Genomic DNA, 57,671 nt, shown 5'->3' with positions numbered 1-57,671 from the left:
GGATTCCGCCGGCATCCCCGTGCCGGCGCTGGCGGCCTGCCTCGCCGCCATGGTGGCGATGACCGCCGGCACCCTCTGGCAGAAGAGCCGCGCGGGCGGGGCGGACCTCCTCAGCAACGCCGCCATCCAGTTCGTCGGGGCCGCCCTCCTCGCCGTGCCGGTGGCGCTCCTTCTGGGCACGGGGCGCTTCGACGGCTCGGCGCCCCTCTGGGCCGGCCTCGCCTGGTCGATCCTCGTGAACTCCGTGGCGGGGATCCTGCTGCTGCTGGCCCTGATCCGGCGCGGAGCGGTCGCGGGGGTCGCCGCGCTGCTGTTCCTGGTGCCGCCGGTCTCCGCCCTGATGGCCTATGGCCTGTTCGGCGAGGCGCTGGAGCCGGTGCAGATGGGCGGCATGGCGATCGCGATTCTCGGGGTCGCCATCGCGAGCCGGGGGTGATTATTTCTTTGCGCCCGCACTCAATAAAGTTCAACAAACCCCGCCGGCCTGGGAAAGATCAAGGTTTTTCGCGCTGACGAATAATGCATTCAGGCGGGATAGTGCCGCGCTGCGGCGAGATGCCTCTACAGTCCCGGCAAAGCCGCCTATAATGAGCGCCAAAGCCTCTTCTCCTTTCAGCGAGTGTGCCATGTCCGCATCCCCCGTCGTCTCGACCGAACCGCAGGATCTTCTCTCCCTGGCCCGCGAAGCGGCCGAGGCCGCCAAGGGCCTCGTGGCCGAGGCGACCCGCCGGGTGCGCGCCACCGTCCTGTCGGACGAGGGCAAGATCTCGGCCGAGAAGATGGAGACCCAGCAGCACGCCACCCACGGCCTGGCCTGGACGGCGACCTACGCGGAGGGCGTGCGGGAACTCGCCGCCTACGCGCAGCGCCTGACCGAGTCCGGCGAGTTCGGCGAGACCGAGAGCCTGCTGGTGCGGATCGGGCTGGGCGAGTACCTCGACCAGATCTTCTCCGGCATCCCGATGAGCCAGGGCGAGATGGTCCGCCCCACCGGCTCCCTGGGCTTGGCCGCGCGCGAGGTCGCCAAGTTCCGCACCGACGCGGTGGAGACCCTGATCGCCGAGGGCAACACGGCCGAGAACCGCGCGGCCCTCGTCGCCCGCATCCGCGACAATGGCGGCTCGGCCACCATCGGCAAGTCCGGCCTCGACGAGGACATGGAGGCGATCCGCTCCGAGATGCGCCGCTTCGGCCTCGCCGAGGTCGTGCCGCACGCCCATGAATGGCACAGCCAGAACGCCTACATCCCCATGGAAATCGTGACGAAGATGGCCGAACTCGGCGTCTTCGGCCTGACGATCCCGGAAGAGTACGGCGGCATGGGCCTGCCCAAGATCTCCATGTGCGTGGTCTCCGAGGAACTGTCCCGCGCCTATATCGGCGTCGGGTCGCTCGGCACCCGCTCGGAGATCGCTGCCGAACTGATCCTCTGCGGCGGCACCGAGGAGCAGAAGCACCGCTTCCTCCCCGGCATCGCCTCGGGCGACACGCTCCCCACCGCCGTGTTCACCGAGCCGAATACCGGCTCGGACCTCGCCTCCCTCCGCACCAAGGCCGTCAAGGACGGCGATACCTGGCGGATCTCGGGCAACAAGACCTGGATCACGCACCCCGTGCGCGCCGACATCATGACCTGCCTGGTGCGTACCAAGCCCGAGGAGAAGGGCCACAAGGGCCTCTCGCTCCTCATCGCCGAGAAGCCGCGCGGCACCGATGCGGAGCCCTTCCCCGTCGCCGGCCTGTCGGGGGGCGAGATCCACGTCCTCGGCTATCGCGGCATGAAGGAGTACGAGCTCGCCTTCGACAATTTCGAGGTGCCGGCCGCCAACCTCCTGGGCGAGGTCGAGGGCAAGGGCTTTGCCCAGCTCATGCAGACCTTCGAATCCGCCCGCATCCAGACGGCGGCCCGCGCCATCGGCGTGGCGCAGAACGCCCTCGACCTCGGCCTGCGCTACGCCGAGGAGCGGGTGCAGTTCGGCAAGGCCCTGATCAACTTCCCGCGCGTCGCCGACAAGATCGCCATGATGGCGGTGGAGATCAACATCGCCCGCCAGCTCACCTACTTCTCGGCGCGCGAGAAGGACGAGGGCAAGCGCTGCGACCTCGAGGCCGGCATGGCCAAGCTGCTCGGCGCCCGCGTCGCCTGGGCGGCGGCCGACAACGCCCTGCAGATCCACGGCGGCAACGGCTTCGCACTGGAATACGCGGTCAGCCGCGTGCTCTGCGACGCCCGCATCCTCTCGATCTTCGAGGGCGCGGCCGAGATCCAGGCCCAGGTCATCGCCCGCCGCCTGCTCGAGACCGCCTGATCCGGGAAGGGGCGGGGGTTCGACCCGCCCCGAACAGTCGAGGACCGACACGCGAAGGGCCGGAGCGATCGATCGCCCCGGCCCTTTTCGCATCCGGCATGGCGCGGCCGACGGCCGGCTGCGGCCTACTTCGTGACCTTCACGGAGACGGGGTCGCTCGACGGGAAGGTCTCCTCCAGGGCTTCGTCCAGGCGCGCGTCGAGTTCGCCCTTCTGATTCTCGGGGCGCGACTTGTCGGAGCCTTTGGGCGCCGGCGCGCCGGTGGTGGAGATGGTGTCGGTCTGGGGGGTCTTCTCGGAATCGGCCATCGGCGGCTCTCCTTCGTGTCTTTAGGCAAGCGCCTCGTTCGGCACAGGGTCCGGGTCAACGCGGCCGGCGGCGCCCTGTTTCCATCCCGTCGCCTATCCCACCGCCCCGAGGGCCGGGCCGACGCCCGCCGCGGCCCGGCGCCTGGCGACGTAAGCGGAGGTCTCGGGCAGGTAGGGGAAGAAGCCCTCAAGGACCACGCGCGGGATGTCGAGGGGCCGGTAGGTCTGCGGATCCACGAACATCAGCGATTGCTCGCCCCGGCCGAGGAGCCCGTGCGCGTCGCTGTGGATCTCGTGCTCCAGGGTGACGAACTTGCGGTTGTGCGCCGCCACGCGGATCCGGACCATGACCGGATCGAACTCCCGTGCTTCGCGGCGGAAATCGTGAGTGAACGAGCGGGTGAGGATATAGTAATCCGTCTTGGCGAGGTCGAAATGCGGCACGCAGATGTTGAAGAACAGCTCGCGCGCCTTGCCGACCCAGCGGAAATAGTTCGCGAAGTAGATGTTCCCGACCGAGTTGGTGTCGTCGTAGGTCGGCGTCATGCGCAGGACGAACCAGGCCCCGTCGAAGCCGTGCGAGACGTTCCCCTCGTCGCGCCGCATCGGGATGACGGCCGCCACCGCCGTGCTCACGGGCGCCACCGCCGCGCCGACGGGCGCCGCCGGGGTCACGGCATTGGGGAGGGCGGCGCCGCGCCCGCCCAGGCGCTCGCGCACCATCGGCAGAGCACCGATCAGGCCGATCAGCGGCGCCAGCGCCATCAGGACCGGAATCGGCAGGACGTAGCCCGTCAGGAAGATGATCGCGGCGGCCAGTCCGATCATCAGGTTCAGCAGAGCGTCGTGCCGCAGGCTCGAGCCGAAGGCCGTGCAGACGAGGCAGGCAGCCGCTCCCACGAGGAGCGTCGCGAAGGGGATCATGAGGTAGATCGGGGGCAGGTCGTTCGAGACCGCCGCCGCCGCGATGCCGCCGGCGGCGAGCATGATCCAGAGCGGCGAGGCGACGAGCCCCTCCGGCACGAAGGCCATCAGGGGCGCGGTGCTGCGGGTGGTGATCTGGGTCAGCAGCCAGCGGGTCGCCGCGTAGGAGCTGTCGATCGTCGACACCACCGCGATCACCGCCCAGAGGGTGAAGCCGATGGCAGCGAGGTCGAGACCGGCCGCGCGGATGCCCGAGGCCACCGCGCCCTGCGCCGCCGGCAGGCCGTCGGACAGGATGACCGCGTGGCCCGTCCCCACCGCCGCGGCGAGCGCCGCGTTCAGGGTCAGCAGACCGAGGAACATCAGGGCGCCGGCGCCGTAAGCGATTCCCGACGAGGCGCCGGCCCGGCGGATCTCGACCACGCGCTGCCATTGCTGCACGTCCATCCAGGGCCCGAGCAGGAAGCCCACGAGGGTCGGGACCACGAGGCCGAGGAAGCGGGCGTCGAAGGCCGCGAAGGGCAGGGGCGTCACGGAGGGCGCGGCCCGCAGGCTCCAGAGCGCGAGGAGCCCCGCCCCCACGCCGACCGGCAGGAGGACGAGGTGGACGAGGCGCAGCTGCCCCAGGCTCGCCGCGTGCCCGAGCGCGCAGGCGACGATGACCAGGAGCGCGGCGACGAGGCCCCCATGCGCGCCGAAGAGGGGGGCCCAGAGGCAGGAGACGAAGCTGAAGACCGTCAGGGATACGGCGAAGATCTGACAGAGCAGGAACAGCAGCGCGTAGTGCCCGCCGAAGTTCGCGATCGTCTCGGCGGGATTGCGACGGGGCGAATTCAGCACCCATCCGAACAGGAACAGGCCCGTTGCATTGGGAACCGCAAAGGCGACGAATCCCAGCCAGCCGTAGGTCAGCGTGACGTGGATCGCGTAGAAGAAACCCAGCCCCCAGAGCCAGGACAACGCGACGGTCGGGGCCCAGACCAGGGACCGCAGGAAGGGTGTTCTCATCGTGATCGCCCCAGGTTTTGGACCGATGGCATGTTCCGACGCGGTCGCTACGCTCAGATCGGACGAAGACTTGCGTTTATCGATTCGAGACAAGGCTTAAGAACCACGCGGGCATCTCGGCGAGCGCCGCGCCGCCGACTCTTGTTTGGTGAGCCTCTTCGCATCGCAGCGAAATAGCCAGGAAAACTTCCGGCTATCCAAAACGATTCTCGCCAAAACGATTCTCGCAAGAGCGGTGCCGGCCGGCGCGTCAGGGCCGGGCGGGCACCGGGGCAGGGCGGGGGGCGGGGCGCACCCGGGTTCCGGCCCGGCCCGCGTCCCGCAGGACGTGCTCGTAGACGAGCCGGAGCCGGTCGAGATGGGCCTCGATGGTGAGCGGGGCCGACCAGTAGCTCTCGTAGGCCGCCCGGCCCATGCGGGCGGCGAGGTCGTCGTCACGCAGGCGCGTGAGGTGGGCGGCCAACGCCGCCGCGTCGCCGGAGCGGAACCAGTAGCCGGTCTCGCCGTCCTCCACGGCCTCGCGGCCCGCGCAGGCATCGCTCACGATCACCGGCGCGCCGCAGGCCAGGGCCTCGTAGACGGTGAGCGGCTGGCCCTCATACCAGACGCTGGGGAACACGAGGGCGCGCGCCGTCCGCATCAGGGCGTGCACCCCGGCCTCGTCCCGCCAGCCCAGCATCACGGCCTCGGGATAGCGCGCCGCGAGCTCGGCCCTGGCCGGGCCGTCGCCGACGAAGACCGGGCGCACCCCGGCGAGCCGGGCGGCCTCGGCGAAGATCGGTGCGCCCTTCTCGGTGGAGATGCGTCCGACGAACAGGAAATCCCCCGGCGGCCCGGAGCGGAGCGGCGCCCGCGTCACCGCGATCGGGTTGTCGACCCGGTGAAAGCGGGTCGCAGCGGGCAGGTGGGGCGTGATCACCCGCTCCTGCAGGGCGCTGATGGTGACGATGTGGGGGAAGACGTCCTTGAGGCCCGCCACGTGCTCCAGGGCGGCGTGACGCACCACCCGCAGGAGCTTGCGCGGGTAGCTGCGGGCGTCGCAGTTCGTGCCGAGGCAGGCCAACGACATCGGCACGCGGTGGCAGATCCGCGCGGCCGGATACTCGTAGAAGCCGCCGTTCGGGCAGACCAGGAAGAACTCGTGCATGGTGTAGAGGCACGGCAGGCCGGAGGCGGCGAGGCTCTGCCCGATCGAGGGCGAGAGCGCCTTGGCGAATGCGTGGACGTGCACCACCGTGTCGCGCGGATCGAGCCCGCGCAGCTCCGCCGCGAGGCGCCGGGCGGCCGTGCGGTTCCAGATCGCCTGCGCGGCGAAGGCGAGCTTGTTCTTCGCCGTGCTGACATCGTCCTGGCCGAGGCAGACCACGCGGATGCCGGCCGCCTCCAGGCGCGGGTCGGCGGGGCCGACGGCGGCGAACACCGTGACGCGGTGTCCCTGCGCCGCCAAGCCGAGGCCCGCATCGAGGGCCACCTTGGCCTGGCCGCCGTTGACGAAGGCGTGGTCGACGACGAGGACGACGTGCATGGCGAACGGTTCCGGCCGGCGACAATTGGGCCGAGATCTTTACCGAACATGCGTTGATCGCCGGTAAACCTTGCGCTCTTCGCGGCGCACGCCGCACGGGACGCAATCGGGCAGATCCATGCACATCGTCGTGTTGGCCGAATTCGCCGTGGCGAGCGGGGGGGCGGAGAAGGTGGCGGTGGAATCCGCCCGCGGCCTCGCCGAGGCCGGGATCGACGTCACCTACATTCAGGCCATCGACGGGCCGGCCGACCCGCTCCTCGACCATGCCCGCATCCGCCGGATCGGCCTCGGCAACACCGACATCTGGAGCCGTCCGGCCCACCGGGCGGCCCTCGACGGGCTCTGGGACGGGGCGGCCGCTGCGCGCCTCGGCGCCGCCCTGGACGCGCTGCCGGTGCGGCCCGACCTCGTCCACCTGCATCAGTGGACGCGCAGCCTCTCGCCGAGCGTGTTCGCGGCCCTGTTCGCGCGGGGCCTGCCCGTGGCCGCGACCCTGCACGACTACTTCCTCGCCTGCCCCAATGGCGTCTATTACCGCTTCGACACGGCCGCGCCCTGCACCCTGAAGCCGCTCTCGGCGTCCTGCATCGCCGCCCCCTGCGACGGCCGCAGCCGCCTGCACAAGCTGGTGCGGGTGGGCCGCTCGGTCGCCCTGCGGACGGCCCTGAAGGCGCACCCCCTCGACCTCATCCACGTCTGCGACGCGAGCGTGGCCCGCATGGGCGCCCTGCTGACGGGCTCTGGCCTGACCCATCACCGGGTCGACAACCCGGTGCGGGTGGAGAAGGGCCCCCCGGCCGACCCGGCGGGGGCCAAGGCCATCGCGTATGTCGGGCGGCTGACCCGGGAGAAGGGCGCCGACCTCGTAGCCGAGGCGGCCGAGGCGGCCGGACTGCCCGCCCTGTTCATCGGCGCCGGCCCCCTGGAGGCGTCCCTGCGCGCCCGGCCCGGCGTCGAGGTCCTGGGCTGGCAGGCGCCCGACGCGGTCTGGGACATCCTGCGCCGCCGCGCCCGCGCGATCGCCGCGCCCTCGCGCTGGTACGAGACCGGCCCACTCACGGTCTACGAGGCGCTGGCCAACGGCCTGCCGGTGGTCGCCTCGGATCGCTCCGGCGCCTGCGAGAAGGTGGTCGACGGGGTGACCGGTTTCACCGTCCCCCCGGAGCCCGAGGCGCTCACCCGCGCCTTCGCGGCCCTTGGCGACGCGGACCGCGCCGGGCGCCTCGGCGCGGCGGCCCATGCCCGCTACTGGGCCGCCCCGATGACGCTGACCGCCCACGCCGCCGCCCTGGTCGCCGTCTACGAACGCATCCTGTCCGCGCGCGGCGCGCCCCGCGCCCGATCGGGCCGGATCGCCTCAGCGGCGTGAGGCGCCAAGGCTGCGCCGGCAAAATTCTGCAGGTTTTCGGCGCTCCCCCTTGACGGCCATGTTGCACCGCAACATAAACCACTTCGCCGCGTGTCGGACGGTCGGCGCGCCCTGGAGTGAATCGCAATGAACGGTCAGACCTTCGAGATCCCCGCCGAGATGCGCGTCCTCGCCGAGAAGAGCGTCGAGCAGGCCCGCACCGCCGTCGGCAGCTTCATCGGCACCGCCATCAAGACCGCCGAGCAGATGCAGTCCGCCTCGCACACGATGCAGGCGTCGATGCAGTCCGTGGTCACCAAGGGCCTCGACCAGGTCCAGGAAAACGCAGCCGCGACCTTCGACTTCGCGCAGAAGCTCGTGCGCACCCGCGACCCGCGCGAGGCGATGGAGCTGCACGCCGAGTTCCTGCGCAGCCAGATCGCCGCCCTTCAGGCCCAGGCCAAGGACCTCGGCGCCCTGACCCAGAAGACCCTGCAGCCCGCCGCCTGAGACGCCCGCGCGGGTCCGCCGCCGGCGCGGACCGGAGCGGGCCCTGGAACGCCCGGTTCCGGATCGGCATTGCTGCCCCGGAACCGAAGGAGACGACATCGATGGCGCAGCGGCGCAGAAGGCCATCCGAGGCTCGGAAACGACCCGGATCCTCATCCCAGATCGTGGGCAATCAGGAGGTTGGACCGATGAACGCGGACACCATGCAGGGAACCGGCGACCCGGGCGAGGCCCACCCGGACGCGCAGGCCGCCGAGGCGGTCACGCCGATCGCGTCCGCGGTCTCCGCTCCCGAGCCGGACCTGCACCAGACGCTCCTGGAAGGCGTGTCGGCCGAGGCGCTGGCGGCCGGCGAGGCCGAGGCGGGCGAGAGCCCGTCTTCCGAGCCGGAGGCGGAGGCCGCTCCCCCGGCCGAGGACCTGACGGTGGTCCCCGAAGAGGCGGCCGCCCCGGTTCCGGCCGCGACCGAGACCGTGGAGGCGACCCAGGCCGTCGCCGAGACCGTGGCGCAGGCCGTGCCCGAGACGATCGCGGCGGTGCCGGACGCCGTCGCGGCCACGGTTCCCGCAGCGGTCCCGGGCCTGCCCGACCTCCGGGCACTGATGGATTTCTCGAAAGCGCCCCGGATCGCCGCGGTGATGGGCGAGTTCGGGGAGGTCAACGCCACGGTGCTGAGCTACCTGCGCGGCGAGGGCGCCGCCGCCCTGGCGCATTGGCAGGCGCTCTCCGGCGCCCGCACGCCCGCCGACGCCCTGCGTCTCCAGGTGGACGAAATGCAGCGCGCGGCCGACGCCTCGCTGAACTGCTTCTCGGCGATCGCCCAGCGCGCGAGCCGGCTCACCGGGACGATCGGCCGGCCCTGAACGGCCGGCGCCCCTCGCGCCCGCCGCCCGGGGCGTCTAGATATCCCGGCATCCGCCGCGGCCCGCCCCCGATCCGGGGCGGGCCGCGACGCTCGAAGCCCCCGGGAGTCCCCATGCCGCGCTCGTCCCTTCTGCTCGTTCCGCTGCTGACCGCGACGCTTGCCGCCGCGCCCGCCTCGGCGCAGATGATGAAGTCGCCGGAGGCGTCACCCGAGAAGATCTCGCCGCCCGAGAAGGCGGCCCCGCAATCGAAGGGCCAGGTGCAGCTCTCCTTCGCCCCCGTGGTGAAGCGGGCCGCCCCCTCGGTGGTGAACGTCTACGCCTCCCACGTCGATGCCCGCGGCCAGAGCCGCAGCGCGATGGACGAGTTCATGCGCCGGTTCTTCGGCGAGAACGGCGCCGGGCGCGGACGCGGCGGGGCGCCGGGCGAGCGCGCCCAGAAGTCCCTCGGCTCCGGCGTGATCGTGGACGAATCCGGCCTCGTCATCACCAACAACCACGTCATCGAGAACATGAACGAGGTGCGCATCGCGCTCGCCGACCGGCGCGAGTTCGAGGCCACCATCGTGCTGCGCGATCCGCGCACCGACCTCGCGGTCGTCAAGATCAAGAGTCCGACCGGGGGCCTCGTGCCCATGGCGTTCGGGGATTCCGAATCCCTGGAGGTCGGCGACTTCGTGATGGCGATCGGCAACCCGTTCGGCGTCGGCCAGACCGTGACGCAGGGCATCGTCTCGGCGCTCGCCCGCACGCAGGTCGGCTCCTCCGACTACCAGTTCTTCATCCAGACGGATGCGGCGATCAATCCGGGCAATTCCGGCGGCGCCCTGGTGGACCTCCAGGGGCAGCTCGTCGGCATCAACTCGGCGATCTACTCGCAGTCGGGCGGCAGCCACGGCATCGGCTTCGCGATCCCCGTCAGCATGGTGCGCGCCGTGGTGGAGACCGCCAAGGGCGGGGCCACCTCGGTGCGCCGCCCCTGGCTCGGCGCCCGCGTCCAGAGCGTGACCCCCGACATCGCCGAGAGCATGGGCCTCGACCATCCCACCGGCGTCCTCGTGGCGAGCCTCCAGCCGAAGAGCCCGGCGGAGGAGGCCGGCCTGAAGCGGGGCGACCTCATCCTCACGGTCGACGGCAAGAGCGTCGACGACCCGGAGGCCTTCGGCTACCGCTTCGCCCTCAAGGGCCTCAGCGGCTCGACCAAGTTCGGCATCCTGCGGGGCACCGGCCGCTCCAACGTATCGGTGAAGCTCGGCCCCGCCCCCGAAACGCGCCCGCGCGACACCCTGAAGGTGCGCACCCGCTCGCCCTTCCTCGGCGCCACCCTGGTCAACACCTCGCCGGCCGTGGCGGAGGAGTTGCAGGCCGATTTCCCCGCCGAGGGCGTCGCGGTCTCAGGCGTGGACGAGGGCTCGATCGCGGCCCGGGCCGGCCTCCAGAAGGGCGACCTCATCGTGGCCATCAACGGCACGCCCATCGCCACCACCAAGGACCTGGAGCGCGTCACCCGCACCAGCCAGGCCATGTGGGAGGTCTCGATCAACCGGGGCGGCGAGGAGCTGACGTCGGTGTTCGGGGGCTGAGGTTCGAGGTCGCGATGCGCGCGTTTCACGGGTGCACAGCCGCAAGCGGACGGGGGAGAGGCTGAACTTCCGGGTTGCGGCCAGACCCGGCAGGCGTCTTTGATGCGCCGATGTCCGATCTCTTCGCCTCGGCCGGCCTCTCCGCCACCGCGCCCCGCCCCCTCGCCGATGCCCTGCGCCCGAAAACCCTCGCCGAGGTGGTCGGTCAGGAGCACCTGACCGGCCCGGACGGGGCCCTGACCCGCCTGCTCAACGCCCGCTCCTTCGGCTCGCTGGTGTTCTGGGGCCCGCCCGGCACCGGCAAGACCACCGTGGCGCGGCTATTGGCGCACGAGACCGACCTGCATTTCGAGCAGATCTCGGCGATCTTCTCCGGCATCGCCGAGTTGCGAAAGGTGTTCGACGCGGCGCGCGGGCGACGCAGCATGGGCCGGGGCACGCTGCTCTTCGTGGACGAGATCCACCGCTTCAACCGGGCCCAGCTCGATGCCTTCCTGCCCGTGATGGAGGACGGCACGGTGACGCTGGTGGGCGCCACCACCGAGAACCCGTCCTTCGAGCTCAACGCCGCGCTGCTGTCGCGCGCCCGCGTGCTGCTGTTCCGGGCCCTCGACGACGCGGCGATCGCCAAGCTGCTGGTCCGAGCGGAAGGCCTCACCGGCCAGCCGCTGCCCCTCGACGAAGAGGCGCGCGGGGTGCTCGTGCGCATGGCCGACGGCGACGGCCGCGCCGCGCTCACCCTGGCGGAAGAAGTCTGGCGCTCGGCCAAACACGAAGAAATCTTCGACGCGGAGGGGTTGCAGGCGATCATCCAGCGCCGGGCCCCGATCTACGACAAGTCCCAGGAGGGACACTACAACCTCATCAGCGCCCTGCATAAGACCGTGCGCGGCTCCGATCCGGATGCGGCGCTCTACTACCTCTGCCGGATGCTCGACGGGGGCGAGGACCGCCTGTTCATCGCCCGGCGCCTGGTCCGCATGGCGGTGGAGGATATCGGGCTGGCCGACCCGCAGGCCCTGGTGGTGGCCACCGCCGCCAAGGACGCCTTCGACTTCCTCGGCTCGCCCGAGGGGGAGCTGGCGCTGGCTCAGGTCACGGTCTACCTCGCCTGCGCGCCCAAATCGAACGCGGTCTACGAGGCCTATAAGGCCGCGACCCGGGTCGCCAAGGCGCATGGCTCGCTGCCGCCGCCCCGCACCATCCTCAACGGCTCGACCAAGCTGATGCGCAAGATCGGCTACGGCGAGGGCTACCGCTACGACCACGACGAGCCCGACGCCTTCTCGGGCCAGGATTACTGGCCGGAGAAACTCGGCCGCCAGCACTTCTACACCCCCACCGACCGGGGCATGGAGAGCCGCTACACCGACCGCCTCGCCCACTGGGAGCGCTTGCGCCAGCAGCGGCGGTCCGAGGAGGGCTGACCGTTGGACGTGCTCTGGAAGGGTCTCCTCGGCGGCCTCGTCACCGTGGCCATCGTGCTCGCCTCCCGGCGCGGCAACGTGCTGCCCGGCATCCTGCCGCTGGCCCCCACCTTCGCGATCATCGCGCTGCTGGCGGTGGGGGCGAAGGGCGATCCGGCGGGCTTCCGCGCGGCCTGCCTCGCGGGCGCCAGGACGATCCCGGCCTACCTGGTGTTCCTCGGGGCGGCCTATGCCCTCAGCGGCCTGATGGACTACCGGCTGGCGATCCTGGGCGCCACCGCCGCTTGGCTCGTGGCCGCCCTGGCGATCTTCCTCCTGCCCCAGTGGCTGTGAGCGGGCTCACCCTGGACAGCGCGCCGCCCCGCATGGAAGGCTCCGGCCACGACCCAGCCCTCTGAGGCGGGGACCCGCGACAGAAATTCCGCAGGAGAGACCCGGCCATGCAGGCCTACCAGACCCTCGCCGGCCGCTTCGCCCGGCTCGGCGCCCTCGGTGACGCCGCCGGCATCCTGTCCTGGGACCGGGAGACGCTGATGCCCGACGGCGCCGCCGATATGCGGGCCGAGCAGTTGGCACAGCTCGCCGTCATCGGCCACGAGATCCTGACGGCACCTGAGACCGGCGACCTGATCGCGCGCGCCCTCGACGAAGCCGCAACCCTCGGCGAATGGGAGCGGGCGAACCTGCGCGAGATGCGCCGGACCTACCTGCACGCTGCGGCTGTGCCGGCCGACCTCGTGGCGGCGAGCTCCCGGGCCGCGTCGCAATCCGGGATGATCTGGCGCGAGGCCCGGGCGCGATCCGACTTCGCGGTGCTGGCGCCGGCGCTGGCCGAGACCCTGCGCCTGGAACGGGAGGTCGGTGCCGCCAAGGGCGCTGCCTTCGGCCTCGACCCGTACGACGCGCTCCTCGACGGCTACGACCCGGGCATGCGCCGCGCGGCGATCGACCCGCTCTTCGAGACTCTGCGGACCGAGCTGCCGGATCTCATCGCGGCGGTGCGCGAGCGCCAGGCGGCCGAACCGGCGCCGCTGCCGCTGCCCGGGCCGTTCCCGGTGGCGGCCCAGAAGGCCCTGGGCGAGCGCCTGATGCGGGCCGTCGGCTTCGACGTCACCCGTGGGCGCCTCGACGTCAGCCTGCATCCGTTCTGCGGCGGCGCCACGGACGACGTGCGGATCACCACCCGCTACGACGAGGCCGACGCCTCCGGCGCCCTGATGGGCGTGCTGCACGAGACTGGCCACGCCCTCTACGAGCAGGGGCTGCCGCCGGCGTGGCGCCACCAGCCCGTGGGCGCGGCGCGCGGCATGACCCTGCACGAGAGCCAGTCGCTCCTCGTCGAGATGCAGGCCTGCCGCTCGGCCGAGTTCTGCGCCTACCTCGCGCCCGTTCTCGGCGAGACCTTCGGCGGGGCAGGCCCCGCCTGGGGGCCTGAGAACATGCACAGGCGCTACACGCGGGTGGAGCCGGGCTTCATCCGGGTGGATGCCGACGAGGTCACGTACCCGGCCCACATCCTGCTGCGCTACACCCTCGAGCGGGCGATGGTCGCGGGCGACCTCGCGGTGGCCGACCTGCCCGGCGCCTTCAACGACGGCCTGCGCGACCTCCTCGGCCTCACCGTGCCCGACGACCGGAGGGGCTGCCTGCAGGACATCCACTGGCCGGGCGGAAGCTTCGGCTACTTCCCGACCTATACCCTCGGGGCGATGGCGGCCGCGCAGCTCTTCCGCGCCGCCTGCGCCGCGGTGCCGGGCATCCCGGACGACCTCGCGGCGGGCGACTTCGCGGCCTTGCGCGGCTGGCTACGGACCCACGTGCATGCGCGCGCGAGCCTGCTGGAGACGGACGAGCTCCTGCGCGAAGCCACGGGCAAGCCCCTCGGGGCGGGCGATTTCCTGCGCCACCTGCGCGCACGGTATCTCGGCGAAGGCTGAGAGCCCGCGCGGCGAATCCGGGAGCCCGGCGCCCCAGCCCTGCGCCGGCGGGCGGGGCGGGCCGGCGATTTCGCGGGCCGGGACAGGTGGACCGCAGGCGGCACAGCCTGTAGGCCGACGGCCCCTCCCACCAGCGGACCTGTGTCCGGAGATCCCCATGGCGGCCTGCGGCCTCGATTTCGGCACGTCCAACACCACCCTCGGCCTCGTCACCGGACAGCGCCCGCAGCTCGTGCCCCTGGAGGACCGCCACCTCACGATCCCGAGCGCGATCTTCTTCCCGCCGGGCCGGGACGCCGTCATCGGCCGCGCCGCCATGGCCGAGTACGTGGAGGGCACGCCGGGGCGCCTGATGCGCAGCCTGAAATCCGTGCTCGGCTCGGCGCTCCTGGAGGAGACGACCCCGGTGGGACGCGAGCGCATCCGCTTCCGCGACGTGATCGCGCGCTACCTCGCTGCCGTGAAGGCACGCGCTGAGGCCGAGACCGGGCGATCCCTCGACACGGTGGTGCACGGCCGCCCGGTCCACTTCGTCGACGGCGACCCGGAGGGCGATGCCCGCGCCGAGGACGCCCTGCGGGACATCGCGGAGGGCATCGGCTTTCGCCACGTCTCGTTCCAGTTCGAGCCGATCGCCGCCGCCCTCGACTACGAGCAGCAGGTGCGGGCGGAGGAGATCGCGCTGATCGCCGACATCGGCGGCGGCACCTCGGACTTCTCCATCGTGCGCCTCGCCCCGGAGCGCCACGCCAAGGCGGAGCGCGGCGACGACATCCTGGCCAATGACGGCGTGCGCATCGGCGGCACCGATTTCGACCGCCGCCTCAGCCTCGGCACGGTGATGCCGCTCCTCGGGCTGGGCAGCGCCATGAACCGGGGCGACCTCGACGTGCCCACCGGCTACTTCCACGACCTCGCCACCTGGTCGAGCATCAACCGTCTCTACAATGGCAAGACCCTGCGGGAGATCGAGGAGGTGCGCCGCGATGCCAGGCGCCCCGACCTCCTCGCGCGCCTCACCACCGTGGTGGAGGCCGAGCGCGGCCACGCCCTCGCCATGGCGGTGGAGGGCGCCAAGATCGCGACCTCGGAGGAGGGGCGGGGCCGGATCGACCTCGACTGGGTCGAGGCGGGGCTTCACGCCGAGATCGACCGCCCGGGCCTGAAGGCCCAGACCGGCGAACTCGCCCGGCGCATCGCCGAGCGGATCGACCGCTGCCTCACGCAGGCGTCCCTGAGCGCCGACCGCATCGACGCCCTGTTCCTCACCGGGGGCTCCACCGGCCTGCCGCATGTGCGGGCCGCCCTGACGGCCTGCCTGCCCCGGGCCCGCGTCGTCGACGGCGACACCTTCGGCTCGGTCGGCACGGGTCTGACCATCGAGGCGGCCCGCCGCGCCGCCTGAGGGCGGACGGCCGCACCCACGCGGGGATACCCTTGTCCCGCAGGCGCTTTGTCGCGGGGCCGCCGGGTGGTACGAGCAGGCCATGACCACACGACCACCATCACGCGGCGGCGCCGGGCGCAGGGGCGCAGGGCCGAGCCGCAGCGGCACGCCGGGCAAATCCGGGGGCCCGGGCCGGCCCGCCGCCCAGGGCAAGTTTTCGGGAAAGCCCGGGCGTCCGGGCAAACCCGGGGCCTTCAAGCGTCCCGACCGCGAGCGCACGGGCCCGCGCACCAGCGCCCTCGACGCCGCCCAGCGCGCCGCCGAGAACCGGGGCGAGGCGGGCAAGCCCGCGCCCTGGCGCCCGGGTCAGCAGCCTCGCGACCGGGAGGAGGGGGAGCACGAGGCCTTCGAGGCCGTGACCGAGGCCGCTCCCCGGGCCCCGCGCACCCGGGCGCCGCGTCCGGATGCCGCCGAGGCGCGCCCGCGGCGCACCGATTCCGATGCCCGTGCGGCTGCCCCCGCCGTGGAGGCGCCCACCCGGCGCGAGCAGCGCGCGGCTGCCTCCGCCACCCTGGCCTCCGGCGTGCAGACCCTCACGGTGGAGGAGGACGAGGCCGGGATGCGGATCGACCGCTTCCTCACCACGCGCTTTCCCCAGCTGCCCTTCACCCGCGTCCAGAGCATCGTGCGCAAGGGTGAGCTCCGTGTCGACGGCAAGCGCGCCAAGCCCAACGACCGGCTGGAGCCGGGCATGAGCGTGCGCGTGCCGCCCCTCAAGCTCGACGCCCAGGGCGAGCGCCCGCGCTCGGCCGCGAAGGACGCCACCGACGCCGACTTCATCCGCTCGCTGATCCTCTACGAGGATGCCGAGATGATGATCCTGAACAAGCCCTTCGGCCTTGCGGTGCAGGGCGGCTCCGGCACCGTGCGGCACGTGGACGGCCTCCTCGAGGCGCTCACCGGCAAGGACGGCCAGAAGCCGCGCCTCGTCCACCGCCTCGACAAGGACACCGCCGGCTGCCTCATCGTGGCCAAGACGCGCCTCGCCGCCGCGACGCTGGCCAAGAGCTTCCGCTCGCGCTCCGCCCGCAAGGTCTACTGGGCGCTCACCGCCGGGGTGCCGCGCGTGCCCCAGGGGCGCATCTCGACCTACCTCGCCAAGGAGGAGCCCACCGACGCCGACGCGCGCATGCGGGTGGCCCAGCACGGCGACGAGGGCGCCTCGCATGCCCTGACCTACTACGCCATGGTGGACAACGCCGCCCAGAAGCTGTCCTGGCTGTCGCTGAAGCCGGTCACGGGACGCACGCACCAACTGCGCGCGCACGCCGCCCATATCGGGCACCCCATCGTGGGCGACCCGAAATACTTCAGCATCGAGAACTGGGAGTTGCCCGGCGGCATCCAGAACCGCCTGCACCTGCTCGCGCGCCGGATCGTGATCCCCCACCCCAAAACCGGCCGGCCGGTGGACGTCACGGCCCCGCTTCCGCCGCATATGGCGCAGAGCTGGAACCTGCTCGGGTTCGACGCCGCGCGCTACGACCCCATCGTCGAGGCACCCGAAGCCTAGGCGACTTGGCAAGTTGCGATTTGGCAAGTTGCGACTCGGCATGTTGTGACTTGGCAAGCGCCCGTCATGCCTTATCCTTCAGGACATCGTCCGGTCGGCTCCGTGCCGCCGGCCAAGGACCGTCGCGCCACGATGCATCGAGACACGATCCTGAAGCCCGCTTCCGTGCTGGGCCTCGCGCTCCTCGTCCTGACGCTGCCGGCGGGGAGCCTCGGCACCCCGGTGCTGGCGCAGACGGCACCCCAGGCCCGGCCGCAGGTCCAGCCGAGCCCGGGAGCCGCACAGCCCCAGGGGCAAGGACAGGGGCAGGGGCAGCAGCAAGGGCAGCCTGGACAGGCCCAGGCACCCCGCACCGCAGCCCCGGCCGCCGGCACCGGAGGCGGGCGCGGCGCGGCGCAGGTCGGGCGCAACCGCCGTCCGTCCTACGCGGCCTGCAACCGCGTCTCGCACGCGCGCGGCCTGCGCGGGGGCGCCCGGCGCCGGTTCCTCGTGCGCTGCAAGCTCGGCTACGACCGGCCGCGCACCGGCCAGCCCCAGGCCGCGCCCACGCGCCAACAATGAGACGCGCCAACGCGCCAATCATGAGGCGCGCCCACGCGCCAACCATGAGCGGCGCCGAACCGTCAGCCATCGGGGGGACACCCCGGAGCCGGGGCCCGCAGCCGTGAAGCTCATCGTCTTCGACGTCGACGGCACCCTCGTGGACAGCCAGCACCTCATCGTGGCGGCGCAGGGCATGGCGTTCGCCGAGCACGGCCTTACGGCGCCGAGCCGGACGGAATCGCTCTCCGTGGTCGGGCTCTCCCTGCCCCAGGCGTTCCGGCGCCTCGTCGGCGAGGAGGGTCCAATCGAGGGGCTGTCGGAGAGCTACAAGCGCGCCTTCAACATCCTGCGCCTCGACCCGAACTACGAGGAGCCGCTGTTTCCCGGCATGGGCGAACTCGTCGCGCACCTGCATGCCCGCGACGACGTGCGGCTCGGCATCGCCACCGGCAAGGCCCGGCGGGGCGTCGACCGCCTCATCGAAAGCCATGGCTGGGAAGGCTGGTTCACCACCACGCAGAGCGCCGACGACGCGCCCTCGAAGCCGGACCCGGCGATGCTGGTCCAGGCCATGGCGGAAGCCGGCGCCGAGCCCGGCGCCACGGTGATGATCGGCGACACGACCTACGATATGGCGATGGCGGTGAGCGCGGGCGTCGCCGCCATCGGCGTGGCCTGGGGCTACCACCCGGTGGGGGCCCTCTTCGGGGCCGGCGCCTCCATCGTGGTCGACAGCGCGGCGGATCTTGGGGCGCTGTTTCCCGGCCCCACCTGCGATCCCGCCTGAACCCGCACCGACGCTCGCAGCCGCTGCGCGGATGCCCTATCTGACCCGCATGAGCGACGATCCGACACCCGCCGACCCGCAGACACCCGACTGGCTCGGCGGCTCCGACGGCCCTCCGCCCGACCCGACCCGTTCGGCGCGCGGCCCGGCCAAGCCGGCGCTGCCGAAGCGATTCTACGAGGCGGCCGGCCTCGCGCCCCACGGAGAGGGCTTTCGCCTGACCCTCGACGGTCGCCCTGCCAACACCCCGGCCCGCAACCCGCTCGCCCTGCCGACGCGGGCCCTGGCCGAGGCCGTGGCCGCCGAATGGGCCGCGCAGGTCGCGGTCATCGATCCCGCCACGATGCCGCTCACGCGGCTCGCCAACACCGCCATCGACGGGGTGGCCCCCCGCCGCGATGCGGTGGTGGACGACCTCTCGGCCTATGCGGGCACGGATCTCCTCGCCTACCGGGCCGGCGAGCCGGACCGCCTCGTGCGGGCTCAAGGTGAGGCCTGGGACCCCGTCCTCGACTGGGCGCACGCGGCGCTGGGTGCCCGCTTCATCCTGGGCGAGGGGGTGATGCACGTCACCCAGCCGGACACCACCGTGGCGGCCCTGCGCCGGGGGATCGAGGAAACCGAAGGTCCCTTCCGGCTGGCCGCCCTGCACACCCTGACGACGCTCACGGGATCGCTCGTCCTCGCCCTCGCGGTGCTGCGCGATCATCTGAGCCCGGCCGAGGCCTGGGCGGCGGCCCACGTGGACGAGACCTACCAGGCCAGCGTCTGGGGCAGCGACGCGGAGGCGGAAGCCCGCCACGCCCTGCGGCAGGCCGAGTTCGAGGCCGCGGCGCGACTGGCACAGTTGAGTCGTTAAATCGATTTTCGCCGAATGCGCCGCGTGCTAAGGCCGTTTCAAATCGCCACCGCCAAGGTTCGTGCGGGCGCGCCGTCATCTCTCCAATCAGGGCCCTACGCATGAAGGACATTCTCGAGAAGCTGGAAGAGCGGCGCGCCCAGGCCCGCCTCGGCGGCGGCGAGAACCGGGTCGTCGCCCAGCACAAGCGCGGCAAGCTGACGGCGCGCGAGCGCATCGAACTCCTCCTCGACAACGGGTCGTTCGAGGAATTCGACATGTTCGTGCAGCACCGCTCCACCGATTTCGGCATGGAGAAGCAGAAGATCCCCGGCGACGGCGTCGTCACTGGCTGGGGCACCATCAACGGCCGCACCGTCTTCCTGTTCTCGAAGGACTTCACGGTGTTCGGCGGCTCGCTCTCGGAGTCGCACGCGGCCAAGATCGTCAAGGTCCAGGATATGGCGCTCAAGATGCGCGCGCCCATCATCGGCATCTTCGATGCCGGCGGCGCCCGCATCCAGGAGGGCGTCGCGGCGCTCGGCGGCTACGGCGAGGTCTTCCGCCGAAACGTCGCCGCCTCCGGCGTCATCCCGCAGATCTCGGTGATCATGGGCCCCTGCGCCGGCGGTGACGTCTACTCGCCGGCCATGACCGACTTCATCTTCATGGTGCGCGACACGAGCTACATGTTCGTCACCGGCCCCGACGTGGTGAAGACGGTGACCAACGAGGTCGTGACGGCGGAGGAGCTGGGTGGGGCCAAGATCCACACCACCAAATCCTCCATCGCCGACGGCTCCTTCGAGAACGACGTCGAGGCGCTGCTGCAGATCCGCCGCCTCGTGGACTTCCTGCCCGCCAACAACATCGACGGCGTGCCCGACATCGAGAGCTTCGACGATCCGTTGCGCCTCGACATGAGCCTCGACACGCTCATCCCCGACAATCCGAACAAGCCCTACGACATGGGCGAGCTGATCCGCCGCGTCGCCGACGAGGGCGACTTCTTCGAGATCCAGGGCGCTTACGCCCGCAACATCATCACGGGCTTCGGCCGCATTGAGGGCCGCACCGTGGGGTTCGTGGCCAACCAGCCCATGGTGCTGGCGGGCGTGCTCGATTCGGATGCCTCCCGCAAGGCGGCCCGCTTCGTGCGCTACTGCGACGCGTTCTCGATCCCGATCGTCACCTTCGTCGACGTGCCCGGCTTCCTGCCCGGCACCGCGCAGGAATACGGCGGCCTGATCAAGCACGGCGCCAAGCTGCTCTTCGCCTACAGCCAGGCCACCGTGCCGCTGGTGACCATCATAACCCGCAAGGCCTTCGGCGGCGCCTACGACGTGATGGCCTCCAAGCATGTCGGCGCCGACCTCAACTACGCCTGGCCCACCGCCCAGATCGCCGTGATGGGCGCCAAGGGCGCCGTCGAGATCATCTTCCGCAGTGAGATCGGCGACACCGACAAGATCGCGGCGCGGACCTCCGAGTACGAGGACCGCTTCCTCTCGCCGTTCGTGGCGGCCGAGCGGGGCTACATCGACGAGGTGATCATGCCCCACTCCACCCGCAAACGCATCGCCCGGGCGCTCGGCATGCTGCGCACCAAGGAGATGGAGCAGCCCTGGAAGAAGCACGACAACATCCCGCTCTGACGATCCGGCGGGCGGCGCGCGCCGCCCCTCAGGCCGGTTCGAGGATCGGAGGCGCGATGGAGGGCAGGTCGCGGCGCCGCTTCAGGCCGATCGAGGACATCCGCCAGTCCGGCCGGCCGCCGAGGACGAACGCACCCGACGAGCCGCTGCACCGGACCTCCACCGTTCGGGGGAGGGCGGCCGGGTCGACGGGCAGGCGGAACAGGAAGCCAATAACCTCAGGCCCCGTGCGCGAACCCCGAATGGTGAGCCGCCGGGCTTTCGCAAGGCCGGCTCCGGACGCCCCGGGGAAGCGTCCGCCCGCGCCGATTGCATGCTGCGCTTCCGCCGAACCGTGGCATGATCCGTCTCCCGATCACGGGAGGAGACAGACCATGGCGAGCGAACAGAAGCGCGGCACCCGCGAGGCCAAGAAGCCCAAGAAGACCGTGCCGAAGACCAACGCCTCGGCCCCCTCCACCAAGGGCACGGTGGTGGCGGCTCCGAAGGCCGGCAAGAAGTAGGGGCTCGGGCGGGGGCGTCGCGGCGGCCCCCCGCCGGCCGGCCCGCTGGCTGGACGTTGCGAAGCGCGAAGAATCTCGGGTGGGAAACGATCTCAGGCGCGCAGGATCTTGGCCCGCTCCACGGTCTTGCCAGCGGTCTCCGCGTCGCCCCCGAGTTCGAGCAGGACGATCTCGGGCGGCACGCCGAGCCGCACCGGGATGCGGCTCACGCCGAAGCCGCCGGAGACGATCATGTGCTGGCCCTTGCGCACCACGTGGCCGTAGGCGAAGTCGTTGCCCCGCACGGACGGGATCACCGGCGAGTAGCCGAACAGGCGGACCTGGCCCCCATGGGTGTGTCCGGCCAGCGTCAGCGAGACCCGCTCCGGCACATCAAGGAACAGGTCGGGCTCGTGGATCATCAGGAGCACGGGCGCCGCGTCCGTCACCTTGGCGAGGGTGTCCGGAAGGTCGTCGCGGCCGATGTCGATGCCCTGGATCAGGAAGGGGATCTGGTCGCCCACCCCGGCGATCCAGAACGGCTTGCCGTCCTTCACGAGGCGCAGGGCGTCGTTCTCCATCACCGGGATGCCCACATCCTCCAGGGCGCGGCGCGCCGCGACGGGACCGGCCAGACGCATCTGGGCCTCGTGGTCGTCCCACCAGTCGTGGTTGCCCAAGATGGAGTACACACCCAGCGGCGCCTTGAGGGATGCCACCACCCGGGCAAATGCCGTCAGCGGCACCTTGCGATGGGTCACGCTCGGACCGGCCGGGTAGTCGCCCAGCATCAGGATGAGGTCCGGCTTCAGGGCGTTGGTGGCGTCGACGATCTCGGCGATCCGGTCCAGGGGCATGTACGGCTCGCCCACGTGGAAATCGGCCAGCACGGCCACGCGCAGGGACAGGCCCGGGGTCCAGTGCGGCAGGACGGGCGCGTAGCGCGTCACCACGAGGCGGTAGAGCGGCTCGATCCCGAAGGCGTAGGCGCCCGTGCCCCCGATGACGGCGGCCGTCGCCCCGAGCCCCGTCAGGAACTGCCGGCGGCTCGGCAGGATGAGCATGGTCTGGGTCCTCGATCGCGCGTCGCGCGCGGCGCCTTCCTTCCCGTCAATGGTGACGAAATCGAGGAGGGCGCCCCGTGCCGAGGCCATCGATAGGCCCGAGGCGTTGAGGAAGGGATACCGGGATCGCCGAAATCCCGCCCCGGTCGCCGTCGGCTCAGGTGAGGGGCGTGTCCTCGTGCTCGAAGCGCGCGTCGCGCGTGCCGCTCAGGAGCGAGGTCCGGGCCGATTTCCGGGAGGCGGTGACGACCCGCACGGCAGCCGCGAGGGCCGGCAGGGCGACGGGCCGAAGCACCGCGTCGGGTTGCCCGGAAATGATCGTGGACGGCTTCGACCGTTGATCGCGACGCGATGAGTGTTCACGGGGGTACATGACACGATTGTCCTGTTGCGCTCGCCACGTCACGGCGGGTCTTCTTGCCCAATTCATGATCATGCACGTCTCACGGGCACCGATCGGTTCCACCCGGACGCTCCTCCTGCGGCACGTCGACCATAAAGCCGGCGCCAACATGAACGAAAGCTTAAAATTCTCCCGATCCGTCGATTGAGATGCACGGACAAGAACTTGTCGGAACTGTGAAGTACGTAAGACGCTTGGGCGTTGCACTGCACGAAACATGATGCAGCGCGAAGCTCATCTTCGCGCTGCGGGCGACGTCGCTCAACGTTGGGCGGGCGCGGCCTGCAGGCCCTGCTCGGCGATCCAGGCCTGGGTCCGATCGAGGGCGCGGGCGAGCCGGTCGAACAGGGTGTCGATCTCGGACGGCGCGATGACGAGGGGCGGGCAGATCGCGACGCGGTCGCCGGCGAGGAAGCGCACGATCAGCCCCTCGGCCTGCGCGAAGGCGACGACCCGGGCCGCGACGCCGGCCTTCGGCTCGTACTGGCGCCGGGAGGCCTTGTCCGCCACGAGTTCGATGCCGCCGATGAGCCCAATCCCGCGCGCCTCCCCCACGAGGGGGTGGTCGGCGAGCGCGGAAAGGCGCGCCTGGAACTGCGGCGCCTTCTCGGCGACACCCTCGACGATACGGTCGCGCTTGTAGATCGCGATGGTCTTGAGGGCGACGGCGCAGGCCACGGGATGCCCCGAATAGGTGGTGCCGTGGCCGAAGGTGCCGAGCTTGGCGCTCTGCTGCACCATGAGGCGATAGAGCGGCTCGTCCACCGAGACGCCGCCCAGCGGCAGGTAGCCGGAGGTCAGCGCCTTGGCGAAGGACAGGCTGTCGGGCGCCATGCCCATCGCCTCGGAGCCGAACCAGGTGCCCAGCCGCCCGAAGCCGCAGATCACTTCGTCGGCGATGAAGCGCACGTCGTGCCGGTCGAGCACGGCCTGGATCTTGGCGTAATAGCCCGCCGGCGGCAGGATGGCGCCGCCCGCACCCAGCACGGGCTCGGCCACGAAGGCCGCGACGGTGTCGGGGCCTTCGCGCAGGATCAGCGCCTCCAGCTCGGCGGCGAGCCGGGTGGTGAAGGCGTCCTCGCTCTCGCCGGCTTCAGCGAAGCGGTAATGGTGCGGGCAGCCGACATGCAGGAAGCCCGGCAGGGGCAGGTCCCAGTCGGCGTGGTTGGCGGGCAGGCCCGTCATCGAGGCCGTGGCCACGGTGACGCCGTGATAGCCCTTGATGTGCGAGAGGATCTTCTTCTTGCGCGGCCGGCCGAGCGCGTTGTTCATGTACCAGGTCAGCTTGACCTGGGTGTCGTTGGCCTCCGAGCCCGAGGAGGTGAAGAAGATCTTCGAGGTCGGAACCGGCATCAGCTCCTTCAGGGTCTCGGCGAGCTCGATCGCCGGGTCGTGGCTGCGCCCCGAGAACAGGTGCGTGAAGGGCAGGCGCGCCATCTGCTCGCTGGCCGCCTCCACCAGTTCCTCGTTGGAATAGCCGAGCGCCGTGCACCACAGGCCCGCCATGCCCTCGAGATAGGGCCGGCCGTCGCTGTCGTAGACCCAGACCCCGTGGCCGCGCTCGATCACCAGTGGTCCGGTCTCGCGGAAGGTCTCCAGGTTGGTGTAGGGATGGATCAGGGTTTCGACGTCGCGGGCGGCGAGGTTCGAGAGCATATTTTTGCCTGACGGTTGACCGATGGCCGACATGGGTGCCCGACTGTAGCGAGGGGCGCCCCCCGTAGAAACCCGCGTTTCCTCCGCGCGACGTCGCAACCCGACTTGAAGGCCATCGGACCCGAAACCATGCTCGACCTCGCCACCATCGTGGCCCACCCGGCCCCGGGCCGCGCCTGCGGAACCTGCACGCTCTGCTGCAAGGTCTACGACGTGCCGGCGGTGGATTCCGTCGCCGGACAATGGTGCCGGCACACCAGGCAGGGCCGGGGCTGCGCCATCCACGCGACCCGGCCCGACCATTGCCGCGCCTTCCACTGCCTCTGGATGACGGAGGCCTGGCTCGGGCCGGACTGGAAGCCCGAGCGCGCCAAGATGGTGCTGAGCCTCGACCCGGTCTCGCGCCACATGAACGTGCAGGTCGATCCGGGCCAGCCCAATGCCTGGCGGCGCGAGCCCTATTACGGCCAGCTGAAGCGCTGGGCGGTCTCGTCCCTGGCGCAGGGACGCCACGTCCTCGTCCACCTCAACAAGGCGACCACCGTGGTTCTGCCGGACCGCGACGTGGCCCTCGGGGTATTCGAGCCCGGCGACCGCATGGTCGCGCGCGAGCGCATGACGCCGCAGGGCGTCGTCATCGAGGTCGAGAAGGTGCGGGATGCCGCCTGAGCCCCTGGGTGAGACGATCCGCGGCATCCTGTTCGACAAGGACGGCACCCTCGTCGACTTCGATCGCACCTGGGGGCCGGCGGCGTATTCGGTGATGTCCGACCTCTCGGGCGGCGACCGGGGCCGCCTGGAGGCCCTGATGCGGGTCAGCCACTACGACGAGGCCGGGCGGCTTTTCGCGCCGACCTCGCCCCTCATCGCTGGGTCCTCGGCCGGCTACGGCCCGCTCTGGGCCGAGGTGCTGGGCCGCCCCGCCGGCCCGGCCCTCTACGCGGAGATGGACGCGCTGTTCCGGGCGGCGGGCCTCGCCGCACTGACGCCGATCGGGGGCCCGGCCGAGCTCGCCACCCGCCTCGTCGCCGGGGGCTACGCCCTCGGCATCGCCACCAACGACGCCGAGGCCTCGGCCCGGGCCCAATGCGCGGCCCTCGGCCTGATGGGACAGTGTAGCTTCGTCGCTGGCTACGATTCCGGGCACGGCGCCAAGCCGGAGCCCGGCATGGTCACGGCCTTCGCGGCGCATCTCGGGCTGCCCGCCGGCCGGATCGCCATGGTGGGGGATTCGCCCTACGACCTCGCCGCCGCGCGGGCCGCGGGTGCCGTCTCGATCGCGGTGCTCAGCGGTCCCCTCGGGCCGGCGGCGCGCGACGCGATGGCGCCCCTGGCCGACCACATCCTCGACTCGGCGGCGGACCTGCCGGCCCTGCTCGGGCTCTAGACGCCGTCTTCCGCGAGGGGCTGCTCGCGCGCCAGATCGCGCCACTTCAGGACGAGGCGCTCGAAATCCGCGATGTCCCCGTCCGGCAATTGTCCGAGGGTGCGGGCCACGTAGGCCTTCTGCGCCGCGATCCCGCGGGTCGCGAGGTCCGCGCCGGCCGGCGTGAGGTGGAGGGCGTGCGAGCGCCGGTCCCCCGGAATCGGCCGGCGCTCCACAAGGCCGGCCTCGACGAGGCGATCGATCAGCCCGGAGACGTTGCCCTTGGTGACGTAGAGCCGGGCCGCGAGGTCCTGCTGCGTCATGCCCTCGCGCTCGGTGAGGGTGGAGAGCGCGTCGAATTGCGGGATCGAGAGCCCGAGCCCGCGCAGTTCCCCCGCCATCGCGGCGGTGACGCGGCGGTTGAGGCGGATGAAGCGGAACCAGACCCGCAGCGGATCGGCGGCCTCGGCGGGGATCTGGGCGGGCGCGGGAGCGGGCATGTCGGCGCCCGCTATAGCAGACCGGCCCGGCCCGCCGAAAGCGGCGCGAACGGCGACGGGCGGGACAGGGCGGGTGGCGCGGGACGTCACGGACCGGTAAAGCTTGCCGGGACCGGCCTTCCAGGCTCGGCCCCGTGGATCGTCCGGACAGCGAATCTCACCCCAGCATGCGTCGTCTGCCCTACGAGGATCCCGTCACCCGCGCCGGCCCGGTCTCGCGGACCCTCGCGGTGCTGGCCCTGCTCGTCACCCTGTTCGCCCTGGTGCTGGTGCGCGATCCGCGCGCCGAGGCGGGCCCCGCCCTGGCGACCCTCGGCGCCGGCCTCGTGCTGGCGGGGGTGGCGGTGTTCCTCGCTCTCGTGGCCTTCGTGCGCGTCTGGCGCGAGGGCGCGCGCGGCCTCGGCGCGGCCCTGGCGGGGCTGTTCCTGGCCAGCCTCGTCCTGGCCTATCCGGCCTTCGCGGCCCTGCGGGGCCTGGCACTGCCGGCGATCGCGGACGTGACCACCGACGTCGACAACCCGCCCGCCTTCTCGCGCTCGCGGGTGGCCTTCGCGGCCCGCGAGGGGCGCTACCCGCCCGATCCCGGTTCGGCCGCGCGCGCCGCCCAGCGCGCGGCCTATCCGCAGATCGCGCCCCTGACCCTCGATCTCGACGCCGACGAGGCGTTCGAACTCGCCCGCAAGGCGGCGGTGAACCGGCGCTGGCAGATCGTGGAGGCGATCCGCCCCGGCGGGCGCATCGGCAACGGGCGCATCGAGGCGGTCTCGCGCGGGCCCATCCTGAACCTCGCCGACGACGTCACGGTGCGCGTCCACCCCAGGGCGGACGGGGCCCGCATCGATGTCCGCTCGGCCTCCCGCCTCGGCACCCGCGACTTCGGCAACAACGCCGACCGCATCCGGGCCTATCTCGACGAGGTCGCCAACCTGGCCATCGCGGTGAAGTGAACCGGAATCAGGCGGGCGCGTAGCGCCCCTCGATCCGGGGCGGCCCGTCGCTGACGACCACGCCGCGCGCGACGAGATCCTCCAGGTGGGCGAGGACCGACAGGGCGGCAGCCCCCCGCAGGCCGGGTGCCAGCCCCTGGTAGATGGCCCCCACGATGGCCGGGATGTCGCGGTCGCCCGCCTCGATTCGGGCGCGGATCGAGGCCTCGCGCTGTCGGCGGTGGGCGGCGAGCCCGCGCACGAAGCGGCGCGGATCGCGCACCGGGCCGCCATGGCCGGGCCAGTAGGTCGTCTCCGCGCGGGTGCGCAGGCGCTCGAGGGAATCCATGTAGGCGCTCATCGCGCCGTCGGGCGGGGCGACGATGCTCGTCGACCAGGCCATGACGTGGTCGCCCGAGAACAGCACCGCCTCCTCGGGCAGGGCGAAGGCGAGGTGGTTCATGGTGTGGCCCGGCGTCGCGACGGCCTCCAGGGTCCAGCCCGCGCCCGTCACGGTGTCGCCGTCGCCCAGTTCCCGGTCGGGCCGGTAGGTGCGGTCCGCGCTGGCGTCGAGATGCGCGACCTCGCCCTCCGCCAGGGCCCGCGCCGCCCGGTGCGGCCCGCAGCCGAGGATCGGGGCGCCGGTCCGCGCCTGGAGCAGGCGCGCGCCGGGCGAATGGTCCCGGTGGGTGTGGGTCACCAGGATGGCGACGAGGCGGCGCCCAGCGCAGGCAGCCTCCAAGGCCGCCACGTGCCCCGCATCCTCCGGCCCCGGATCGATGACCGCGACCTCGTGCGCGCCGACGATGTAGCTGCAGGTGCCGCTCGCCGTGAAGGGGCCGCCGTTGGGGGCGACCCGGCGCCGGACCAGGGGTGAGAGCTGGACGGTCTCGCCGCTGGCGGGGAGGACCGCCTCGAAGGCCGGTTTGTCCTGCGGGCCGGGTTCGTCCTGGGATTCGCGCATGCCGGATTCCGGGCTCGAAGGCGGGTCAGCCTGTCGCCCTAGAGGATCGCCGCGCCCCCGACAACGCGGGACGCGCCTCAGTAGACGAAGGGCGAGGCCATCACGACCCGGGGACCGGCCGGGGCGCGCGCCGGGGCGAAGGCCGGCTCGACCTCGATCGGCGGCGCCGACTGGAAGCCGGCGCCGGATGCCAGGCGGATGCGCGAGGCCCGGTCGGCGCGGCGCATCGCGTTGCGGAAGGCCCGGGCATCGGCCTCGCGGCGGATCACGTCGACCTTGGCGTCGATCGTCCGCCGCGCCCGCCGCGACAGGCCCCGGGCCTCGCGGAAATCCACCATCGTGAAGCCGCCGGCCCGGGTCGGTGTCACGATGCCGGCGGAGGTGGCGGTGGCGACCACGTCGCCGGCCCGCAGGGTACGGTCCTGCTCGAGGGGCAGCGGGATCGCGGCGCGCCCCTCCGGCTGGCACGCGCACTGGGCCACGCGCTTGGTGCGGTAGAGGTTGGCCACCGCGAGGCTGCGGTAGGGCTGGCCGTCGAGGCCGACCGCCCGGTCCATCTCGGTCTCCTGCGCGCCCAGGGTGAAGAGGCGGGTCGGGGCGTTCGGGCAGGCGGCCGCGCAGGCGGCCTCGTGCACCGGCAGGTCGGTGCGCGCCGCGAGCCGGCCGACGGGGAAGAGGTAGCCGTCGCAGGCGCGCACGCAGACGGTGCGGGCTCCGAGGACGGCATCGCCGAAGCCCGCCACCGCCACCGGCGTCTCGGGCACCCGGGCGCGGGCGTGCCGGAGGGGCCGCAGGAGCCGGACCTGCTCCCGCACCCGCGGGGTCTGGCGCACCACCCGCGCCGCCGTCACCCGGCGGGCATCGGGCAGGGATGCGTAAAGGGCCGGGCGCCGCCGCAGCGGCGCCGCCACGGGCTCCGGGGCGGGCCCGCGGAAGATCGATTCGAAGAAGTCGAACAGGCCCCCACGCTCGGAGGCCTGCACGAGGCCGGTGCCGGCCGTGACGCCGCCGAGGCCGAGCAGGAGGCCCGCCAGGGCCGTCACCGCCATCTGCTTGCGCGTGCCCGCGGGTGCCAGACGCTGCCAATCCATTCCGAGCGCTCCCCCTCGAAGGCGTCGGCGATCAGCTACACAGCATCCCCGCCCGAGGGCAATGGCGTCAGACCACCGAGGCGTGGCTTTCCGGCGCACGATCCTGCCGGCGCACGATCCTGCGAAGGTTTCGTCAACCGATGACGGGTCATGGTCCGGGCGAAATCATCACCCGGCAGCCGATGCCCGTCCCCATCTTGCGAGAAACCTTGCAGAGACACCGCCTCCTGCGCAGACGCATGACCCGGCTGGTTCCCTCGGCCGCCTGGCTGGTGCTGTTCAACGCCCTGGTGGCGGCCGCCCTCTGCGGCGTGTGCGCGGTCATGCTTCTCGAGATGCGCCGGGAGATCGACGAGCGCGCCAAGGTCACGGCGAGCAGCCTCGTGACCCTGATGGCGCGCGACATCGCCCGCAACGTCGAGCTCTACGATCTCTCCCTGCGGGGCATCGTGGACGGCATGAAGGAGCAGCGGGTTCGCGAGGCGGACCCGGAATTGCGCCACATGATCCTGTTCGACCGGGCCGCGACGGCCACGAATTTCGGTCTGATCGCCCTGCTGGATTCCGCGGGGAGCCCAATCCTGACCTCACGCCCGATGGCGCCGTTCACCGCGCAGGATCGGGAGTACTTCCAGCATCACCTGCGCGACCCGAGCCCGGACCTCCTCATCGGCAAGCCGATCCTGTCCCGGAGTTCCGGGCGCTGGGGCCTGCCCCTGAGCCGCCGGCTCTCGCATCCGGACGGCGGCTTCGCGGGCGTGGTGGTGGGCGTGATCTTCCTCGACCACTTCGCGCAATTGTTCGCGACCGCCGGCCTCCAGGCCGGAGATGCCATCAGCCTGCTCGCCCGGGACGGGACGGTGCTGCTGCGGGAGCCCGGGGTGGGCGTCGGGACCAACGTCGCGCAATCGCCGAGCTTCCTGACCATGCGCGCATCCCGCGAGGGCCTGTTCGACGGCACGGCCATGATCGGCCAGGACCAGCGGCGCTTCGCCTTCGCGCAGGTCGGCGACGCGCCCCTGATCGTCAGCCTGTCGGTCCCCCTGCGAACGATCTACGCCGCATGGTGGCGCAAGGCGATCACCCTGGGTGGCATCGTCCTGACCCTGTGCGGCGCCACTCTGGTCCTCACGGCCCTGCTCCGGCGGGAACTCATCCAGCGCCGGAAGGCCGAGGAGGCCACCGCCCGCCTCAACGACGAATTGCGCCAGCTCGCCATCACCGATCCCCTGACCGGCCTCAACAACCGGCGCCGGTTCGACGAGGTGCTGGCGCGCGACCTGCGCCGGGCCCAGCGCACGGGGCATCCCCTGGCGCTGATCCTCCTCGATGCCGACGCCTTCAAGGCCTTCAACGACCGCTACGGCCACCAGCACGGCGACACGGCCCTGCGGATGATCGCCGAGGCCCTGGTCGGGGCGGCCGGCCGGCCCGGCGCGACCCTGTGCCGGATCGGCGGCGAGGAATTCGCCGCGATCCTGCCCGAGACCACGCGGATCGAGGCCGAAGCGGCGGCGCGGCGCATCCGGGTCGCCGTCGCCGCCGGCACCCTGCCGCACGCGGCGAGTCCCCACGGCGTGGTCACCGTGAGTCTCGGGGTCGCGTGCCTGTCACCCAACACGGGCTCGGCGCAGAGCCTCGTCGCCGCCGCCGACGCGGCCCTCTACGAGGCCAAGGGCGAGGGTCGCAACACCCACGTGATGGCGCCACCGGCCCCGCTGTCGGGTCCGCGCGCCGCCTGAGACCGACGGTTGAAGGCCACCGTCCATACGCGCCAAAATAGAGCAACGCGGGCCACACCTCGATAGGTTGCATGTTCATTCGCCGCAGCGGGTCTAGCCGCCGATGCCCGCACCCGCACGAAGCGGACGCCCGGCTAATCCCGCCGATAATCAGGAACTATACTGCAGCAAATCTTATGAATTGCGCGTGGTTCGCCGTGCTTATCCACCCGACGCAATTTCCCGGACCGAATTTCAGTCCGACGCGACAGATTAATCTTATCGATATTTGATTCAGCCCTACTCACGTGTATGTGATGAAGATATCGATGCGATTTATACTTACCAAACCGCCGATCTTCAACAATTCTTAACCAATCGAGCGCTTCACTCGCATCCATGATCGAAGCTTCGGAATGGCGGCCGAGGCTGGGATAGCGGGGACGGAACGTTCGGCCCGGCCGAACGGCTTCGAGACGGAGGGAGCCTGACGTGACCGATTCGTCGCCGGAGCCGAAACGTTCGCGAGACGCGCCGAACGAAGCAACAGCGTAGCCCTTACAACCCGAGCCTTGAAGTTCACCTCGCCTCGACGGCAGATGTGGCTCTTCCGCGCTCAAGCAACTCGCACCAAATTCATCTGGACACGAGCTTGAACGCTTCAGAGCGTTCTTCGTATCCCGTGCGGTCGTGCGCCGCGACAACTCGACGATCCTTCGAACCGATCAGCTCCGGTCGCATCCGGCATGCGCGAGCCAGGAATCCAGACCATGACGTTCTTCAATCGCGGGGCATCGGCGAAGCTCCAGGCCCTGGACCGTTCGCAGGCCGTCATCGAGTTCAAGCCCGACGGAACCATCGTCACCGCGAACCAGAACTTCCTGGCGACGGTGGGCTACGGCCTCGACGAGATCCGGGGGCGGCACCACAGCCTCTTCGTCGATCCCGCCGAGCGCGAGAGCGCGGCCTATCGGGCCTTCTGGACCGGGCTGGCCAAGGGAGAGTTCCAGAGCGCCGAATACCGGCGCCTCGGCAAGAACGGGCGCGAGATCTGGCTCCGGGCGAGCTACAACCCGATCCTGGGCCCGGACGGGCGCGCCATCGCGGTGGTCAAGTTCGCCACCGACATCACCGCCGAGAAGCTGCGCAGCGCCGACACTCTAAGCCAGATGGAGGCGATCGACCGTTCGCAGGGGGTGATCGAGTTCTCCCTCGACGGGACGATCCTGAAGGCCAACGGCAATTTCCTGAGCCTGGTCGGCTACAGTCTCGACGAGGTGACGGGCGAGCACCACCGCATGTTCGTGGCCCCGCAGGACCGGGACTCGGCGACCTACCGCACGTTCTGGGAAACCCTGGGCCGCGGCAGCTTCCAGGCCGGCGAGTTCCGCCGCGTCGGACGGGACGGCCGCGAGATCTGGCTCCAGGCGAGCTACAATCCGATCTTCGATCCGTCGGGCCGTTTGATCAAGGTCGTCAAGTTCGCCACCGACATCACCGCCGAGAAGGTCCGCAGCGCCGAGATGCAGGGGCAGGTCGAGGCGATCGGTCGCTCGCAGGGCGTGATCCACTTCGATCTCGACGGGGTCGTCCTCGACGCCAACACCAACTTTCTCGACGTCCTCGGCTACGGGCTCGGCCAGATCCGGGGGCAGCACCACCGGATATTCGTGGACCCGGCCTACGCGGCCTCGCCCGCCTACCGCGAATTCTGGGCCGCGCTTGGCCGGGGCGAGTTCCAGTCCGGCATCTTCCAGCGCGTCGGGCAGGGCGGCCGGGACATCTGGATCCAGGCCTCCTACAACCCGATTTTCGACCTCGCCGGCCGCCCGTTCAAGGTGGTGAAGTTCGCCACCGACATCACCGCGCGGATGCGTTCGCAGATCGATGCGGCGCGCGCCTCCGGGCAGACCCTGACCAACGTCCAGACCGTCGCCTCGGCGGCCGAGGAGCTGAACGCCTCGATCAGCGAGATCGCCAGCAACCTCGCGCGGTCCCGCCAGGAGGTCGACGACATGGACGGCCGCGCCAAGACCGCCGACCACGCGACGGGCCAGCTCGCGGACGCGGCGAACTCGATGAACGGCATCGTCCAACTGATCCAGGGCGTCGGCGGGCAGATCAACCTCCTGGCGCTGAATGCCACCATCGAGGCGGCCCGGGCGGGCGAGGCCGGGCGCGGCTTCGCGGTGGTCGCCGGCGAGGTGAAGAACCTCTCCAACCAGGTGACCAGCGCCACCGCCCGCATCGCCGAGGATATCAAGGCGATGCAGGCGATCTCCGGCGACGTGGTCGGGGCGCTGACCGCTATCGGCCAGTCCATCGACGCGGTCCGGGGCTTCGTGACGGGCGTCGCCTCGGCGGTCGAGGAACAGAGCGCGGTGACCCGCGAGATCTCCATGAGCATGCAGACCGCCGCGAACGGGGTCGCGGCCATCGACCAGAACCTGCAGTCGCTGGCCTCCTGACGGGGCCGGACTGCCGACGCCTTAGCCTGTTGCTCTTAGTATAGCCTCTGCTATAACGCCTCGGGCCGCGACCATCCGACCGCTTGGCGCGCCCGATCCCGACTCGGCGAACGGCAAGCGTGGGCATGGCTCTCAACGAACAGGCGACGACCCCCGAGACCGTGGCGGAGCCACGGGCCTCCTGGAGGTTCGACGACGCGACGGGCGCGCAGCCCAGCCTCGGGCGCATGAATGCCAGCGTACCGGTGCGTGCGGGGGGCTCCTGGCTTCGCCGGCTCCTGGCCTTCATCGGCCCGGGCTACATGGTCTCGGTCGGCTACATGGACCCGGGCAACTGGGCCACCGACATCGCGGGGGGCGCGCAGTTCGGCTACACCCTGCTCGCCGTCATCCTGCTCTCGAACCTGATGGCGATCGTGCTGCAGGCACTCGCCGCGCGCCTCGGCATCGCCACCGGCCGCGACCTCGCGCAGGCCTGCCGCGACCATTATACGCGCCCCGTCAGTCTGCTGCTCTGGATCGCCTGCGAGGCCGCGATCATCGCCTGCGACCTCGCCGAGGTTATCGGCACAGCCATCGCGCTGAAGCTGCTGTTCGGGATTCCCCTGGTCCTCGGCGCGACCATCACGGCCCTCGACGTGTTCCTGATCCTGCTGCTGATGCGGCGCGGCTTCCGGGCCCTCGAAGCCTTCGTGATCGCGCTGCTGGCGGTCATCTTCGTGTGCTTCGGCGTCCAGATCGCGCTCGCGGCGCCGCCGATCCAGGCCATCCTCGGGGGCTTCCTGCCGACCGCCGAGATCGTGACGAACCCGGCGGCGCTCTACATCGCCATCGGCATCATCGGCGCCACGGTGATGCCGCACAACCTCTACCTGCACTCCTCGATCGTGCAGACGCGCGCCTACCCGCGCGACGAGGCTGGGCGCCGGGGCGCGATCCGCTTCGCGGTGACGGATTCCACCATCGCGCTGATGCTGGCCCTCTTCGTCAACGCCGCGATCCTGATCATGGCGGCCTCGGTGTTCCACGCGCAGGGACGCACCGACGTGCAGGAGATCGAGCAGGCCTACGAACTGCTCTCCCCGCTCCTCGGCGCCGGGATCGCCTCAACGCTGTTCGCGGTGGCGCTGCTGGCGTCGGGCCTCAACTCCACCGTGACGGCGACGCTCGCCGGACAGATCGTGATGGAGGGCTTCCTGCGCCTCCGCATCCCCGACTGGGCGCGGCGGCTCATCACCCGGGGCATCGCCATCGTGCCGGTGGTCGGCGTGACGGCCCTCTACGGGGAGCAGGGCACGGCGCGTCTATTGGTGCTCAGTCAGGTGGTGCTGTCGATGCAGCTGCCGTTCGCGGTGATCCCGCTCGTCGGCTTCGTCTCGGACAAGGGCAAGATGGGCCCTCACGCGATCCCGGGCTGGCTCAAGGTCCTAGCCTGGGGAATCGCGACGATCATCGTCGCGCTGAACGTGAAGCTTCTGTTCGATACGCTGACGGGCGCCTGACGCCCGTCATGGTCCTGTCAGGCCGTGACGCCGCGCGGCCGGGGTGCCTCAGCGCTGCTGACGGCCCGCGCGGACCCGAACGGGAACCGGCTGCGGCGCCGGCATCGCACCCTCGACCACCGAACCGATGAACGACCGGCTGGCCTCGGCGACGGTTTTGATCAGACGACGCACGATGGAAGCGGCAGTCGATTGTCTCATCACGGGCTCCTGACCGACGGGCTTGGGACGAACGCCGCATCCCGGGCCGGGTTCCGGAGGCGACTGAGACATGAGATGGCGAGGGGATCGTCTCCTGTTCAGGGCCCGAGGGCAATCCGCCGCACGCGGGCGAGACGCGCAAAAAAGCACCGGCGCCGGGCGCCAATGCTTAAAATTTAACGCGTCGTGGGCGGGCGCCGCACCGAAAGCCTACGGCTTGCCGCGCTTGGCCATCAGCTGCTCGATGAGCGAGCCGCCCTTCTCGATCGCCGCGAGTTCCTCGGCGACCGCGTCCACGGTCTCGCGGATCTGCTCCGGCGTATGCTCGGAGGTCATGAAGAAGCGCAGGCGCGAGGAGCGCTCCGGCACCGCCGGGTGGATGATCGGCTGCACGTTGATGCCGCGCTTGAACAGGCGGTCCGACAGGGTCACCGACTTCAGGGAATCGCCGATGATGACCGGGATGACTGCGAGGCCGAGGCTCGTGCCCGTGTCGAGGCCGTGCTTCTTGGCGCAGGACAGGAACAGGTGGCCGTTCTGGCGCAGGCGCTCCACCCGGTGCGGTTCGGCATGCATGATTTCGAGGGCGGCCTCGGCGGCGGCGGCGAGCGGCGGCGAGATGCCGACACTGAAGATGAAGCCGCCGGCGGTGCATTTCAGGTATTCGATCAGCGGCGCCGGGCCGGCGATGTAGCCGCCACAGGTGGACAGCGTCTTCGAGAGCGTGCCCATCCAGATGTCGACCCCGCGCGGATCGACGTCGCAATGCTCGGCGAGGCCGATGCCCGTACGGCCGAGAACGCCGAGGCCGTGGGCGTCGTCGACCATGAGCCAGCAATCGTAGCGCTGCTTCAAGCTGATGAGGGCGGCGAGGTCCGGCGCGTCGCCGTCCATGCTGTAGAGGCCCTCGACCACGATGAGCGCCCGGCGGTGCTCGTGGCGCGTGGCGCCCAGCAGGGTCTCCAGGGCGTCGAGGTCGTTGTGGGAGAACGAGCGGCGCTGCGCGCCGGAGAGCTGCGCGCCCGTGACGATGCTGTTGTGGCTGAGGGCGTCGTGGAAGATCACGTCGCCGGGTTCGAGCAGGGCGCCGATCGTGGTGACGTTGGTGGCGTGCCCGCTCACCATCACCACGCAGGCCTCGGTGTCGTAGTGCTCGGCGAGGGCCTTCTCCAGGGAGAGGTGGCCCGGGCGCTCGCCCGCCACGATCCGGCTCGCGGAGGCCGAAGTGCCGTAGACCTCGATGGCGCGGGCTGCGGCCGCGTTCACGTCCGGATGCCCGTTGAGCCCGAGGTAGTCGTAGGACGAGAAGTTGATGAACGACTTGCCGTCGATGCGGGTCGTGGCGCTGGCCCGGGTCTCGTGCACCCGGAAGAACGGGTTGCCGAGGCCGATCAGGTCGGCTGCCGAGCGCTGGAGCCGCAATTCCCGGTAGCCCGGCAGGGATTCGAAGTTCTGGACGGACGGATCGTTCGAGGGCCGCTGGGCCGGCCGGGCCGTGGCCGGCCGGCTGGCGCTGCGCCCCATGCGGTTCGTGACGAAGCCCGCCAGGGCCGCGCGTCCGCCATCCGGTCTCGCGGGATTGCTCATGCGGATACTTTCACGGCGGAGTTTTTCACGGCAGGATTTCTTTGATCACGAGGCTGTTCTCTTCCACCAGGGCGTGGAAGGGCTCGAGGGTGCGCACGTCGACGCCCTCGCTGGCATGGCGCTGGGCGAGACTCATCACCGCCGCGGCCGCCTCGTCGACCGGGGCCGAGATCGACTGGATCAGGGTCTCGGTCAGTTCGTTGACGGTCAGCCCCGACGAGATGCCGGAGGGCGGCGCCTCCAGGGCGAAGCGCTCCTGCAGGCTGGCGCCGAGTTCTACGCCCATCAGCGAGTCGAGGCCGATTTCGGAGAGCTGGCGAACGCGGCTGATGTCGTCCTTGGGCAGGCGCAGGATGCGGGCGATGTCCTCCACGATGGCGTCGGCCACCGTCTTGCGGACCGCGTCGATGTCCTGGGTCTTCAGGAGCATCCCGATATTGATGGCCGCCACGGTGCCGGCTTCCATCTGCTGGTCGGAGCCCAGTTCGGCGTAGCTCGGGCTCTTCATGGTGGCGAGGCGCTCGCGCGCCTTGCCCCAGTGCATGGAGGCGATGGCGATCACGGCGTCGTCCGGGCTGCCGCCCTGGCCCTGGAGGGCGTCGGCCATGAGGTCGAGGCAGTGGCGGGCATCCATCGGCGTGACGCCGACGCGGCCCGCCAGGGTCTCCATGACCGCGCGGTTGCGGGCCAGCACCCCGACATCGCCGATGGCGCCCCAGGCGACGGCCAGCGCCGGCAGCCCGGCCTTGCGGCGGCGGCGGGCGAGGCCCTCCATGAAGCCGTTGGCGGCGACGTAGGCGCCCTGGCCGGGATTGCCGATGAAGGTCGTGGCCGAGGAGAACATCACGAAATAGTCGAGGGCGCGTCCCCGCGTCGCCGCGTCGAGGTTCTCGGCACCGATGACCTTCGGGCGGATGACCGCGTCGAGGGCGGCGGCGTCGATGTTGGCGATGAGACCGTCCTGCAGCACCATCGCGCCGTGGATCACGCCGGCGAGGCGCCGGCCGTTGCGCTCCACTTCGGCAAGCAGGCCGTCCACCGCCTTGCGGCTGGTGATGTCGCAGGCCATCGCCGCGACGTTGACGCCGCGCCCGCCGAGATCGGCTACCACCTGCTTGGCCTCGGGGCTCGCCGCCCCGTTGCGCCCGACGAGGACGATGTGCTTGGCGCCACGATCCGCGAGCCAGCGGGCCGCCTCGATGCCGAAGCCGCCGAGGCCGCCGGTGACGAGGTGGACGCCCTCGGGCGAGATCGAGAAGGCGGATGTCTCGGCCTGCATCACGCTGCCGGGCTTCGGCGGCGCGATGACGATCTTTCCGACGTGACCCGATTGCTGCATCAGCCGGAAGGCGTCCGAGACCTCGTCCGCCGTGAAGGGCTGGAAGGGCAGGGGCTTCAGGCCGCCCTCCTTAAACAGGGCCATGACCTCGCGGAACAGCCGGGCCCCGTCCTCGCCCTGGTGCTGGAGCACCTGGTCGAGGTCGACGCCGAAATAGGAGAGGTTCCGGCGGAAGGGACGCAGGCCGATATGGGTGTTGGCGACGTAGTCGCGCTTGCCCAGCTCGATGAAGCGGCCGAACGGCTTGAGGACGTTGAGGCTGCGCTCCATCGCCTCGCCGAACAGGCTGTTGAGCACCACGCCGACACCGTCACCGGTTATGCGGCGGACATCGTCCACGAAGGCCAGCGAGCGCGAGTCGAGCACGTGCTCGGCCCCCAGCGCCTTGACCAGGGCGCGCTTCTCCCGCGACCCGGCGGTGGCGATGACCCGCGCACCCTTGAGCTTGGCGATCTGGAGTGCCGCGAGGCCGACGCCGCCGGCGCCGCCATGCACAAGCACCCACTCGCCCCGGCGCAGGCGGGCGCAGCTGACGAGGCCGTAATAGGCGGTGAGGAAGGCCACCGGCACGGTGGCGGCGGCCTGCGCGTCGAGTCCGGGCGGGCTCGGCGCCACCACGAGCTCGGGCACGACCACGTGCGTGGCGAAGCCCGACTGCGCGAAGGCGACGACGCGGTCGCCCGGCTTGAAGGCCGCGACGCCCTTGCCCACCGAGAGCACGCGCCCGGCGACTTCGAGGCCGAGGCGGGGACCGGCGAAGCCGTCCTCCAGGATCTCCTCGGGCAGCATGGAGAGCGCCCAGAGCACGTCGCGGAAGTTGAGGCCGGTGGCCTCCACCGCGATCTCCACCTCGCCGCGACCCGGCGCACGGCGCTCTGCCGGGCCCCAGGCCATCTCGTTGAGGCCGCCGGTGTTGCTGCGCTCCAGGCGCGCCGCGTCGGCCGGCACCGCGTCGGCGGCGGGACGGCGGGCGCGCTGACCCGGCGCGAACCGGATCACCCGGGTGGCCTCGGCGTCGAGGATGATCTCGGTCTCGGCCGTGCCCGACAGGATGAGGTCGCGCAGGCGCTCGGCGGCGGTCTTCGTCGAGAGCGCCTCGGCGAGGTCGATCCGGCGCACGTCGAGGTTGGCGACCTCGTTGGCCAATGTCCGGCTGAAGGCCCAGACGCCGGCCTCCACCGAGCCCGTCGGGTCGCCCCCGTCGCGGGTGGCGCCGGGGCAGACGACCCAGAGCCGGGTCTGGCGGCTGCCCAGATGCTCGACGCAGCGCTTGAGGCTGAGGCAGCGCTCGCGCAGGCGGTCGGCGGCCGAGCCTTCGTGGTTGAAGGCACCGGCCAGGAACACCACCGTGTCCGGCGTCTCGCGCTCCAGTTCGAGCAGGGACTGCTCGGAATCGAGGATGATCGAGACGTGGACGCCGCTGGCCACCAGCAGGGTGGCCAGCGAGGAGGCGGTCTCCGCCGCGACGGCGTCATGCGAGCCGATCACGAAGGCGAAGGTCTGCCCGGCGGCGGGCTTCGTGCGCGGCGGGGCCTCGGCGATGAACAGGAGGTCGTCGCCGTTGGCCGAGGCCGCCCGGTCCACCGCCACCCGCACGAGGCCGGTGTCGCTCAAGGAGCGCTGCCAGCCGGTGATGTCGTCGAGACGTCCGACCGGCAGGTCGCCGGCGCCGTCGAACCAGTCCGGGGTCAGGCCGAAGACGAGGTCGCGGAACAGCGAGGCTCCGGGCTCCACCGCGAGGAGGAAGCCGCCCGTGGCGAGGGCGTCGGAGACCTGGCCCAGGAGGGCCCGGTCGGAGCGATGCAGGACGTTGCTCGCCAGGATGGCGTCGAAGCCCCCCGCCGTGAGCTCGGCCGGATCCTCGATGATCGTGACGCCGCGCGGCAGGGCGAGGCGGGCGCGCTCGGCCAGGCGCCGGTCGGCCTCGAACACCGTGAGCTGCGCCTCGACGGCGTCGGTGAAGCCCGCGGCCTGCGCCGAGAGCGGGCCGAATCCGACCTGGAGCACGCGCAGGGCCCGGTCGCGGGGCAGGGCGCCCCGGCCGGATTCGACGAGGGAGGCCAGGAGATCGGCGGAGGCGCGCGCCGTGGCGCTGCGCAGGATGAACGCGTCGAGGGCGTTCTGGGACAGGGTCGGGGCGGCGGTGAGGCCGCCGGCGAGCAGACGCGCGACCACGGCGCCGATATCGGCGGTGAGCACCAGCTCGGCCGAGAGCTCGGGATGGTCGGCCGCGATCCAGCGCATGATCTCGTCGGGCGCCGGCAGGGTGACGTCCTTGCGCAGGATCCAGCGCTCGCCGTCGAGGGTCGCCAGATCGCTGCTCTCGAGCGCCAGGAGGGCGTTCAGGAGCCAGGGGCGCATCGCCTCCGGAACCCGCTCGTCGATGGCCACGGTGCCGGCGCGCTGGAGACCTTCCGCGAGGCGGTAGGCCATCGAGGTGGCCCAGCCCTCGAGGAGGAGGTGGCCGGGGGCCAGGGGCGCCTCGGAGGCCGCGAAGGCCGCCTTGACCGCCGGCCGGATCGCATCGGCGATGCGGGCGCCACGCGTCAGGGGAATCGCGGTGGGCTCGGTGGCGAGCTCGGGGCGCTGGGCGATGGCGTAGGCGGCCAGATCGCTGCCGTTCTTGGCGCGCAGGGCCTGGAACCGGCCTTCGCGCAGGGTGGCGACGACCTCGCCCTCGGCATCCACCAGGGTGAAATCGGCCAGGATGCTGCGCTCGTTGGCGCGCCGGGTCTTGATCAGCGCGCGGGCGATGACGGCGCCGGGCTTGACGAGGCGGATCTCGCCGAAGCGGACGGGGACGTAGGCCTTGGTGGAGCCCTCGCCCATCAGGCCGGCGAAGAGCAGGATCAGGCCGTGGAAGCAGGAATCGAGGCGCGCGGGCACGAGGCCGAAGCGGGCATCGGCCTCGGCCGGCACCAGTTCGGAAACGATGGTGGTCTCGTCCAGGCGCGCGCTGAGCGCCACCTGGCGGAAGCTCGGGCCGAAGCCGAGGCCGGAGGCGGCGGCGAGGCGGTACAGGGTGGCGCCCTCCACCGCGTGCTCCTCGGGGACGTGGATGTCCACCGGGGCCGGCGCCTCGAAGCTGCCGTCGATGATCTTGGCCGCCGCGTGGATCTGCCAGGCGGCCTGGGTCAGGCGGGGGCGGCTGAGGACCTGGATGGCGTTGCCGGAGCCGGCGATGCGGACCGCGACCTCGCGCAGGGAATCCTCGCCGAACACCATCGGCGACTGGATCTCGAACTCGGCGAGCACCACGGTGTCGCTCTTCATCGCCTCGCGGGCGACGCCGAGCGCCATCTCGATGAAGGCCGCGCCCGGCAGGATGGCCTGCCCGTCGATGCGGTGGTCGTCGAGGTCTGGCACCGTCGCGATGTCGACGTGACCGTGCCACTCGAGGCCGTCCGGCGTGAGCCGGGAGCCGTAGAGCGGGTGGTAGGGGCGGGGGGTCGCAGCACCCACGCCCTCGGTGGTCTCTGCGAGGCGGAACGGGCGGCGCTGCCAGGGATAGAGCGGCAGCGGCACGTCGCCCGCCGGGTTGGCGCCGAACACGGTGTCCTCGTCCACGGCTGCCCCCTGGACGAGGGCGGCCGCGACGGTGCGGGCGATCGGGTCCCCGCCGGCCGGCTTGCGGTGGAGCACGCCGATGGTGGCGTTCTCGATGCCCAGCGGCTCGATGGCGTCGCCGATATGCGAGAGCAGGGTGGCGCGCGGGCCGACCTCGACGAAGACGCGGGCGCCCTGGCGGGTCGCCTCCTGCACGGCCTCGCAGAAGCGCACCGGCTCGCGGATGTTGCGCCACCAGTAACCGGCGCCGAACTGCTCGCCGGCCAGCACCGTGCCGGTGACCGTGGAGATCATGGCGGTGGTGGCGGCGCGCGGCTTCAGCCCGGCGAGATCCCGCAGCAGGGGCTTCTCGGTCGGGTTCATCAGGCGGCCGTGGAAGGGGTATTCCAGGTCGAGCTTGCGCCCGCGCCGGCGCTTGCGCGACAGCGCCTTCATGGCCGCGTCGATGTCCTCGACGGGACCCGCCACCGTGACGGCCTTGGGGCTGTTGTAGGCGGCGATGTCGAGGCTGGGATAATCCTGCAGGAAGACCGCGATCTCGTCGGCCGGCGCCAGCAGCACCGCCATGGTGCCGAAGCCGCGCGTCGTCTCCTGGTGCTTGCTGCGGTAGAAGATGACCTTCACGGCCTGCTCGAGGCTGAGGATGCCGGCGGCCTCGGCCGCCGCGATCTCGCCGACGCTGTGGCCCAGCACGTAGCTGGGCTTGAGGCCGTGCGCCCGCAGGGCGGTGGTCGAGGCGCTGGAGATCGCGAAGATCAGCGGCTGCGAGACCCGGGTCAGGGCGAGGCGCGTCTCGAGATCCTCGGCGAACAGGGCCTCCTTGAGCGACCAGTCGGAGAGCTTCCGGAACAGCGCGTCGATCCGGTCGAAAGCCTTCCGGAACGCGGCGTTCGCGTCGTAGGCCTCGCGGCCCATGCCGGCCCACTGGCTGCCGTTGCCCGAATAGACGAAGGCGACCTCGGCCGCGCGGTCGACGGCGGTGCCGAGGAGGGCGGCGGGGGCGTCCTCCGCCTCGCCCACGGCGCGCAGCACCCCGGGCAGGTCGGCATCGAGGGGCACGGCGAGGCGCGAGGACAGGCGCTCGCGGCGATGCGCGGCGGCCCCCGCGATACGGGCGACCTGGTCCGCGTCGGCGCCCTCGAGGCGCTCGGCATAGTCGAGGGCGAGTTCGTTCAGCGCCGCGCGGCTCTGGGCGGAGAGCAGCAGCACCTCGGGCGTCCGGCCCGCCCCGGAGGCGGGCGCCTGCACGGCGGCGGGCGCGCCGTCCGTGAGGACGATATGGGCGTTGGTGCCGCCGAAGCCGAAGGAGTTCACGCCGGCAAAGCGCGGCTTGCCGGTGCGCGGCAGCGGCAGGGGCTTGTTCGTGACGGAGAGATTGAGATCCCTGAACGGGATGTCCGGGTTCAGCTCGGCCGCATGCAGCGAGGTCGGGAACAGGTCGTGTTCGAGGGCCAGGTTCGCCTTAAGAAGGCCCGCGAGGCCGGAGACCGGCTCGGTGTGGCCGATGTTGCTCTTGATGGAGCCGATGGGCAGCGGCGCCTTGCGGGGCCGTCCGAGCTTGCCGCCGATGGCGCCGGCCTCGATCGGGTCGCCGACCGGGGTGCCGGTACCGTGGGCCTCGACGAAGACCACGGAATCGAGGTCGATCTCGGCCTCGCGGTAGACCTGCTCCAGCAGGGCGCCCTGCGCGTAGCCGGAGGGCAGCGAGATGCCGGTGGTGCGCCCGTCCGAGTTGACGCCGCTCGCCGCGATCACGCCGCGCACGGTGCTGCCGTCGCGCAGCGCCGCACGCGCCGATTTCAGCACGAGGACGACGCCGCCCTCGGAGCGCACGTAGCCGTCGGCGCTCGACGAGAAGGCCTGGCACAGGCCGGTGCGGGAGAGCATCTGCGCGTTGGAGAAGCAGATGAAGTTGAAGGGGCTCGCCAGCAGGTTGACGCCGGCCACCACCGCCGTGTCGATCCGGCCGCTGGAGATGGCCGCCACCGCCGCGTCGAGGGCGACGAGGGAGGACGAGCAGGCGGTGTCGACGGTGAAGCTCGGGCCCTTCAGGTCGTAGATGTACGAGATGCGGTTCGACAGGATCGAGAGCGTGTTGCCAGTGGCCGCGTAGGCGTCACCCGACGAGGTGTCGAGGACGCGCAGGTTGCCGTAATCGAGGGACGAGGCGCCGACGAAGACGCCGATCTGGCTACCGGCCACGTCCGAGGGACGCAGGCCCGCATCCTCCAGGGCCTCCCAGGTCAGCTCCAGCAGCAGGCGCTGCTGCGGGTCCATCTGCTCGGCCTCGCGGGGCGAGATGCCGAACACACCGGGATCGAAGGACCAGATGTCGTCGAGGACGCCCGCCGACCAGGTGTAGCTCTTGCCGCGCTCCTGGGCCCGGGGATGCCCGAACCGCTCCAGCGACCAGCGATCATCCGGGATGCGCCCGACGGCGCAGCGCGCCTCGGTGAGGAGTTGCCAGAGCCCTTCGACGCTCGATGCGCCGGGCAGCCGGCAGGCGCGGCCGATGATCGCGATGTCTGTACGTTGTGTCACGTTCGATTCGCACGCGCTCTTGAACGGGGGACAGATCGTCTGGCGCCACCGGAGTGATCCACGCGATCCTTAGTATGGCTCCAAGTCGGTGTCCAACCGGCGAGGGCGTCGCGAACAGGATCTCGGTCCGAATGTACAGACCCTGTTGCACGTCTTCACCAGTTGATCCGCCAAGATGATCCGCGTCAGGCCCGCATTCTGCCCGAATAGACCCGGATTTTCTCTTGATAATCCCGACGCCCACCGCGGCAACCGGCATGCGGGCAAGACTATCGGCAGTGAATGCCTCGTTGCGGCCGGGGCCGGCCACGCAAGGTCGGGGCGTCTCCGTCCGGCTCCCACCGGGGGTTCGCGGTGAAACGCGCTGCCTGGGCGGATGACCCCGACATCACGGACGTGACACCTTCGATAGAGCCCGCGAATGCGGCGACTTTGCGGTGCAGACGATCGATGCTGCACCGCACCATCAGAGCCGAAACCGACCGGATGTCCGCGAGAGGTTGGGGTTATAATAGGGGTCCGACCTCAACTGGCTCTCCCAGCGGGCCTTCATGACGCGGACCTCGCCCTCGAACCGGACTCGCTTCTCGGGCGTGTCCTCCGGGCCACGGCTCTTGGATTCGTGGTGGATCAGCACCGCGTGCGGGGTCCAGACGTTGCGGTATCCGGCCGCGCGCAGGCGCAGGCACAGATCGACGTCGTTGAAGGCGACGGCGAGATGGTCCGCGTCGAAGCCGCCGCAGGCGGCGAACAGCCCCGCCCGCACCGCGAGGCACGCCCCGGTCACGGCCGAGACCTCCTGCGTCAGCACCATGCGGGCGAAGTAGCCCGGCTCGGATTCGGGGATGCCGGGATGGCTGTGGCCGGCGACGCCGCCGATGCCGAGGATGATGCCCCCGTGCTGAAGTGTCCGGTCGGGATAGAGGAGCTTGGCGCCCACGGCCCCGATCCGGGGATCGAGGGCGATCGAGACCATTTCCCGCAGCCAGCCCGGCGCGATCACCTCGATGTCGTTGTTGAGGAATAGGAGGACGCTCCCCCGTGCCGACGCGGCGCCCCGGTTCGAGAGGGCGGAGAAGTTGAAGGGCCCCGGCACGGGAACGACGCGCACCCGCGGATCCGCCGCGTGCCGGGCGAACAGCGCGCGGGTCGCCGCCTCGCGGCTGTCGTTGTCGATGACGATGACCTCGATCGCCGGGTAGTCGGTGCCCGAGAGCAAGCCCGCGAGGGCCAGGTCCAGCAGGTCCGCCCGGTCCCGCGTCGGGATGATCACCGAGACCAGGGGCGCCGGATCGGGCAGAGGCCGCACCAGCCGGTTGAAGCCGAGGGGCCCCCGCTCCGCCCGCGCGCCCGAGGGCGCGGCGACATCCGCCAGGGCCCGCAACCGGGCATCCTCGGTGCGTGCCAGGGCCCGGTCCGAGAAGGTGCCGGAGCCGCCGGCCGCGCGCCAGTGATAGAGCACCCGCGGGATGTGACGGACGCGGCTCGCGTCGAGGCCGGGGGTGAGGCGCAGGAGCAGATCGTGGTCCTGGCTGCCCTCGAAGCCGGGGCGCAGGCCGCCGGCCGCGCGCACGGCCTCGGCGCGCACCACCGTCAGGTGGTTGACGTAGTTCTGCCCGTAGAGGAGTTCGCGGTCGAAATCGGACTTGAAATGCGGCTCGAAGCGGCGCCCGCGGCCATCGATCTTGTCCTCGTCGCTGTAGATCAGGACGAGGTCCGGGTCCGAGCAGATCGCGGCGGCGACGTGGTAGAGCGCGCCCTCGGCCAGCACGTCGTCGTGGTCGAGGAAGGCGACGAAGCGCCCTCGCGCCTCCGCCAGCGCATCGTTCGTCGCGCGGGCGATGTGGCCGTTCTGCGCCCGGCGCTGCACGTGGATGCGCGGCTCCGCGCCGGCATGCCGGGCGAGCAGCCGCGGGATCGCCGGGTCGGTGGAGGCATCGTCGACGATGCGGAGTTCCCAATGCGGATAGATCTGGCCGCGCACCGACCGGATCGCCGCCTCCAGCACGCGCGGGTCGGGGTCGTGGACCGGCATCACCACCGAGATCAGCGGCGCGGTCTCGGCCCAAGCCGCGACCTCGTCCCGCATGCGCCGACGATCCGGGTCCGACAGGGTATCGAACCGGGCGATCCAGGCCGCATAGCCCGTCTCGGCCCGGTGTTCGAGGGCGCGCAGGAGCAGGGCGCGACCCCGGATCTTGAGGCCGAGGGCGCGCCAGTACACCGCCCGCGCCGCCAGAGCCGGGTCCCGGCGCAGGGCCCCCGCCACCAGGGCGATCCGGCCGCGGCGCCGGACCGCGAAGGCGGTGAGCCGGAACGGCACCTCGCGGGACAGGGGTGACAGGCGCAAGGACCGCACGCCCTCGGGGAACCGGCCCGTCCAGAGGAAATCGTCGCCCCCCGCCGGCGCCTCGGTCAGGGCGACCGGTTCCGGGAGGCCCTTCGGCCCCTCCACGAGGGCGCTGAGCACCAGGCGGGCGATGCCCGCACTGCCCGCGTCGCGGAACCGGATCGTCGCCCAGACGCCGCCGAGGCCGGCATCCGACACGTCGAGGGTCAGGCCGCCGCCATCCGCGACGAAGGCCCGCGCGCGCGGAGCACCGCCCCGTCGCGGAAGGGAGGCCACCGGGGCGGCGTCCATGCTCAGGCGTTCCAGCCCTTCGAGACCGCGTCGCGCACGGCGTCCGCCATGGCGACGTCGAACACCAGCATCTCCTCGGCGGCCTTCAGGGTCCGCAGGCGGTCGGCGAGTTCCAGCGCCTCGCCGGGGATCGGCGCCGGAGCGGGCGCCTGCGCGTCGATGCCGAGGCGATCGAAGAGGGTGGCGGCGAAGGCCTCGAAGAAGTCGCGGTGGCCGACGATGCCCATGCGGGCCAGGACCTCGATGGCCACGATGGAATGGCCCGGCATCAGGCGGTCGTCCGGCAGCTTGGTGCTGAACTGCCGGGTGAGGGGGTTGTAGAGCATGCGGTAGGCCGATTCCGGCAGCATGCGGAAGAAGCGCTTCAGGCTGCGGCTGTCCGAGAAGTCATAGTCGTTGACCGCCTGGACCGCCTCCTTCAGCTGCCCCGCGCGCCAGGCCTGGGCCGGATCGGCCGTGATGGCGGCGCGCGCCTTCAGCCAGAGCAAGCGGGTCGCCATCTCCACGTAGGGGTCGTGGATCAGGGTCGTGGTGAGGATCTCGTCGCCCACGAAGCACCCCTCGTAGCGCGGCATCAGGATCAGACCCGAGAAGAAGGACGACGTCAGCCACGGGCTCTCGAACAGCACCCGCAGGACCTCGTCCGAGAGGGTGCCGATCCCGAAGTAGCTCTGCTGGAAATGGTCGAACAGCACGGACTGGATCGCGCTGTCGCCGTTGATGCTGGTGTCGACCAGGACGACCTTGGCCCGGATCACGTCGGTGCGCGGCGAGCGCCGGTAGATCAGCACGTTGGTGTCCGCGTCGTAGAGTTCCACGCGCCGGGCCTGGCTGATCCCCGGGGCCTGGGCGTCGGTGATCTCGAACACGCACTGGCCGGTGGAATGCCAGCCCTGGAGCCGGATCACGTCGTCGACGAGCCAGGCGTCGAGTTCCGCGACCCGGCGTCCCTCCAGGGCCACGTAGATCCGGCTGATCGCCGCCGGATTGTCCGGCGCGACCCAGCACCGGATCAGCGCTCCGAGATCATGATCGACGTAGAATCGCATTCCTCAACCGATGTCTGCCTCAACCAATGCCTGCCTCAACCGATGCCTGCCGCGCGTCGCGCGCAGGCCGGGCGGACCGCCGTGCCGGCCTTAGCGCATTTTTCATCGCAGTGCAGCGTCATCGGAATCCCGCGCATCTTCGATGCGGTGAACCGGACGAACCCGGCGCATCTTCGATGCGCGAGGGGCCTTGCGCCCCCCCGGACCTCCGGCTATAGCCCCCTTCATCGGCGCCGGACGGCACCGATGAGGGCGCGTAGCTCAGCGGGAGAGCACTACCTTGACATGGTAGGGGTCACAGGTTCGATCCCTGTCGCGCCCACCATCCAGCTTGCTTGGATGGTTTAGACTTGGATGGTTGCGAAAATGGGCTCCGGAAACGGGGCCCTTTTCGCATTTCGGGCTGTTCGATGGAGGGCCGTTATGGCCCTGCGACAGTCGGGATTTCGATGAAGGGGCATGACCTCTTCACACAATGCCCACCCGCGCTGCGGGCAACACGCGCACGATCCGGGGGCACTTTCGCGCCGGGCCTCCGACCGCGGCCAAAGCCGAGCGCGGCCATCCTCGATTATCGGACCCTGCGCTCGACGCCCGGGAGCGGCGAGCGCGCCGGCTGCGACGAAGCCAAGCGCGAGCAGGGCTCCAAGGTCCACCCGGCCGTCGCCACCGGCGGCGACGTCGATCTGGCATGGGGCGACCGGGGCTGGACCGGGCAGAGGCCGCGACCACGCACGGCATCGAACCGGTGATCATCACATTCCCTGAAGCCAAGCGCCGGAGGCCAAGGCGCGGCTTCGTCCTGCCGCCACAAAGCTGGGCGGCGGGGCGCTCCTGCGTCCGGGCGACGCGCCTCCGTCAGCTCGTCCAGGATCACGGGCGCTATCCCGGCACCCTCACAGACGTCCACATCGTCGCCTTCGTCCGCATCGTTCCCAAATGCACCGCTCAACTCTTGGGCCACGCACGACGATCTCTGCGCAAGATGATCGTCTCTATCGTTGATAGATTTTGACATCAGCTTCATTGTCTCATAATCTTAACACGATACTATAAATTAAATTAACATTACTACTTTATTCATTCTTGATTGTTATTTTCGGTTACGTTCGAAGACAGATATCGCGCGCAGGGGCACAGTCGAACGCAATCGTCGTGACCTCCCTCGACGGGCAACCGGCCGGTTTGATTAACCCGTCATTAACCACGCGAGTGTTTGATGATGCAGCGCGAAATGAGGCGCGATCCTGCAACCGCCAAGGGCACCGCACCGTGTCTCATTTCCCCAGAATGCTGCCGGCCCTCCTCGGCCTGCTGGCCCTCGCGCCGACCTCGACCCTCGCTGCCGATTGGTACACGGGCGCGGCGCAGGAAGTGGCGGGGGACGAGTGGATCGTGGCCGTCGATGCGGGCGCCACCGTGACGACCAACAACTCCGCGTTCGGGACCATCACGGCGACCATCGCGCCCGTCGGCAACCTCCTCAACGACGGCCTGCGGGTGCGTCTGCAGGGGGTGGCCGGCACCTATTCCTATCCGGGCGCGGCCGTCCGCCAGACGGTCACCGGCGTCCAGCAGGAAGGCACGGTGATGCTCGGCTACGAGTGGATCTGGCAGCAAGCGGCGCTCGCGGGCTACATCGGCATGAACGTGCGCAGCAACGAACTCTCGATCCTGGACCCCGGCAATCCGGTGGTCGGTACGGGCCTGGGCGTGAAGGTGGCGGCGGACCTCTACGTGAACCCCACCGAGAACACGCTGTTCTCGGCCAACGCCTCCTACTCGACGCTGTTCAACGCCTATTACGCGCGCATCCGCGCCGGCGTCGCGGTGGTGCCCGGCGTGTTCGTCGGTCCCGAGGCCACGCTCCTGGGCGACGAGTTCTTCAACGGCTGGCGCGCCGGCGGGCACATCACGGGCTTCGCCATCGGCCCGATGAAGTTCTCCCTCGGGGCGGGCTACGCGTTCGACCGTATCCGCAAGGGTGGATACTACACCAGCGTCGATGGCCGCATCGCGTTCTGAAATCGAGCCGGAAATGCACCGCCGTCGCGGCATTCCATCGTCCCGTCCTTCCCTCGCCTAACGCGGAGTGGCCCCATGCCACCCTTTCTCGTTCGAACGATCTGGCTCGCCAGCGCCGCGTCGACCATACTGTTGCTGTCGCAGCCGCTCGGCACGGACGTCCAGCTCGAGATGAGCCTCGGGGCCATCGGGGTCATGGTCCTCCTCTGGTTGTTCGCCAAGGGGCGCACCGGGCGCCTGATGTTCCTCGCCGTCGGCAGCCTCGTCGTGCTGCGCTACGTCTACTGGCGCCTGTCGAGCACGCTGCCGCCGGTCAGCGACCTGCCCGGCTTCACGGCCGGCCTGATCCTGGTGGCGGCGGAACTCTACTGCTTCTACATCCTGGCGGTCAGCCTCGTGATCAACGCCGATCCCCTGCGCCGCCCCCTGCCCGCGCAGGAGGCGGACGAAGACCTGCCGACCGTCGACATCTTCGTGCCCAGCTACAACGAGGACCGTCACATCCTCGCGACGACCCTCGCGGCCGCGAAATCCCTCGACTACCCGGCCCACAAATTCACCGTCTGGCTCCTCGACGACGGCGGGACCGACCAGAAATGCGCCGACGTCGATGCCGCCAAGGCCGAAGAGGCGCGGGCGCGCCGCAAGGTCCTGCAGGCTCTCTGCGCAGATCTCGGGGTGTCCTACCTGACCCGGCGGCGCAACCTCCACGCCAAGGCGGGCAACCTCAACAACGGCCTCCAGAACTCGATCAGCGAGATCGTGGTGGTGCTGGACGCCGACCACGTCCCCTTCCGCTCCTTCCTGCGCGACACGGTCGGCCATTTCAGCGCCGATCCGAAGCTGTTCCTCGTGCAGACGCCGCACGCCTTCCTGAACCCGGACCCGATCGAGCGGAACCTGAAGACCTTCGAGCGGATGCCCTCAGAGAACGAGATGTTCTACGCGGTGGGGCAGTGCGGCCTCGACAAGTGGAACGGCTCGTTCTTCTGCGGCTCGGCCGCACTGCTCCGGCGCAGCGCGCTGGACGAAGCGGGCGGCTTCTCCGGCATCACCATCACGGAGGATTGCGAGACCGCCTTCGAGCTGCATTCGCGCGGCTGGACCAGCCTCTACGTCGACAAGCCCCTGATCGCCGGCCTCCAGCCGGAGACGCTGTCGGCCTTCATCGGGCAGCGCTCGCGCTGGTGCCAGGGTATGCTTCAAATCATGCTTCTCAAGAACCCGCTCTTCAAGAGTGGGCTGAAGCCGATCCAGAGGCTCTGCTACCTGTCGAGCATGACGTTCTGGTTCTTCCCGCTGCCGCGCCTGATCTTCATGGCGGCGCCGCTCCTGTACATCTTCCTCGACATGAAGATCGTCGTCGCTAACGTCGACGAGGCCATCGCCTACACCGCCACCTACATCGTCGTGAACCTGATGATGCAGAACTACCTCTACGGGCGGGTGCGCTGGCCCTTCGTCTCGGAACTGTACGAGTACGTGCAGGGACTGTTCCTGATCAAGGCGACCGCCGCCGTGATCCTGTCGCCGCGCAAGCCGACCTTCAACGTCACGGCCAAGAACGTCAGCCTCGACCACGACCAGCTCTCCCCCCTGGCGCTGCCCTACTTCGTCGTCTTCGCGGTGCTCTTCCTCGGGGCGGCCGTCTCCGCCTACCGCTACGCCTTCGAGCCCGGCGTCACGGACCTGATGCTGGTGGTCGGCCTCTGGAACCTGTTCAACCTCATCACCGCCGGTGCCGCCCTCGGCGTCGCCACCGAGCGGCGCCAGACCGAGACGGCGCCGTCCCTGCCCGTCGACCGGCCCGCGGTGCTCACCCTCAACGGGAACGTCATCGACGTGACCGTCGAGCGCATCTCCAGCGCCCGGTGCCGGATCCGGATGGACGCCGTGGTTCCCATGCGCCGCAGCGACGACGGTTCGGTCGGCACCCTCTCGGCGACGCACCAGGCCCCCATGCCGCTCCTGAGCCATGCCCGCACGATCCCGGTGCGCGTGGCCGGCGTCACCGCCGCCGGCGAGGAATCGGTGTGCGACCTCGTCTTCGAGACCCTGACGCCCGGCAGCTACTTCGCCCTCGCGGACATCATGTACGGCGATGCCGGCGCGATGGTCCGCTTCCAGCAGCGCCGCCGCACCCACAAGGACATCCTGTCGGGGACCGTGCAGTTCATCGGCTGGGGCCTGACCGGACCGATCCGGGCGCTCGCCTGCCTGATGACGGAAACCGCGCAGCGCCCCGTCGCGGAGGAGGCCCCGAAGGCGGGCGCGGCGAGCGCGCGCCGGCGCGCCGCCGATCCGGCCGCGCAGCCGGCGCCGAAGCCGGCGACCGCTCCGCCGCCCGCCGAAGGGTCGCCGAGCTGGCTCCAGCTGATGGTCGAGACCGAGAACGCCGCCGACGAGTCGGAGCGCGGTCGCCGGTCCTCCGACCGGATGGTCACCGCCCCGGCGGGGCTGCGCAGCTAAGGTCGCCCGCCCGCAAACGCGTCCCCGGACAGCCTACCCCTCGGATCCGAGCTCGAACCCGGCCATGCCCGTCTCCTCACAGCGCCGCCCCCGATCGCACAGCGCCCGCGCGCTGACATGGGCCGGCCTGCTCCTCGCGGTCTCCCAGCCCGCCCTCGCGCAGAGCTTCATCGGGCGCGGCGCGCCGCGAGTCCTCGCCGTCCCCGACGCCGAGCGCGCCGCCCGTCCGGCCGTCGCCGTCCGGGCGGAGGCCGAGCCCGCGGCACCACCCGCCCTGCCGCCGCTGCCGCAGCGCCCGTTCCCCGCCCTGTCGAGCAGCCTGCGCCTGAGCGGCGAGGAGAGCGCCCTGCAATGGCCGGTCTACCTCACGGAGGCCCAGTCCCGGGAGCACCTGCGCCTGCGCATCGGCTACCTCGCGGCGATCTCGGTCGTGCCCGATGCCTCCTTCCTCACCGCGAAGGTCAACGGCACGGCCATCGGCCGGAGCGAGATCAAGGCGCCCGGCGCCATCCGGATCATCGAGTTCGACATTCCCGCTGACCTCCTCAAGCCGGGCTACAATGCCCTGGAGATCGACGGCGTTCAGCGGCACCGGGTCGATTGCTCGCTGGACGCGACCTACGAACTCTGGACCCAGATCGACCCGGCCTGGACGGGCCTCGTCTCGGCCTCCGGTGCGGCTGCCGCCAACTCCCTGCGCGACCTGCCCGCCATCGCCCCCGATGCGCGCGGCATTGTCCCGATCCGGATCGTCCTGCGCAACCGGCCAGGGTTCGCGACCTTCGAGCGCCTGATCGGCCTCGTCCAGCGGCTGGCGCTGGCCGGCAACTTCAGCCAGGTGGCGGTGGAGTTCGCCGGCGAGACCCAGGGGCCCGCCGGCCTCGACATCCACGTGGCGGAAGCTGATGCCGTCTCGGACAGCCTCGGCCGCCAGCCCCTGACCTTCGAGCCGGCGCAGGGCGACCGGGCCGCGCGGATCACCCTCGCGGGCGACACGCCCGCCGAGATCGAGGCGGCCAGCCGCATCGTCAGCGGCATCGCCACGCGCGAGCCGATGGGCAGCCCGCAGGGCCTTCGGGCGCTCGCCCTCGCGCGGGGCGTGCCGACCCAGGGCCGCGAGACGTTGCCGTTCTCCGCGTTCGGCCTGGAGAACCGGGAATTCGGCGGCCGCCTGTTCCGCACCGGCTTCGACCTGACCCTGCCGACGGATTTCGTGCCGGCGGATTACGACAAGGTCGCCCTCACCCTCGCGGGCGGCTACGCGGCGGGGCTGGAACTCGGTGCCCAGATCATCGTGGACGTCAACGGGCGCAACGTGGCCAGCGTGCCCATGGCCAATGCGGGCGGCGCCCTGTTCCGGGACGAGACGATCGCCCTGCCGCTCAGCCGCTGGCGACCCGGACGGAACAAGGTCGAGGTGAAGGCCCTGCTCCCGGCACCCTCCGACCGGGCCTGCGAGGGGGGAAGCGCGAAGAACCGCTTCCTGCTCCTCGACCGTTCGACCCTGGCGGTTCCCCGACTCGCCCGGGCGATCCGCCTGCCGGACCTCGCCGCGACCCTCGGCGGCGGCCTGCCGAAGGTCGCGCCGGGCCAGCGCCCCCGCCTCGTCGTGCCGGCGCCCGACCGGGAATCGATGGCCGCGGCCGCGACCCTCGCGGTCCAGATGGCGCTCTCCGCCGACAAGCCGATCGATTTCGAACTGACCAACGATCGCGCCCTCGAGGGGCGGACGCCGACCGTGGTGGTCGGGCCCGCCCGCTCCCTCGATCCCGCCATCCTGCGCACCACCGGCCTCGATCCGGACCAGATCCGCCAGATCTGGCAGGGCAGGGCGGCCACGCCGGCCCTGAGCGAGCCCGGCCGCCGCTTTGCCGTGATGGACGGCGCGAGTCTCGACCGCCTGCGCAACGACCGCCCCCCGGCCTGCGCCCTTCCGGCCGCGGGCCCCCGTCCGGCCGGGACGGTCGGCCGGTCCCGGGTCGACGCCGCCGAACGGCGGGAGCGCGACGTCGTCGCCGAGTGGAACGGCGCCACGGCCTCGCAGGACCGCCTCGCCGACCAGGTGGCCACCATGTCCGCCCGGCTCGGCGCGGCGGCCCGCGAGAGCTGGGCCGCCACCAAGGCCTGGGCCGAGGATCAGGTCCGGGAGCCCGAGATCGAGATCGGCGCGCAGGCCTCCCTGATCGTCAGCCAGGGCCTGCCCGGACGCGACCCGAACGGCCTCCTGACGGTGTTCACGGCGCCGAGCGCGGCGACCCTCCAGGCCTCGGCCCTCTGCCTCACCACCCCCTCGATCTGGAACCGGATCGAGGGCCGTGTCGCCACCCTCGACGCCAACGACGGCTCGCTGACCAACCACGCGGCCAAGCAGGCCCGGTTCGTGGAGAGCGGGCCCATGTCCCTGGAGAACCTGCGCCTCGTGGTGGCGGGCTGGTTCTCCACCAACCCGAGCGTGTTCACGCTGATCCTGTTCGCCGCCGCGATCAGCCTGGGCTTGAGCACCTCGGCGATGCTGCGCGGCCTGGGCCGGGCCAATCCGGGCGCAGCCGCGAAATCCGACAACGAGGGGACCATGCGATGAGGCCGTCTCGCGCGCACGCCTACGCGGCTTCGCTCTGCCTGCCGCTGCTGGCCGTGATGCCGGCGGCCGCGCAGGCCCCCATCCCCCTCGACAGGAAGGCCCAGGAGGCCAAGCCTGGCGATAGCAAACCGGGCGACGGGAGGGGGAGCGAACCGCGGCTCAGCGACGCCAGACCCGGCGACGGCAAGTCAACGAACGGCAAGTCAACGGAGGGAAAGCCAACGGACGGAAAGGCCGCCGACCTCAAGCCCGCCGGTCAGGGCGGCGCCGGGCCGGCCGAGGTGCTGCCGATGCTGAACAGCCTCGGGAACACGCCGGCCTGGCGCAGCTACAAGGCGCGCTTCGTCACGGACCAGGGCCGGGTCGTCGACACCGGCAACGGCCGCATCAGCCACAGCGAGGGGCAGGGCTACGGCATGCTGCTCGCTGTGGCCGCCGGCGACCGCGACGCCTTCCAGCGGATCTGGAACTGGACTCGCGCGAACCTGATGGTCCGCGACGACGCCCTGCTGGCCTGGCGCTGGGAGCCGGACAAGCGACCCGCAATCGCCGACATGAACGACGCGACGGACGGCGACATCCTCGTGGCCTGGGCGCTCGCCGAGGCCGCCGAGGGCTGGTCCGACGAGGGCTACCGCCTCGCCAGCCGGCGCATCGCCGTGGACATCGCCCGGCGGACGGTCCTGTTCCGTAACGAGGGGCCGCCCCTGCTGCTGCCGGCCATGAGCGGCTTCTCGGCCGAGGAGCGTAGCGACGGGCCGGTGATCAACCTGTCCTACTGGGTCTTCCCGGCCTTCCCGCGCCTGGCCGCCGTCGCGCCGGAATTCGAATGGAGCCGTCTCGCCGCCGTGGGCCAGGACCTCACCCTGCGCGCCCGGTTCGGCGCGGCCCAGCTGCCGACCGAATGGATCTCGATGCGCGGCGGCCAGCCCCAGCCCGCCACCGGCTTCCCGCCGCACTTCTCCTACAACGCCGTTCGCCTGCCGCTCTATTTCGCCATGGCGGGAATCACCGAGCGCACCTACTACGAGCCCCTGCTGAAGCTCTGGGCCGAGCCCGACCCCGCCGGGCTGCCGATCATCGACACGGCGAGCGACGCCGTGGCGGGACGCATGGCCGAGCCCGGCTACGCGGCGATTCCCGCCCTGGCCGCCTGCGCGGTCGCGGGCACGCCGCTGCCCGCCGGGCTGTCGGACCCGGCTCCGAACGAGAACTACTATCCCGCCACGCTCCACCTTCTGGCCCTCACGGCCACCAACATGAGGTACCGGTCATGCCTCGGCCGCTGAACCCGCGGCGCGGCGCGGCGCCGCTCCTCCTCGCCCTCGCCGGGGGGCTTGCCGGGACCTTGGCCTGGGCCGGGCCCGCGGGGGCGCAGCCGGCCCCCGTCCGCACCGGGGTGCTCCAGCTCAACGAGCGGCGCGCGCCGGTCATCCTCGACACTCCGCAGAACGCGGGCGGCGCCGAGATCATCGACGAGAGCGCCCTGCGCTACTACGCGGCCCAGCGCCAGGGCGAGCGCGTCCAGGCCGAGATCGCGCGGCTGCGGCGGCGCCATCCGAACTGGACCGTGCCGGCCGACCTCGACACGCTGAAGCCGAGCCCGCCGGAGGAAGCCCCGATGTGGGACCTCTTCACGGCCGGCCGCTTCGACGAATTGCGCACCGCGATCAGCGTCCGCCAGTCGGTGGATCCCGGCTGGCAGCCCTCGGAGGACCTCGCGCGCAAGCTCAACCGCGGCACCCTGCGCAGCGCCGCGCGGGCGGCCGCCCGCGACGGCTCCTGGGACGACCTCATCGCCCGCGTGAAGGGGACGCAGGAGGGCATCCAGAACCTCGACATCGACATCGCCTGGACGCTGGCCGAGGCCTATGCCCGGACGGGTGACACCGCCTCGGCCGCCGCCCTGTACCGCACCCTCCTCAAGGAGCAGGCCGACCCCGCCCTGCGCCTCGCCACGGTGCAGAAGGCCATGGCGGTGCTGCCGATGGCCGCCGTCGAGCCGCTCCTCGCGATGCGCGGCCCCGGCAGCGAGGGCACGGACGAGTTCCGGTCCATCCACGGGGACGTGACCCGGGCCCGCATCGTGGCGGTCCTGCACGGGCAGCCGGCCGGACGCATCGAGCCGGCCGACCTCGCCGCCCTCGGCGACCAGGCCCGCCGCGTGGGCGAGCCCGCGCAGATCGCCCTTCTGGGCTGGTACGCCTATCACCGCCGCCAGTTCCGCGAGGCCCTGGACTGGTTCAAGACGGCCCTGTCGCGCGGCGGGGACGCCGCGGTGGCGACGGGCCTCGCCCTGTCGCTGCGCGAGATGGGGCAGGACCGCGAGGCGGAGGAGATTGCCTTCACCTGGCGAAACGCCTCGGTGACGAACCTGAGCCTCTACGTCGACATGATGGAGCGGCGGCTGGCCGAAGGCCCGGCCGCGCCCGTCGAGGCCGAACGCCTCGACCGGTTCGCCAAGGTCGTCCTCGCCACGAGCGCGCCGGAGGGGGCGCAGGCCCTGGGCTGGTACGCCTACAACGCCTGCCAGTTCGAGGCGGCGGCGGACTGGTTCCAGAGGGCCGTCGCCTGGCGGCCCCGCGAGGCCTCGGTGCTCGGCTACGCCCTCAGCCTGTCGCGCCTCAAGCGCACGCGGGACTACCTCGAGACCGTGAACCGGTATGACGGCCTGTTCCCGAAGGTGGTCGAGCTCGTCTTCGCCGAGCCCGATCCGCAGGCGCGCGACACCGGCCCGTGCGGACCGGCCCCGGCCATCGCCCAGCAGGCAGCAGCCGTCACGCCGCCGCGCGTGAAGGTGCCCAAACCCACCGTCGCCACCACGCCGGTCCGGCCCCTGGCGGTCCAGCGCGGCGAGTTCCCGATCGCGGTCGCGGCCGAGAACCCCCTGCGCTTCGGGGAGGGCGCGCCCCTCACGTCGCGGGTGCGCGACGGGGAGTACCTGCGCGAGACGCGCGGGACGCCGCCCCTGATCGCCCGGCGCGTCGTCGGGGTCGGTCC

Annotated in this window: 42 protein-coding genes and 1 tRNA gene (2 of these 43 cut by a window edge); 28 read left to right on the top strand and 15 right to left on the bottom strand. The window is 71.2% G+C overall.

From position 1 onward, the window contains the following. Nucleotides 1-436 carry the 3' portion of a DMT family transporter gene (locus MKK58_RS23435; protein ID WP_243915359.1) on the top strand. The gene continues 431 nt to the left of window position 1, outside the view, so only the last 436 of its 867 coding nucleotides appear in the window; the start codon falls outside the window, past its left edge; it ends in the stop codon at nucleotides 434-436. A gap of 30 nt (nucleotides 437-466) precedes the next feature. On the opposite strand, the gene MKK58_RS23430 is transcribed toward MKK58_RS23435, so the two are convergent. Then, nucleotides 467-628, bottom strand: a complete 162-nt coding sequence (locus tag MKK58_RS23430; protein ID WP_243915357.1) for a hypothetical protein — start codon at nucleotides 626-628, stop codon at nucleotides 467-469. Here MKK58_RS23430 and MKK58_RS23425 point away from each other — a divergent pair. Continuing rightward, entirely contained in the window at nucleotides 627-2,309 is a 1,683-nt protein-coding gene (locus MKK58_RS23425; RefSeq protein ID WP_243915356.1) for an acyl-CoA dehydrogenase family protein, read from the top strand. The genes MKK58_RS23430 and MKK58_RS23425 overlap by 2 nt on opposite strands. Nucleotides 2,310-2,434: 125 nt before the next feature. Here the strand turns inward: MKK58_RS23425 and MKK58_RS23420 are convergent, their stop codons facing one another. The 3 genes from MKK58_RS23420 to MKK58_RS23410 form a co-directional block, all read right to left on the bottom strand. Beyond that, complete coding sequence (locus MKK58_RS23420; RefSeq protein ID WP_243915350.1) at nucleotides 2,435-2,617, bottom strand: hypothetical protein; 183 nt, start codon at nucleotides 2,615-2,617, stop codon at nucleotides 2,435-2,437. A 93-nt stretch (nucleotides 2,618-2,710) separates the two neighbouring features. Beyond that, entirely contained in the window at nucleotides 2,711-4,549 is a 1,839-nt protein-coding gene (locus MKK58_RS23415) for an acyl-CoA thioesterase (RefSeq protein WP_243915348.1), read from the bottom strand. 250 nt (nucleotides 4,550-4,799) lie between these two features. Next, nucleotides 4,800-6,074 (bottom strand): glycosyltransferase family 4 protein, encoded by a 1,275-nt coding sequence (locus MKK58_RS23410; protein ID WP_243915347.1) that lies wholly within the window; start codon nucleotides 6,072-6,074, stop codon nucleotides 4,800-4,802. A 118-nt stretch (nucleotides 6,075-6,192) separates the two neighbouring features. Between MKK58_RS23410 and MKK58_RS23405 the strand changes: the two genes are divergently transcribed. From MKK58_RS23405 to MKK58_RS26910, 14 genes are all read left to right on the top strand, one after another. Further along, the gene (locus MKK58_RS23405; RefSeq protein WP_243915345.1) at nucleotides 6,193-7,446 is read left to right on the top strand and encodes a glycosyltransferase; all 1,254 of its coding nucleotides are present in this window, start codon (nucleotides 6,193-6,195) and stop codon (nucleotides 7,444-7,446) included. Nucleotides 7,447-7,572: 126 nt separating this feature from the next. Further along, nucleotides 7,573-7,935: a phasin gene (locus MKK58_RS23400; RefSeq protein ID WP_243915344.1), complete on the top strand. Its 363-nt coding sequence runs from the start codon at nucleotides 7,573-7,575 to the stop codon at nucleotides 7,933-7,935. Nucleotides 7,936-8,123: 188 nt separating this feature from the next. After that, a complete protein-coding gene (locus tag MKK58_RS23395) occupies nucleotides 8,124-8,798 on the top strand; it encodes a phasin family protein (RefSeq protein ID WP_243915342.1) in 675 nt (224 codons plus the stop codon). A gap of 113 nt (nucleotides 8,799-8,911) precedes the next feature. Beyond that, a complete protein-coding gene (locus tag MKK58_RS23390; RefSeq protein WP_243915334.1) occupies nucleotides 8,912-10,381 on the top strand; it encodes a Do family serine endopeptidase in 1,470 nt (489 codons plus the stop codon). A gap of 110 nt (nucleotides 10,382-10,491) precedes the next feature. Continuing rightward, a complete protein-coding gene (locus MKK58_RS23385) occupies nucleotides 10,492-11,808 on the top strand; it encodes a replication-associated recombination protein A (RefSeq protein WP_243915324.1) in 1,317 nt (438 codons plus the stop codon). 9 nt (nucleotides 11,809-11,817) lie between these two features. After that, nucleotides 11,818-12,141 carry a GlpM family protein gene (locus tag MKK58_RS23380; RefSeq protein ID WP_243915493.1) on the top strand — a complete coding sequence of 108 codons (324 nt, stop codon included), beginning with the start codon at nucleotides 11,818-11,820 and terminating at the stop codon, nucleotides 12,139-12,141. A gap of 107 nt (nucleotides 12,142-12,248) precedes the next feature. Then, complete coding sequence (locus tag MKK58_RS23375) at nucleotides 12,249-13,745, top strand: carboxypeptidase M32 (protein WP_243915323.1); 1,497 nt, start codon at nucleotides 12,249-12,251, stop codon at nucleotides 13,743-13,745. A 157-nt stretch (nucleotides 13,746-13,902) separates the two neighbouring features. Further along, a complete protein-coding gene (locus MKK58_RS23370) occupies nucleotides 13,903-15,150 on the top strand; it encodes an Hsp70 family protein (protein WP_243915320.1) in 1,248 nt (415 codons plus the stop codon). A gap of 82 nt (nucleotides 15,151-15,232) precedes the next feature. Then, nucleotides 15,233-16,705 carry an RluA family pseudouridine synthase gene (locus MKK58_RS23365; protein WP_243915318.1) on the top strand — a complete coding sequence of 491 codons (1,473 nt, stop codon included), beginning with the start codon at nucleotides 15,233-15,235 and terminating at the stop codon, nucleotides 16,703-16,705. Nucleotides 16,706-16,837: 132 nt separating this feature from the next. Continuing rightward, a complete protein-coding gene (locus MKK58_RS23360; RefSeq protein WP_243915317.1) occupies nucleotides 16,838-17,266 on the top strand; it encodes a serine/threonine protein kinase in 429 nt (142 codons plus the stop codon). A gap of 103 nt (nucleotides 17,267-17,369) precedes the next feature. Further along, a complete protein-coding gene (locus tag MKK58_RS23355; RefSeq protein WP_243915316.1) occupies nucleotides 17,370-18,035 on the top strand; it encodes an HAD-IA family hydrolase in 666 nt (221 codons plus the stop codon). Between the two features lie 31 nt (nucleotides 18,036-18,066). Further along, complete coding sequence (locus MKK58_RS23350; protein ID WP_243915312.1) at nucleotides 18,067-18,894, top strand: ATP12 family chaperone protein; 828 nt, start codon at nucleotides 18,067-18,069, stop codon at nucleotides 18,892-18,894. Between the two features lie 101 nt (nucleotides 18,895-18,995). Continuing rightward, nucleotides 18,996-20,528 (top strand): acyl-CoA carboxylase subunit beta, encoded by a 1,533-nt coding sequence (locus tag MKK58_RS23345; RefSeq protein ID WP_243915311.1) that lies wholly within the window; start codon nucleotides 18,996-18,998, stop codon nucleotides 20,526-20,528. 374 nt (nucleotides 20,529-20,902) lie between these two features. Further along, entirely contained in the window at nucleotides 20,903-21,031 is a 129-nt protein-coding gene (locus tag MKK58_RS26910) for a hypothetical protein (protein WP_279578522.1), read from the top strand. Between the two features lie 92 nt (nucleotides 21,032-21,123). Here the strand turns inward: MKK58_RS26910 and MKK58_RS23340 are convergent, their stop codons facing one another. The 3 genes from MKK58_RS23340 to MKK58_RS23330 form a co-directional block, all read right to left on the bottom strand. Further along, nucleotides 21,124-22,074 carry a metallophosphoesterase gene (locus tag MKK58_RS23340; RefSeq protein WP_243915308.1) on the bottom strand — a complete coding sequence of 317 codons (951 nt, stop codon included), beginning with the start codon at nucleotides 22,072-22,074 and terminating at the stop codon, nucleotides 21,124-21,126. 157 nt (nucleotides 22,075-22,231) lie between these two features. Further along, a complete protein-coding gene (locus tag MKK58_RS23335; protein ID WP_243915306.1) occupies nucleotides 22,232-22,369 on the bottom strand; it encodes a hypothetical protein in 138 nt (45 codons plus the stop codon). Nucleotides 22,370-22,738: 369 nt separating this feature from the next. Then, nucleotides 22,739-24,133: an aminotransferase gene (locus MKK58_RS23330; protein WP_243915304.1), complete on the bottom strand. Its 1,395-nt coding sequence runs from the start codon at nucleotides 24,131-24,133 to the stop codon at nucleotides 22,739-22,741. Between the two features lie 129 nt (nucleotides 24,134-24,262). Between MKK58_RS23330 and MKK58_RS23325 the strand changes: the two genes are divergently transcribed. After that, a complete protein-coding gene (locus tag MKK58_RS23325; protein ID WP_243915302.1) occupies nucleotides 24,263-24,802 on the top strand; it encodes a hypothetical protein in 540 nt (179 codons plus the stop codon). Beyond that, nucleotides 24,792-25,520, top strand: coding sequence for an HAD family hydrolase (locus tag MKK58_RS23320; RefSeq protein WP_243915301.1), 729 nt, complete (start codon nucleotides 24,792-24,794; stop codon nucleotides 25,518-25,520). The genes MKK58_RS23325 and MKK58_RS23320 overlap by 11 nt, the downstream gene beginning before the upstream one ends. Here the strand turns inward: MKK58_RS23320 and MKK58_RS23315 are convergent. Further along, nucleotides 25,517-25,999: a MarR family winged helix-turn-helix transcriptional regulator gene (locus tag MKK58_RS23315; protein WP_243915299.1), complete on the bottom strand. Its 483-nt coding sequence runs from the start codon at nucleotides 25,997-25,999 to the stop codon at nucleotides 25,517-25,519. The genes MKK58_RS23320 and MKK58_RS23315 overlap by 4 nt on opposite strands. 167 nt (nucleotides 26,000-26,166) lie before the next feature. On the opposite strand from MKK58_RS23315, the gene MKK58_RS23310 reads away from it, so the two are divergent. After that, nucleotides 26,167-26,946, top strand: coding sequence for a DUF1499 domain-containing protein (locus MKK58_RS23310; protein ID WP_243915298.1), 780 nt, complete (start codon nucleotides 26,167-26,169; stop codon nucleotides 26,944-26,946). A gap of 7 nt (nucleotides 26,947-26,953) precedes the next feature. On the opposite strand, the gene MKK58_RS23305 is transcribed toward MKK58_RS23310, so the two are convergent. Together MKK58_RS23305 and MKK58_RS23300 are read right to left on the bottom strand one after the other, a co-directional pair. Further along, entirely contained in the window at nucleotides 26,954-27,889 is a 936-nt protein-coding gene (locus MKK58_RS23305) for an MBL fold metallo-hydrolase (protein ID WP_243915297.1), read from the bottom strand. A gap of 77 nt (nucleotides 27,890-27,966) precedes the next feature. Next, nucleotides 27,967-28,980 (bottom strand): DUF2865 domain-containing protein, encoded by a 1,014-nt coding sequence (locus tag MKK58_RS23300; protein ID WP_243915296.1) that lies wholly within the window; start codon nucleotides 28,978-28,980, stop codon nucleotides 27,967-27,969. 239 nt (nucleotides 28,981-29,219) lie between these two features. Here MKK58_RS23300 and MKK58_RS23295 point away from each other — a divergent pair, with 239 nt between their 5' ends. From MKK58_RS23295 to MKK58_RS23285, 3 genes are all read left to right on the top strand, one after another. After that, nucleotides 29,220-30,722, top strand: a complete 1,503-nt coding sequence (locus MKK58_RS23295) for a sensor domain-containing diguanylate cyclase (RefSeq protein ID WP_243915295.1) — start codon at nucleotides 29,220-29,222, stop codon at nucleotides 30,720-30,722. Between the two features lie 749 nt (nucleotides 30,723-31,471). Continuing rightward, the gene (locus MKK58_RS23290) at nucleotides 31,472-33,169 is read left to right on the top strand and encodes a PAS domain S-box protein (protein WP_243915293.1); all 1,698 of its coding nucleotides are present in this window, start codon (nucleotides 31,472-31,474) and stop codon (nucleotides 33,167-33,169) included. 125 nt (nucleotides 33,170-33,294) lie between these two features. Then, entirely contained in the window at nucleotides 33,295-34,671 is a 1,377-nt protein-coding gene (locus MKK58_RS23285) for an Nramp family divalent metal transporter (protein WP_279578521.1), read from the top strand. A gap of 48 nt (nucleotides 34,672-34,719) precedes the next feature. Here the strand turns inward: MKK58_RS23285 and MKK58_RS23280 are convergent, their stop codons facing one another. From MKK58_RS23280 to MKK58_RS23260, 5 genes are all read right to left on the bottom strand, one after another. Then, nucleotides 34,720-34,872, bottom strand: a complete 153-nt coding sequence (locus MKK58_RS23280; protein WP_243915290.1) for a hypothetical protein — start codon at nucleotides 34,870-34,872, stop codon at nucleotides 34,720-34,722. 210 nt (nucleotides 34,873-35,082) lie between these two features. Continuing rightward, nucleotides 35,083-36,459, bottom strand: coding sequence for an aminotransferase class I/II-fold pyridoxal phosphate-dependent enzyme (locus tag MKK58_RS23275; RefSeq protein ID WP_243915289.1), 1,377 nt, complete (start codon nucleotides 36,457-36,459; stop codon nucleotides 35,083-35,085). Between the two features lie 25 nt (nucleotides 36,460-36,484). After that, entirely contained in the window at nucleotides 36,485-43,906 is a 7,422-nt protein-coding gene (locus tag MKK58_RS23270) for a type I polyketide synthase (protein ID WP_243915287.1), read from the bottom strand. 466 nt (nucleotides 43,907-44,372) lie between these two features. Continuing rightward, nucleotides 44,373-46,547 (bottom strand): glycosyltransferase family 2 protein, encoded by a 2,175-nt coding sequence (locus MKK58_RS23265; RefSeq protein WP_243915281.1) that lies wholly within the window; start codon nucleotides 46,545-46,547, stop codon nucleotides 44,373-44,375. 2 nt (nucleotides 46,548-46,549) lie between these two features. Then, on the bottom strand, nucleotides 46,550-47,596 hold the full coding sequence (locus tag MKK58_RS23260) for a hypothetical protein (RefSeq protein ID WP_243915277.1): 1,047 nt from the start codon (nucleotides 47,594-47,596) through the stop codon (nucleotides 46,550-46,552). A 250-nt stretch (nucleotides 47,597-47,846) separates the two neighbouring features. Between MKK58_RS23260 and MKK58_RS23255 the strand changes: the two genes are divergently transcribed. From MKK58_RS23255 to MKK58_RS23230, 6 genes are all read left to right on the top strand, one after another. Further along, nucleotides 47,847-47,921: transfer RNA gene (locus MKK58_RS23255), tRNA-Val, on the top strand. Nucleotides 47,922-48,886: 965 nt separating this feature from the next. Then, nucleotides 48,887-49,621, top strand: a complete 735-nt coding sequence (bcsS, locus tag MKK58_RS23250) for a cellulose biosynthesis protein BcsS (protein WP_243915491.1) — start codon at nucleotides 48,887-48,889, stop codon at nucleotides 49,619-49,621. A 75-nt stretch (nucleotides 49,622-49,696) separates the two neighbouring features. Further along, the gene (gene bcsA, locus MKK58_RS23245; RefSeq protein ID WP_243915275.1) at nucleotides 49,697-52,090 is read left to right on the top strand and encodes a UDP-forming cellulose synthase catalytic subunit; all 2,394 of its coding nucleotides are present in this window, start codon (nucleotides 49,697-49,699) and stop codon (nucleotides 52,088-52,090) included. A 64-nt stretch (nucleotides 52,091-52,154) separates the two neighbouring features. Beyond that, entirely contained in the window at nucleotides 52,155-54,671 is a 2,517-nt protein-coding gene (locus tag MKK58_RS23240) for a cellulose biosynthesis cyclic di-GMP-binding regulatory protein BcsB (protein WP_243915272.1), read from the top strand. Beyond that, nucleotides 54,668-55,960, top strand: a complete 1,293-nt coding sequence (locus MKK58_RS23235) for a glycosyl hydrolase family 8 (protein WP_243915271.1) — start codon at nucleotides 54,668-54,670, stop codon at nucleotides 55,958-55,960. Before MKK58_RS23240 ends, MKK58_RS23235 begins: the two co-directional genes overlap by 4 nt. Beyond that, nucleotides 55,945-57,671, top strand: partial view of a hypothetical protein gene (locus MKK58_RS23230; protein WP_243915269.1) — the 5' portion only. 241 nt of this gene lie beyond the right edge of the window; the window shows 1,727 of its 1,968 coding nt (coding positions 1-1,727); the start codon lies at nucleotides 55,945-55,947; its stop codon lies off the right edge, out of view. Before MKK58_RS23235 ends, MKK58_RS23230 begins: the two co-directional genes overlap by 16 nt.

Source organism: Methylobacterium sp. J-078 (genome assembly GCF_022829285.1).
GTDB lineage: Bacteria > Pseudomonadota > Alphaproteobacteria > Rhizobiales > Beijerinckiaceae > Methylobacterium.
The sequence above is the reverse complement of the archived record's forward strand: the minus strand, read 5'-3'. Positions and strand labels throughout refer to the sequence as shown.

Bases quoted from the DNA above. Each gene is read 5' to 3' on its own strand.
- MKK58_RS23240 (WP_243915272.1), top strand. From the start codon at position 52,155: ATGCCCGTCTCCTCACAGCGCCGCCCCCGATCGCACAGCGCCCGCGCG.
- MKK58_RS23290 (WP_243915293.1), top strand. From the start codon at position 31,472: ATGACGTTCTTCAATCGCGGGGCATCGGCGAAGCTCCAGGCCCTGGAC.
- MKK58_RS23300 (WP_243915296.1), bottom strand. From the start codon at position 28,980: ATGGATTGGCAGCGTCTGGCACCCGCGGGCACGCGCAAGCAGATGGCG.
- MKK58_RS23265 (WP_243915281.1), bottom strand. From the start codon at position 46,547: ATGGACGCCGCCCCGGTGGCCTCCCTTCCGCGACGGGGCGGTGCTCCG.
- MKK58_RS23390 (WP_243915334.1), top strand. From the start codon at position 8,912: ATGCCGCGCTCGTCCCTTCTGCTCGTTCCGCTGCTGACCGCGACGCTT.
- MKK58_RS23295 (WP_243915295.1), top strand. From the start codon at position 29,220: ATGACCCGGCTGGTTCCCTCGGCCGCCTGGCTGGTGCTGTTCAACGCC.
- MKK58_RS23340 (WP_243915308.1), bottom strand. From the start codon at position 22,074: ATGCTCATCCTGCCGAGCCGCCGGCAGTTCCTGACGGGGCTCGGGGCG.
- MKK58_RS23285 (WP_279578521.1), top strand. From the start codon at position 33,295: ATGGCTCTCAACGAACAGGCGACGACCCCCGAGACCGTGGCGGAGCCA.
- MKK58_RS23415 (WP_243915348.1), bottom strand. From the start codon at position 4,549: ATGAGAACACCCTTCCTGCGGTCCCTGGTCTGGGCCCCGACCGTCGCG.
- MKK58_RS23345 (WP_243915311.1), top strand. From the start codon at position 18,996: ATGAAGGACATTCTCGAGAAGCTGGAAGAGCGGCGCGCCCAGGCCCGC.
- MKK58_RS23310 (WP_243915298.1), top strand. From the start codon at position 26,167: ATGCGTCGTCTGCCCTACGAGGATCCCGTCACCCGCGCCGGCCCGGTC.
- MKK58_RS23315 (WP_243915299.1), bottom strand. From the start codon at position 25,999: ATGCCCGCTCCCGCGCCCGCCCAGATCCCCGCCGAGGCCGCCGATCCG.
- bcsS (WP_243915491.1), top strand. From the start codon at position 48,887: ATGCTGCCGGCCCTCCTCGGCCTGCTGGCCCTCGCGCCGACCTCGACC.
- bcsA (WP_243915275.1), top strand. From the start codon at position 49,697: ATGCCACCCTTTCTCGTTCGAACGATCTGGCTCGCCAGCGCCGCGTCG.
- MKK58_RS23235 (WP_243915271.1), top strand. From the start codon at position 54,668: ATGAGGCCGTCTCGCGCGCACGCCTACGCGGCTTCGCTCTGCCTGCCG.
- MKK58_RS23360 (WP_243915317.1), top strand. From the start codon at position 16,838: ATGCATCGAGACACGATCCTGAAGCCCGCTTCCGTGCTGGGCCTCGCG.
- MKK58_RS23305 (WP_243915297.1), bottom strand. From the start codon at position 27,889: ATGCGCGAATCCCAGGACGAACCCGGCCCGCAGGACAAACCGGCCTTC.
- MKK58_RS23430 (WP_243915357.1), bottom strand. From the start codon at position 628: ATGGCACACTCGCTGAAAGGAGAAGAGGCTTTGGCGCTCATTATAGGC.
- MKK58_RS23405 (WP_243915345.1), top strand. From the start codon at position 6,193: ATGCACATCGTCGTGTTGGCCGAATTCGCCGTGGCGAGCGGGGGGGCG.
- MKK58_RS23350 (WP_243915312.1), top strand. From the start codon at position 18,067: ATGCCCTATCTGACCCGCATGAGCGACGATCCGACACCCGCCGACCCG.
- MKK58_RS23420 (WP_243915350.1), bottom strand. From the start codon at position 2,617: ATGGCCGATTCCGAGAAGACCCCCCAGACCGACACCATCTCCACCACC.
- MKK58_RS23275 (WP_243915289.1), bottom strand. From the start codon at position 36,459: ATGAGCAATCCCGCGAGACCGGATGGCGGACGCGCGGCCCTGGCGGGC.
- MKK58_RS26910 (WP_279578522.1), top strand. From the start codon at position 20,903: ATGGCGAGCGAACAGAAGCGCGGCACCCGCGAGGCCAAGAAGCCCAAG.
- MKK58_RS23400 (WP_243915344.1), top strand. From the start codon at position 7,573: ATGAACGGTCAGACCTTCGAGATCCCCGCCGAGATGCGCGTCCTCGCC.
- MKK58_RS23280 (WP_243915290.1), bottom strand. From the start codon at position 34,872: ATGAGACAATCGACTGCCGCTTCCATCGTGCGTCGTCTGATCAAAACC.
- MKK58_RS23365 (WP_243915318.1), top strand. From the start codon at position 15,233: ATGACCACACGACCACCATCACGCGGCGGCGCCGGGCGCAGGGGCGCA.
- MKK58_RS23260 (WP_243915277.1), bottom strand. From the start codon at position 47,596: ATGCGATTCTACGTCGATCATGATCTCGGAGCGCTGATCCGGTGCTGG.
- MKK58_RS23325 (WP_243915302.1), top strand. From the start codon at position 24,263: ATGCTCGACCTCGCCACCATCGTGGCCCACCCGGCCCCGGGCCGCGCC.
- MKK58_RS23395 (WP_243915342.1), top strand. From the start codon at position 8,124: ATGAACGCGGACACCATGCAGGGAACCGGCGACCCGGGCGAGGCCCAC.
- MKK58_RS23370 (WP_243915320.1), top strand. From the start codon at position 13,903: ATGGCGGCCTGCGGCCTCGATTTCGGCACGTCCAACACCACCCTCGGC.
- MKK58_RS23375 (WP_243915323.1), top strand. From the start codon at position 12,249: ATGCAGGCCTACCAGACCCTCGCCGGCCGCTTCGCCCGGCTCGGCGCC.
- MKK58_RS23425 (WP_243915356.1), top strand. From the start codon at position 627: ATGTCCGCATCCCCCGTCGTCTCGACCGAACCGCAGGATCTTCTCTCC.
- MKK58_RS23410 (WP_243915347.1), bottom strand. From the start codon at position 6,074: ATGCACGTCGTCCTCGTCGTCGACCACGCCTTCGTCAACGGCGGCCAG.
- MKK58_RS23320 (WP_243915301.1), top strand. From the start codon at position 24,792: ATGCCGCCTGAGCCCCTGGGTGAGACGATCCGCGGCATCCTGTTCGAC.
- MKK58_RS23330 (WP_243915304.1), bottom strand. From the start codon at position 24,133: ATGCTCTCGAACCTCGCCGCCCGCGACGTCGAAACCCTGATCCATCCC.
- MKK58_RS23385 (WP_243915324.1), top strand. From the start codon at position 10,492: ATGTCCGATCTCTTCGCCTCGGCCGGCCTCTCCGCCACCGCGCCCCGC.